Here is a 47,894-nt window from a genome sequence, read left to right on the forward strand (position 1 = left end):
TGAAAACAAGCGCTCGATTGGTGAGGCGGAGCTTGAACAAAGAGCCCGCTTACTGGCAGAAGGTTTTGGCGACCAGATCCGGGTTGTTAACTCGGAACTAACCGTGGGCGGTGGTTCGTTGCCGGATCAAAGCGATCCTTCCTGGTCGATTGAGATCGTCACAGATAACGGACGAAACAAGCGCTCTGCGGAAAAACTGCTGAAAATCATGCGCAGCTGGCCACTGCCGGTGATCGGCGTTATCAAGCATGACAGGGTGCAGTTAAATCTCGCCACTATTGAAGAATCTGAAATTCCGTATCTACGTAGCCAGTTGGCGGAGGTGTTGCTATGAGTTATGTCGTTGGTACCGCCGGTCATGTCGATCATGGTAAATCGGCGTTAATCAAAGCGCTGACAGGCATCGATACTGCGCACCTGCCGCAGGAAAAGAAGCGGGGAATGACGATCGATCTCGGCTTTGCCTACTTCAAGCATCAAGACGGCACGCCTGTAGGGGTAATCGATGTACCGGGCCACGAGCGGTTTATCCGAAACATGGTGGCCGGGGTGTGGAGCCTCGATATGGTGCTGTTTGTAGTTGCAGCCGATGAAGGCTGGATGCAGATGTCGACTGACCACCTTAAGGTGATAGCATCTATGGGGATCGACAATGTTACCCTGGTTATCTCCAAATCTGATTTGGTCGACGATGACATGCTTGCGTTGGTCGAGGAAGAAGCGCTGGAGCAGTTCCTTGAGATTGCTGGCTTTATTCCGGACTCTGTGGTGGTATCGGCCCATCAGCAAAAAGGGATCGACGAGCTTCGCCAGCATATCTGCCGCAAACTGGATAATCATTCGAATGATGCTCGTCAGCAGACAGCCGTTCAGCGTCAGGCTCATTTGTACATCGACCGTGTATTTACGGTCAACGGCGTGGGCACGACAGTAACGGGAAGCCTGTGTGGCGGTGAATTTCATGTCGGACAGAAGCTGATTCTTCAGCCATCTGGCAGGGAAGTGCAGGTGAAGAGCCTGCAGTCTTATCACCAGAATATCGAGACAGCCCAGCCGGTTTCCCGCGTTGCGATTGCGCTGAAAGGTGTGAAGAAAAAAGAAGTCGAACGTGGTTTTTGCCTTATGGCCTCGAAGGAGTCCGGCTTTATTGTTGATGAAGTGATTGTTCGCCTGGATGGCATGTTGTTTGAGAACAAGTGTCGTAACAACAGCGAAGTCGAAGTGGCGTTCGGTACGTTTAATACCCTTGCCAAGATTTTTGTCTTCAAGGGTACGAATCTAGCTCGTTTACGCTTGAAAGAGCCGGCCTGCTGTTTCTGGAATCAGCGCGCGCTGCTTATTCAGCATGGTGGTAGTAGTATCATAAACTGCGGGGCAGTTGTCTGGGGAGGCGAGGTAGCCAAGCAGCACCGCAACAAACTGTATGATTTGTTAATGGCAATGCCAGATCAGCCAGCATGGGAAGATTATGTCACCATTAACATGTCCCTGTATGGTTACGCCAAGCGTGGTGATCACCAGCTTGATGAATCTGGCTATAAAGCCTGTGGTGATTGGCTCTTCACCGAGGAGTGCTATAACAACTCTCATCAGATGCTCGAATCAATCCTCAAGCAAGAACAGATTGATTTGTCCGTCAACGAGCTAAGCGGCAAGATCCAGTTGCCGATGAATGTATTGTCAGCCTTGCTGCAGCAGCTTGTCGAAGAGGGCAAACTAAAGCAGAGCGGCGAGCTTTTCTCGCTTGGCAGTGGTCGTAGTGAAGCCCAGCTTTCTCCAACGGCAAAGCAGATTTTAGAGCGAATGAGCCAGGCTGAAAAGCAGGGCTACGAAGCGGATAAGGAAAAGATCCCGGGGGCGCAGAAAGAGTTGCGAAATCTGGTGCGCCTTGGCTTCGCTGTTCCGCTTGAAGGTAAGATTTACTATGAGAAAGCGCTTTACGACGATCTGGTTAACGACATTATCGAAGGACGGGAAGTCAATGAGCGTTTTAAGATCTCCGATGCCAGGGAGCGAACCGGTTTGTCGCGGAAGTATATGATCCCAGTATTGAACCGGATGGAATCCGACGGCTGGATCAAACGAGTCGAGAATGATCGCCAGGTACTTCGGGCTGCTGAAACGGCATTAGCCTAATTTAGTTCTTTAGATACGCTGTAGCTTTATTATTAGGAAGCCTCACACTGTGAGGCTTCTTTTTTACAAGCAGTAGCTAGCTTGTTGAGAAGCGCATTTTTGCTTATCTTTTGCACTGTTAGGCCGTTTTGTAAAATCTCTGTCAGACTTGCGCCAAATGGGAACTTTTGGTTTTGAATACTGCATGAGTCTGGGTATTCTTCGGGCAGAATTATTAATTGAGAGTTTAATCAATGCGAAAGTTGGTTGTTGCCAGTGTAGTGGCTTTGGCGTTAGCGGGGTGTAATTCAGGTTCATCAGATGGCAGTAGCAATACTGGTCAGTTCAACTTGGCGTTTTCAGATGCGCCAGTCGACGGTCTGAGCAAAGTTTGTGTTGCCTTTGATAAGATCACGGTGCATCACACAAACGGTGGCGAGTCGAGCTGGGGAACAACGTCTTTTGCCTCAGATCAAAGTTCGGCGGAGTGTATTCCTGCTGGTCTTGCAATTCCGCAAGATAGCGATGGAAACCCGGCGTTTATGGTCATCAACCTGATGGCTTATCAAGGCGAACAGTCACTGCAGGTGTTGAGTGATGAGCAGATGGAAGCCGGCCAATATACTCAGATGCGCCTCTCGGTGCTTGAGAAAGGGAGTTACACTGATGGGACTCCGTACTCACATGTCGTAACAGATACAAGTGCTACTGAAGGGATCCGTGTTCCAAGCGGCGAGTTAAAACTTGATGGTTTCGATGTTCAGGCAAACGCAACTCAAGCCTATACACTGGAATTCGATTTGCGAAAGAGCATGGTCGAAAATGCTAATGGCTACCAGCTAAAACCCCGTGGCGTACGTTTGGTGAATAATGAGAATGTCGCCACGATTTCTGGTGACGTTACACTGGGTGGCGGAGCTTGTGGCAACAACATTAATGATGCATTCGTTTATGTTTATACCGCGCCTACCGGTGGTGTTCATGGCGATCTGGGATCGGCCAATGAACCTTACACGTCTGCTGGAGTTGACTCGGTGTCTGGTAAGTTTGAAGTCGGATATGTACCTTTAGGTAGCTATGACGTTGTCTTGGTATGTAACGGCAGTGAAGATGACCCTGAAAATGCAGGGGACCAGTTAACAATCGATTCTAGCTTTGCTGACGAAGTACTGACGGCCAGCGGCCGAACGTTCACTTTCTAGTCATTGAAAACCCGCTATTACAGCGGGTTTTCTTTTAAATTATCACTATAAAATCAACTAATTATTCTCCGAATATCACATTTTTCATCCAGTTAAGGGCGTAGAATCTTTCGTTATCTCCTAAAGGAGTCAATATCAGCCCTCCAATTGTCTGTCATCGCCGCAGGACATTTATGAGGACTGATTGTCGAAAATAAGACTGGAGGGATACCATGACGATAGGCAAATACCTGCGTTGGAAAGATGAAAATGGCAATGAATTCAGACCTGTTTCTCTAACCGGAACAGAGCTGCTTAATGACCGGACACTCAACAAAAGTACTGCATTTACCTACGAGGAAAGAGAAGCTTTTCAGCTGAGTGGCTTGTTACCCCCGCGTGTTCAGACCTTTGATGACCAGCTTAACCGTGTCTATGACGGTTTCAGAAATGCATCGACGGATATCGAGAAGTATCTGTTCCTGCGTGCCCTCCAGGATCGAAACGAGACATTGTTCTATGCCTTGCTGTCTCGCCATATCGAAGAGATGACGCCGATCATCTATACCCCGACAGTGGGCAAGGCGTGTCAGGAGTTTAGTCACCGTTACCAGAAAGCGCGTGGTTTATACATCACAGAAGACAACGTCGATAATATGGGCGAGCAGGCCCGTCACTTTACCGGTAAAGACATCAAAATTATCGTGGTAACAGACAGTCAGGGGATTTTGGGACTGGGTGACCAAGGGGTTGGCGGCATGGGGATCCCAATCGGTAAGTTGTCGCTCTATACCTTGGGGGCGGGGATCCATCCTGCTCACTGTTTGCCGATTGCACTGGATGTGGGTACAGACAATCAGGATCTGCTGGACGATCCTATGTATCTGGGTGTACCTCGCAAGCGTATGCGCGGTGAAGAATACAAAACCTTTATCAAGAAGTTTGTACGTCAGGTGAAGCAGCATTTCCCGAAAGCCGTGTTGCAATGGGAAGATTTCAGCAAGTCGAATGCGTTTGATAATCTGGCCGATTACGAAGACTTCCTGCCTTCGTTCAATGATGATATTCAGGGCACGGGCTCGGTGGTACTTGCCGGTATTCTGGGCGCAGTCAAAATCAAGGATGAGTCACTCGTCGATCAATCGTATGTGGTTTACGGGGCCGGTGCCGGTGGAGTCGGGGTTGCCGATCAGATTTATGCTGGTTTGTTGAAGGAAGGCTGTTCTCATGCGGCAGCGCGAGACAAAATCTTCATTCTCGATTCTCAGGGGTTGGTCTTTGATGACCGTGAAGGGTTGGATGAATATAAGAAGCGTTATGCCAAGCCGCGCTCGATTGCAGAGACCTGGCATACCGAAGTGCTCGGCAAAGTATCACTGACAGAGTTGATCGACAATCACCCGGTTACGGTTTTGTTGGGAACCAGTGGCATTGGCGGTGCATTCAAAGAAGAGCATGTCCAGAAAATGATGGAGTATACCAAGCGTCCAATGGTATTCCCGCTATCCAACCCGACAGCAAATTGCGAGGCACTTCCGGAAGATATCTATAAGTGGAGTGACGGGCAGGCTATCGTGGCGACAGGTAGTCCGTTTGATAATGTCAGCTACAACGGCTTTGAATACCGAATTGGGCAGGGTAACAATGTGTTTATCTTCCCGGGTGTTGGCCTGGCAGCCATTGTTTCTCGTACCAGGAAGATCAATTTGGATATGTTCACCATGGCTTCTTATGCACTGGCCGAATGTGTATCCGAAGAAGATCTGGCAGCGGGTTGCGTTTATCCGCGGATCAGTGAGCTGAAAGATGTCTCGTTGCGTGTTGCGACCAGCATTCTTTCCAATATGCAGGCGACGGATCCAAACAGCATTTTGCGAGGCAAAGATGTCGAGCAGGAGCTGGCCGAACATATGTGGGAACCGGCCTATTTGCCATACCGCAGGGTGTGATCATTGATTGTTAAGATATAACCAAAACCCGGTATCAATGCCGGGTTTTGTTTTATCTGCGGATTAGAAGCTAAGTGTACTAAACCTGCCTGTTACGCTGCGCCCACGAACCGACAAAGACAAAAATCGCGACGACAAGGCAGATTAACCATTGGTTGGGTATGTGACTAAGCTGCTTGGCCAGCCAGGGAGAGACGGAAACAATCAAAAAGCCATACCCGAAGGCGTTGACCAGGATAAAGACTAGTGTACGGATGATAAAGTTGGTGCCGGAAAGTTGCCGTCTCAGTACCCGGTTAATATCGGCACCGAAAACAACGAGCAGACAAGCGACTATGGCCGTGGAAATTTCGCTTAGCCAGGGGCGAATAAACTGACCTGAGTCTGTCAGAAATTCAATCAGTAAGTTCATGGATATAACTGTAATAACATGTGATTTTGCAAAGAATACTGGTTCTCCATGAATGTCTATACTGTCATGGAACGAGCCTGTAAGCATGATCACATTTGGCTTGCTTTCAAAGGATTACTGGATCAGTGATATAATCGAGGTTTGAATACCTTTTCGTTATAGGTTTGTACTTCTTTCCATGTTAACTATCTCCAATTCTGTCCAGCTCGCTGAGTGGGAAATCGAAATGTCAGCTATTCGCGCTCAGGGGGCGGGAGGCCAGAATGTGAATAAGGTCTCCAGCGCGATTCATCTTCGATTTGATATAAAGCGTTCATCCCTTCCTGCTTTTTATAAAGAACGCTTGCTGAAACTCTCTGACCACCGTATTACAAAAGATGGGATTATCATCATCAAGGCCCAGCAATATCGGACTCAGGAACAGAATAGGGAAGATGCATTATTACGGCTCAAGGAGTTGATCCAGGCATCAGTTGTCCAGCAAAAAGCACGACGGGCAACCAAGCCGACTAAAGGCTCCCAGAAACGCAGAATGGATAAAAAAACGCAGCGCGGCCAAACAAAGACCCTCAGAGGTAAGGTTAAGTTTTGAGCAGGTTAACAGTTTGATTCTTTAGTCCGTGAAAGATTACTGAATAGGGTTTAATTTCGTTCCTAACATAATGATATGTAAAGGTGATATGGATGTCAGAGAAGAAAACATGCCAGTTGCTTCAACTGTATTTGCGGGAGTCAGAGCGGGTCAGGCTACTGGATTTGGATGCCTTGCCAGAGCTTGACTCAGGCGAACAGGCCAATATGCATGAATGGCTGTCCAATAAGCGAAATTTCTCACTTGAAGAGATAGCGTCCCAGCAGTGGCTGAAAACCTGTAGCGCCGGGTTTGTTACCGAGCTGACGTTCTTTCCGGACGGTTCGCTTAACGAATACACGCTATTTAACCGCCAGCAACATTCGGGCTGGTGGGAGCTGGTAGACGGTGTGATAGAAATGGTCATCCATAAAGGTGAAGATCTGTTCCGTTGTGCTGTAATAGCCAATCGAACCGTCAATATTCACTCGGCGATCGAGTATAAAAACGACGAGTTGCATTCTTATTTAAAACTGGCACAAACCCGACCTGTCGAAAATTAGTCAGTTTCACTGGCAAAACGTGAGTGAAACTGGTATTCATTTCAGTAGATTATGACGAGTGAGAGCCAGGCCTGTGAATACAAGGACGAATACAATTAATTCGGTTGCTGTTGTCGGCGGCACGCATGGAAATGAATTCAGCGGGATTTACCTGCTTCGCAAATGGCAGCAAGATCCACAACTGATCGCCCGAGACTCCTTTGCGACCCAGACTGTTTTTGCCAATCCGAAAGCGTTTGAAGAAAACAAGCGCTATCTTGATTGCGATCTGAATCGACAATTCAGCTTTGAAGATTTGAACAACCCTGAACTGGCTAATTACGAGCAGAGTCGGGCGAAGGCTATCAACCTTCAGATTGGCCCGAAAGGAAACGCCAAAACAGACTTCATCATCGACCTGCACAATACCACCAGTAATATGGGGCCGACACTGATCCTGCTGCAGTCCGATGCGTTTAACCGCAAGATGGGTGCCTACGTTAAGGCAAAAATGCCTGAAGCCGTCGTGGTGCTGGAAGATCAGACATCGGTTGATGAGCATTACTTCCTAAGTTCAATTACCAAGCAAGGCGTGATTGTTGAAGTCGGCCCGCAGTCTCAGTCAGTGATCCGCCAGGATGTGCTCGACTGGATGGAAGAGATGACCCTGCACATTCTTGATTATGTCGAACTGCACAATTCAGATTCTCTGCCGTCATTGCCTGCAAGCTATGAAGCATTCAAATATGAAGAAACGCTGAAGTTGCCCGAAGATGACAATGGCGAGCGTATCGGTATGGTTCACCGAAATGTCCAGGATGCTGACTTTAAGCCGATTCGTTCGGGAGACCCGATATTTACCCTATTTGATGGTAAAGAGATTTGCTGGATTGGTGACTATGAAGCCTACCCGCACTTTATCAACGAGGCGGCGTATTACGATAATAATTTAGCGATGTCATTGGCCAAGAAGGTCATTGTCGAGCTGTAGCAGTCGAGCTGTAGCAGTCGAACTGTAACGCGTAGCGGGTGAAACACAGCCATACTATAGAGCAGTTCCCAACATTGGTGGGGGCTGCTTTTTTATTCTTCTGCCCCCCTGTGAATCAGATTACGAAGGTGTTGGTTAGATAAATGACACAGGATGAAAAGCCATTCTCAAGAGTGATGGCGGTGACTACGCTCGCAATGCTGGCATTTGCCGGAAACTCATTACTAAACAGGGTGGCGTTGCTGGAAACAGACATCGATGCTGCCACTTTTACCACTATCCGTCTGGTTTCGGGAGCTGCGGTATTGTGGCTGATTTCCATTCACAGAAGCAGTGCTCAGCCAGCCGAAGGGAACTGGCTCTCTGCTCTTGCCTTGTTTGTCTATGCGGCAGGTTTTTCGTTTGCCTACATCAGTTTGTCGGCTGCGACCGGCGCATTATTGCTTTTTGCTGCTGTGCAGACAACCATGTTGGGGTATGGGTTGTGGCAGGGGGAAAGGCTAACGGCGGTTCAATGGTTAGGCTTTGGCTTTGCTATCAGTGGGCTGTTGGGGTTGCTGCTACCCGGTTTATCAGCCCCACCACTGGTGGGCTCGGTATTGATGCTCGCCGCTGGCGTAGCCTGGGGGATATATTCGATCAAGGGGAAAACAGCCGGTGATCCGGTTCTAGCTACCACGGGTAATTTCCTCCGGGCAGTCCCTTTTACTCTCGTGTTGAGTATCATCATGCTCGGCAGTTTTTCTCTGGACTGGTCCGGGGTGGGGTATGCGGTCTTGTCTGGTGCTATTGCGTCGGGTCTTGGTTATGTGATGTGGTATAGCGTTCTCCCTGCATTGCAGGCAACAACCGCTGCTACCGTTCAGTTGAGCGTGCCAGTAATAGCCGCAATTGGTGGTGTGTTATTTCTTGGGGAGTCGATTTCACTACGTTTGTTCCTGGCATCGATTGCTATTTTAGGCGGTATCACACTGGTACTTCGCCACAAAGGGAAATAGTTTTTCCATTAATGTTGCCCGAATATTTCTGTGCGAACACTGAGCCTTTCGCCAAGCCAGATGGCATCGCGGGTATGATCGGCGAGATGATTGCCGGTAACCGGGTGGATCAATACAGAAAGCCCGGCACGATGTTGTTCGAGCCATTCGATGAAACCAAATTGGTTATCGTTGAAGTGTACCTCGAACATGGGCTTTACATGAGGACCAACTTTCTTTTTCACCAACGGAAAGATTGCGGTGGTATCCGCTCTGCTTAGTCGGATTTGCTGATGGATTTGTTCAGCAAGTGACTGTTGGGAAAGGTTAAAATAAATATGAGCATGGTACATTGCTGTTTCTCCTGCAGTTATATAAAACCGGGCATTTATCTGTTTGATATAACCAATTGTAGAGAAACTGATACCGACCACCATCACTACAGGTAGAAGAAGATGTTCAAATATTTTGAATAATATATTTGGACCAGCTCTAGACACTTAGTCAGTGAGAGAAGTTCAGGTGTCGTAGCTTGATAAAGTTAATGATCCATTGGGTGACAGCTAAATGGTCGGTAGGTTGGCTCAGTGAAAGTAAGGCGTGTTCTGAGACTTGCGGTGGATAGTTATCACGTCTTAATTTGATCAGATCGTGGCTGTATTCGGGAGTAAACTCCGGGTGTCCCTGAATACCAAGAAAGTGACTGCCAACCTGAATCATTGCACAGGGGCAAAATTCACTGCCAGCCAGTACCCGTGTATGCTTGGGTGGTTCAATGACTTGGTCCTGATGGCTGACCAGCAGTGAGTAGCTTTTCTCTTCTGTTGTGAGCCAGCTATGTTTGCTGACTTCGTCAAGTTGAAGCTCCACCTCGGCAACGCCAAGCCCCCAGCCTTTGTCCGAGCGACAAACCTCGCCGCCAAGTGCCCTGGCAATCATCTGGTTGCCGAAACAAATGCCGACAAAAGGAATATGTTGTTGGTACAGCTGGTGGATGAAGGCTTCAAACGTGCGGATCCATCTGATGTCATCGTAGACGCTGTACTTGCTGCCTGAACTGATATAGGCATCGCACTCATCGAGTGAGCCCGGATATTGGCCGTCGATAACCCGATAGAAGTGGAGTTCGATGTCAGAGCCGACCTGGCGAAATAGCTCGCTAAACATTGCCGGATAGTTGCCGTGCTTTTTTTGCAACTCGGGCCTAACGTCGTCACAGAGTAAAATGCCCAGTCTCATAGTGCCTCAGTCAGTTAGCTTGCCGCTAACGGCACGACAAAAGATATCCGCATATTGCGCGGCGTCGAACGAAATAGGATTACCCGGTGCGGCCGCATCTGATGCCGCCATTTCACCGATACGCTGTGATTGTTGGTTATCGATGCCAATTTCAGCCAGGGTATGAGGAATGCCCAGCTCGTTTCGGAGTGAGATCACCCAATCCATGACACCGTCAAAGTCAGGTTCGGACAGTGCAAGGTATCGGCCTAGCCTGGCCATTTTCTCATTAATTCTGGGTCGGTTGGCTGTGAGAACATATGGCATCAGTATGGCATTGAGCAGACCGTGGTGTTGGTTATATACCGCGCCTAATGAATGAGCGAGGGCATGCATTGCGCCGAGTCCTTTCTGGAAGGCGGTAGCTCCCATTGTGGATGCCACGAGCATTTGGGTGCGGGCCTGAATATTGTTTCCATCGAGATAGGCGACGGGAAGATAGTGCATGATCATCCGCATGGCCTCGAGGGAAATGGCCTCGGCCATCGGGTGATAGGACGGAGAGCAGAAGGCCTCCAGATTATGTGACAGGGCATCCATTCCTGTCGCAGCTGTCAAAGGTTGGGGCAGGGCGATGGACAGAGAAGGATCAAGCAAGACGTGAACAGGCATCATCTTAGGGTGAAAAATGATTTTTTTTACCTGTTGGCTTTCATCGGTGATGACGGCGGCACGGCCGACTTCCGATCCGGTACCTGCAGTGGTCGGTATGGCGATCACTGGCGCAATAACATTGGCATCGGCTTTCTGCCAGTTGTCTCCCTTATCTTCAAACTCCCAGAGCGGGAGAGACTGATTCGCTGCCAGTGCAATCGCCTTGGCGGCGTCTATACTGGAACCTCCGCCAAAAGCAATAATGCCGTCATGTTTTCCTTTCAGATAATGGTGGATCCCGGCTTCGACATTCTGTCCGGTTGGATTTCCCTGAACGCCGTGAAATATCTGAATCTCCAGATCAGCATGGCGACATTGAGCAAGGGCATTTCGAACCATTTTACTGTCAGCCAGGACAGGGTCCGTTACCATTAAAGGCTTATGGATGCCGGCATCTTTGCAGTATTGGGCAAGTTGGTCAGAACAATGCTCACCAACGGTAATTGCGGTGGGATAGTGCCAATGTGCCTCGAGCATGACGGTTACTCCTGAGGGTGCTTGATGTGAAATGATTTAGGCCGGGTCAGGGTTTCAAACCCCAGTTTTGACAGGGCGCACCCGCGCCCGGAGTGCTTAACGCCCGCCCAGGCAAGCGCCGGATCAAGGTAGTCGCATCGGTTGACAAAAAACGTACCAACGTCCAGTTGTTCCCCTAGCTTTATGGCCTGCTTGGTATCGCGGGTAAAAATGCTGGCGGTAAGCCCGAATTCGCTGTCATTCATCAGGGCGACGGCTTCATGATCGGAATGCACTTTCTGTACGGCAACGACAGGGCCGAATGTCTCTTCGGTCATGACTCGCATCTGATGAGTCACATCAGTCAGCAACTGAGGGGCTAAATAGGGTGTACCCGGTTTGCTGGCCGGAAAGTCGGATTCATTGAGGTGGGCGGTTGCGCCCATCTCGATGGCCTGCTGGATATGAGCCCTGACAAAGTCGGCTGCGGCGGTTCGCACCAGGGGACCGAGGGTCGTTTCGTATTCGAGCGGCGAGCCAAGTTGATACGTATGAATTTCCTCTTTGGCACGACTGACAAACTCATCATGAACTGTGGCGTCGACGTAAACACGCTCGATACCGCAGCATGATTGTCCACTATTGAACAGAGCGCCATCGATAACAGTGGCTACCGCATGGTCCAGATCGGCATCGGCACGGATATAGGCAGGATCTTTGCCGCCCAATTCCAGCCCGATGTTGTGGAAGTGGCCGGCAGCTGCTTTCTCGACCATCCGCCCTCCAGAGACCGAACCAGTAAAGACCACATGTTGTATTTGTTCGCTGGCAATAAGCTGTTCGGTATCAGTATGGTTAAGAAAGAGGTGCTGGAACACGCCTTTGGGCAGCCCGGCCTCATCAAAGGCCTGCTGCAGTCGCTCAGAGCATAGTGGCGTTTGTGACGAGTGCTTGAGAATCACACTGTTTCCTGCCAGCAGAGCCGGTATGATCGAGTTGATAGCGGTGAGGTAAGGGTAGTTCCAGGGGGCGATGACAAAAACCGTGCCGAGGGGCTCATGCTTGATATAACGGGTAAACCCCGGTTTTTCGTTCAGGGTGATAGGCTCAAGCGCCTCGTCGCAGATGGAGATCATATAGCGAGCACGCTCTTCAACGCCTCTTAGCTCGCTGTTGCTGTAGCGAATCGGGCGTCCCATCATCCAGCTGATCTCGCAGGCAATCATCTCTTTGTGGGTCAGCAGGGCGTCAATGGCTTTGGTGCAATAGGCTTTCCGTTGTGAGAGCGGTGTTTGTCGCCAGTGACTTTGCGAGATGTTTGCCCGCTCCAGCGTAGCTATGATGTCTTCCTGGCTGGCTAACGGCTGGGTGACAACAATGCTATTATCCGCCGGGGAGACAGTTTGTAAGATTGCGTTTTCATCAGGTTGATGTGTCATGCCTGCTTGCCTCAGATGATTTCGAAGTAGCGGTTGAGTTCCCAATCAGTAACATGCTTTCTGAATTCTCTGTCTTCCCATTCTCGGGATGCTGCAAAATGGTCCACAAAGGCATCACCAAACAGCTCGCGAGCTGCCTGCGACGCTTTGAAGCGCTGGGTGGCATCCCATAGGGTACGAGGTAATTCCAGCTCTTCAGGGTGAGGCTGCTCATAGGCATTGCCGGTAACAGCGTCATAGGGCTCCCATTCCCTTGCAATACCATACAGGCCTGAGCCCAGGGCAGCGGCTAGGGCAAGGTAGGGATTGGCGTCTGCGGCGCCAATTCGGTATTCAATTCGCTGGCTTTTGGCAGAGCCTGAAATTACTCGAAGGGCAGTGGTTCGGTTCTCGATCCCCCAGGTGGCATCAGTAGGCGCCCAGAATCCCGGGATCATCCGGCTGTAGCTGTTGACGGAGGGTGCAATCATACACAACAGTTCGGGCATCAGCCGTTGCTGGCCGGCGAGAAAATGCCGTTGGGTTTTACTCATGGTATGGGGTTGGCTTGAGTCAAAAAAAGCTGACGAACCGTCTTTGTTCATTAATGAAAGGTGAATATGGCCGCTCTGACCGGGATAATCATTGCTCCACTTCGCCATGAAGGTCGCCAGTAAATTCTGCTTTTGCGCCAGCACTTTCATGTAAGTCTTAAATAGTGCAGCCTTGTCTCCTGCGGCTTCGGCGTGGTCAACGGCAATCGCAGCTTCGATCACACCGGGCCCCGTTTCCGAGTGGATCCCCTCTATCGGAAAATCCATGGTTTCGGCCATGGCAAGAATGCTTTTGTATAAATCCGAGTAGGTTGAGTTACGGATCATGGAATAGCCAAACCAGTCGGGGGTGACGGTTTCTAAGTTTCTGAAGCCTTTCTCTCTGGCGGAGTGCGGGGTTTCATTGAAGAGAAAAAACTCATACTCAAGGGCGGCTATGGCATCAAAACCCATCTCTCCGGCTTTGTCGATTACTCTTCTTAGCATGGCTCTGGGGCAAATCGATTCAGCCGGACCGGCAAATTCTGCAATAAATAACAACATTCCGTCTTCATCGAGGACGTCTCGGCAACTACCTGGAATAATACGAACGGGGGCATCGGGGTAGCCGGTATGCCAGCCGGTGTATTGGGTATTGTCATAAAGCTGATCTTTGACATCCCATCCAAGGACGACGTCACAAAAGGCGAACCCGTGCTCGAGAGAAGAGAAAAATTTGTTTTTGGACATGTATTTGCCGCGCATGACACCGTCATTGTCAAATAACCCGACTTTGACGTGTGTGAGGCCGCGGTCGTTAATAATGGCTTTGGCGTCGTCGATCGTCTTGACGTCTCTTGGTTCCATATTGCAGGCATCCCTGTTAACTGTAAGAGCAGCCGGATAATCTTGTTGGTGCCTTATGAGTTTCCTAAGTCGTCTTAAGCTCAGCTTGGCTCAATAAGGTTTTATAGGTGGCTGATATATTTAACGTAGGAAGGCGAAGGGTATTCGTCAACTTAAGGAAGGCAGGGATTTGCCTTACGCTATAGTTAGCGGTGAGGAGAGGAGGCGCCGATGAAACGTATTCCTGAGCCCTTTCGGATAAAAATGGTAGAGCCTATTCGGATGACAACGTTGGCGGATAGGCAAGAAGCTCTCATGCTGGCGGGATATAACCCCTTTGCGCTGAGAAGCGAAGATGTTTACATCGATCTGCTGACCGACTCCGGTACCGGTGCTATGAGTGATTCACAATGGGCCGGATTAATGCTGGGTGATGAGGCTTATGCGGGTTGCCGTAATTACTTCCACCTTCAGGCTGCTGTTGAAGATATTTTTGGCTACCATGACTTTGTTCCGACACATCAGGGACGTGGTGCCGAGCAGATACTGTTTCCGTGCCTGGTTGAGAAAATGCGGCAAGAACGCGGTGGCACGCAACCGGTATTTCTTTCGAATTTCCATTTCGATACCACGGCTGCCCATGTGGAGTTGTCTGGGGCCGTGGCCATTAATTTAGTGGATGATAGGGCATTTGATACTGAGCTTGCCTATGACTGGAAGGGCAATATTGATCTAGAGAAACTGAAAGCATGTATTGCTCATTATCACGCGGAGAATATTGCGGGGATCATTGTCACTATAACCTGTAATAGTACAGGGGGACAGCCGGTGTCAATGGACAACCTGAAAGCGGTTTATCAGGTAGCCAGGCAGTATCAAATTCCGCTGATCATGGATTCGGCCAGATTCTGTGAGAATGCCTGGTTTATCAAACACAGGGAAGCTTGTTATCAGGACCATTCGATTAAACAGATTGTTGCTGAGATGTACCAGTATGCCGACATGCTAACGCTGTCAGCTAAGAAAGATCCTATGGTTAATATCGGTGGGTTATGTGCTATTCGCAATGATCGAGCCTTGTTTCAGGATGTGCAAACCCGCTGTGTACCGATGGAAGGTTTCATTACTTACGGCGGTATGGCTGGCAGGGATATGGAGGCGCTTGCACGCGGTCTCTATGAAGGGTTAGATGAAGATTATCTGACCTACAGAATTAAGCAGGTTGAGTACCTCGCTTATCGGTTACAGCAGGCCGATGTACCGATCCAGTTACCTGCCGGTGGTCATGCTGTTTTTGTCGATGCAAAAAAGATAGTGCCGCATATCCCGGCAGAACAATTTCCTGCTCAGGTATTATGTAATGCGTTGTATCTGGAGGCCGGGATCCGTGCGGTTGAAATAGGATCACTGCTAGCTGGTCGTGACCCTGTCACAAAAAGGCAAAAACCATCACCTGTGGAGTTTTTGCGTCTTACCATTCCCCGCCGCGTATATACCAATGATCATATGGATTATGTCGCTGACGCGTTGATCAATGTAGTCCGTCAGGCGAATAACTTATCCGGACTGGAGTTTGAGTACGAAGCGCCGGTACTTAGGCATTTTACCTCGACATTTAAACTAGTGAGCGGATAGCTCAAAATTCGCGAACAAATCAGTACAATCCGTGATGTTACTTCCAATAAGTGCAAGGTTTAGCTTCCCTTAGCTGTTACTGACTATATTCAAAGTAAATCAAGTAATTAGTAAGCATCCTAACCAATAATCGCGATGGAGAAGGGGGCACGACAATGATGCGTTCAACTTTATGGATGAAGTGCTTTTCAGTGTTATGTTTGTTGTGTGTATGGTCGGCAAGTGCCTATTCAGCGAAGCTTGTTTTTTCGGAAGAAGGGGAAACTGTTAATGCGTTGACGCTGAGGGCAATGAAAAAACAATTACTGACACATCAGATAGATATTTATGATCCCCAATACAAGAAAAACAAGCGATATCTGGCCTTTGCCCTGCATGATGTTATGGCATTGGCTTACGGAAAATCGTGGGAAAGTAAGCTGAGTACCGATGTTAAGTTTGTGGCGCTTGATGGCTACCAGGCAGTTTCGCCTTTCGATAAACTGTTAGAACAAGGTGGCTATATCGTATACCGAGATGCGGAGCAGCCTGACTGGGAACTCATTGGTCACAACCAGTCAAACCCCGGGCCTTTCTACATGGTCTGGACTGGCGACAAGCAGACACCTAAGCAAGCCTACCCATGGCCTTATCAGTTGGCGGTAATTGATACGGTTGAGTTTAAGAATCAATACCCGGCATTGTACCCTCAGCAAGTTAAAGAAACGACGAATGTATTTGCCGGATTCAAATTATTCAAAGACAGGTGCATGAAGTGCCACGCATTAGATCAGCAAGGGGGAAAGGTTGGTCCTGATTTGAATGCCCCAATGAATATCCTCGTCTATCGAAGTCCCGAGATATTGCGGGAGTACATTCGTCAACCATCGAAATTCCGCTATACCCAAATGCCTGATCATACCGATCTTAGCTTCCAGCAAATTGATAGTATCCTGGAATATTTGGCCTACCAGGGCAAAGCCGCTAAACGTTGAATACCATTTTTAAATGGGGAGACTCAACGTCCAGTAAGCTCAGCAGGATTGCTGAGCTTATCGATTGAAACTGCGTGATAAAAAGTAGTTTTCCGCTATTCCTAACTGTGTTCCAATACAAAAATAATAATAGTTAGTTGTAAAGGAAGTCCTTATGTCTCTGATCATTCCCATGGTGATCTTTATGCAGCAGCGCATGGCTGAAGCAGGCAATGCCGAGGATGCAAAGGCGATGCAGGCATATATGAAGACGGACCAGCCGTTTTATGGTGTAAAGGCACCGGAACGTCAGGCCATTTTTAAACAGGCTCGCGAGCACACTAAAGTCGGCACATTTACAGATTATAGCCGCCTGGTTCTCTGGCTTTGGTCAGGAGAGAATCGGGAGGAACAGTATTTGGCTATGGATGTTGCCGAATACTATAAAGCCTTTCGCACTAAGGAAGCATTTGAAATCTACGAGGAGATGCTTCTAGAGGCTGACCATTGGGATACCGTAGATAAAATTGCATCTAACCTTATCGGAGGCCTGGTTAAAGAACACAGAGAGCTGGAGGAAAAGCTCAGAGAGTGGCGTGTATCCGATAACATGTGGTTGCGCCGAGCTTCGTTGCTGGCCCATCTCAAGCATAAGTCTGAGACGAATGTCCCTTTACTGGAAGAGACTATCTTGATGCTGGCAGATGAAGAAGAGTTCTTTATTCGAAAAGCGATTGGCTGGGTGCTGAGAGAATATTCCAAAACCGATCCTGATTATGTCTCAGGGTTTGTAGCGCGCAATGAAGGTAAGCTATCTGCACTAAGCAAGAAAGAAGCATTAAAAGTGATTGAAAAAGTGTAGCGCCCAGGTACTGATATTGAAAAAGGCCATCTTGAGATGGCCTTTTAACGTCTGGGTGGTACCGTCCGGCTTCGTTTAGAAGTGCAGGCGGATCACAGATTCAGCGACACAGCCCGGACGGCGCACGCCCTCAATCTCAACGGTTAGTTCCTGAACGATTTCAAGTCCACGCTTGATAGGTGTAACAGACTGAATTTTAGTGCTGGCACGTACACGGTTACCTGCTTTTACCGGATAAGGGAAGCGTACCTGATTCAACCCGACATTAACGGTCATCTTCGCCGTCGGGAACTTCTGGTTGTCTGGATCAACACTATCAGTCAGCACAGAAAGTAGCGACAGAGTTAAAAAGCCATGGGCAATCGTGGTTTTAAAAGGTGACTCTTCGGCCGCACGCTCTGGATCGGTGTGGATCCACTGATGGTCCTCAGTAACATCTGCGAAGCTGTTAATACGGTTTTGATCGACTGTCAGCCATTGACCGACATGAATGACTTCACCAAGGGTGTCATTCAACTCATTGAACAGTTTTTCCGCTTCAGGCTTCATTACGATTGGCGCAGGCTGGGCAACAGGCTCAGCAGGTGCTGCTATATCGTCATTGGATGCCAGTTTATGATCTTTTATTAAAAGACCGATTTGGCTATTGTTTGCCTTATTTCTAAGCTCAAGCCAGTAGTCACGCAGGGAAGGTGATAGGAAATCTTTAAGTTCGAACGGATGTACTGAAAGAACATCACGCTTCTGTTTAAAAAAATCGACTACATTCATGACTATGTGACCTTATTAATATGTGTCTTGAAGTGGCTGAGGCTGTGTATTGTAGCGGTTATGGCCAACAATAAAAGTCATTTTGTGCCCTGGATCTCACTTTCAAGCTCATCCGATGAGTGTTTCTTTTTATTTATCAAGTATATATGAACAACGCAAAGATAGTGCAAATGATCTAAAAATTGACATAACTATCACGTAAACGGTATGAGTTCTCAATAAAACACTATTTTCAGCGAACACTTGTACACAATAAATATTATTTTCAGCGAACACCTGTACACAGTTTGGCTATTTTGAGCGCACACTTGTAAGCAGTAATTATTAATTTAGTTGAATTAGTAGCAAATAAATGCGTCATGTTAAAAAAGAACAATAAAATAATCATAGAGGAAAAATAAGTATATTTCTTGAACTATTTTCTAATAAATGATTTTTTTTGTTCTATTTGCTGACACTTTATTGTTATCGAGTTTAATTCTCAATTCAGAGAAGATAATGTGCTGCTTTTAGGCGCTAACCTTAGTGAAAATTCGATAAGGTTGGTGTATCTGTGATGTGCAGATTGTGGTCTGTCTTCCTTCTCTTGCTGCCTTTGGGGGCTGGTAACGCAGCCCCCAAAGACGAGATTGTTTTCGCACTCGATAGCTATGTGAAAAAGTCAGTGAAAAAAGGGATTCCCGGTGCATCACTGGCTGTCATTATCAATGGCAATATTCGCCTGCTGCGTGGCTACGGGGTGACTAAAGCCGGTGGCAATAAGCGGATAAACTCAGCCACGGTATTTCCGTTGGCATCGATATCGAAAACATTTGCATCGGCAGCAACGTCGATATTGGTTTCCAAGGGGCTAATTGAGTGGGATACCCATGTCATACCTTATCTCGACAATATTGAGTTCAGTGATCCTGCTCTGGGTAAGAGCGTCACATTAAGGCACTTGCTGTCACATACTACCGGGCTGGTTCCTCAGGCCTACTCCGATCTGCTGGAAGACAACGTGCGCTATACCCGCATACTCCGGGCGTTAAAGCGAGTTAAGTTCGTGTGCGATCCCGGAAAGTGCTATGGCTACCAAAACGTGGTGTATAACCTCAGTGCCGACATGCTGGCTCAGGCCGCGGGGATGGATTTTCCCACCTTGGTCAAAGAGCAGGTTTTTATTCCGCTGAAAATGAACCATGCGTCGTACGGGCTGGATGAGTTCGAGCAGAGTTCAAATCGCGTTGTTCCGCATGTCAAAGTCAAGTCTGGCTGTGCCGCGGTGAAACCCGCGCCTTATTACTACAAGGTGCCGGCTGCGGCAGGGGTTAATGCCAGCGCACAAGATCTGGCAAAATGGATGCTGGCCCAGTTTGGCCATAATCCGTCGGTACTGCGCTCTTCGGCCCTGGAGGTGATGCATAAGCCCCACATACGGGCAAATCAGTACCGTTATCGTGCCAAGCTGAGCAATGTTTATTACGGGTTGGGCTGGCGGACTTTTGATTACAAGGGGGTCACAGGCTTTGTTCACCATGGCGGGTGGGTGAAGGGGATACGAACTGAAATGGTATTTAACCGCCACACCCAAACCGGCATGGTCTTTCTGACCAACTGCGAAACCAAAGTTGCCAGAGAGATTGTGCTGGAGTTTCTCGACCTTTATAAAGAGTATCTGGAGTGAATACAGGATCAGGCGTTATGCGTTTTTTTGCTTCCAGCCATTGATGGCGGTAATATTTACCCCTGAGGTAGATTGTGTGTTTCTATCTCGTCAACGATTCTTATTAGAGGAAAGATATCATGGGCAAGAAAAAGAAGTTACAGCTGGTGGAGAATATCCAGCTAGCTGAGCAGAATGAGCAACAGACCGAGCTAGGTCGCGGTACGATTCAGGACAACGCCCTGAAGGCGGCTGTGACAAGCAAATTGTTTCGTACCCGTGTCGTGAAGGCGAAAAAAGGGAAGGGTAGCTTTCAGCGCAAGGGTAAGCACGGAGGGCGAGAGTCCTATTCAATAGCAGCATAGTTGCTGTTATCGCATAGGGTTTTTCCCTGTACTATAATTATTCATTTTAGCCATCTCAGATGCGCTAACCGTATGGATTGCAGGTAGTTAATCACAATGATAGACTCCTCAGCCAACTTGCTTCGTATAATCCCAATGATATGGTTTGGGAGTTTCTACCAAGAGCCTTAAACTCTTGATTATGAAGTCTGTAACTTTATGTACCATTTGAATAAAGGTAGAGACTCATGAACTACTTCGACCTGCCCAAAATAGATCTTCACTGCCACCTAGACGGTAGTGTTCGCCCGCAAACGATTATTGAACTGGCTCACCAGCAAAACCTGCCTCTGCCAAGTGAGGATATCAGTGAGATTAAAACACTGATGGTTGCCCCTGAAACATGCCAGAACCTTGATGAGTATCTGATGCGTTTTGAACTGCCGCTTTCTGTGATGCAAACAGAAGAAGGGCTTGAGCGTATCTCGTTTGAAGTGTTTGAAGATGCTGCCAAAGAGAACGTCAAGTATTTGGAAGTTCGCTTTGGTCCTATGCTTCATCTGCAAAACGGCCTGACCTTTGACCAGATCATTGGCAGCGTTGTTAAAGGCATGAAGAGAGCAGAAGAGCAGTACGATATTCATGGCAATTATATTTTGTCGATTCTGCGTACCATGCCGAAGGATCGTATTAACGAAGTCATTGATGCCGGTGCCAAGTACCTAAATAACGGTGTTGTCGCTTTCGATTTGGCGGGAAGTGAAGTGTCTGGCTTCTGTCATGAATTCATTCCATATGCTCAGTATGCCATCGAGAAGGGATATCGAGTGACTATCCACGCGGGTGAGCAGGGCGACGGCCAGAATGTTCATGATGCTGTATCGCTATTGGGCGCAGAGCGTGTTGGCCACGGTATTCATATCAAAGGCCACCCGGAAGCTTATGAGCTGGTCAAGAGTGAGTCTGTGGCGCTGGAAACATGTCCTAGCAGTAACATCCAGACTAAGGCCGTTGATAACCTCAGCAGCCACCCGATCAAGTCTTTCCACAAAGACGGTGTACTAATCACCATCAACACCGATAACCGTACTGTGTCTAACACGACGATGACAGATGAAGTGCGCAAGGTCGTGGATGAGTTCGATCTAACCCGTGAAGATTACTTTGCTATCTATAAGGTCAGTGTTGAGCACTCCTTTGCGGCAGATGCAGTGAAGCAGCATCTGATGCAGTACGCAGAATAACGATCTGTTTATTCGAAAAGGGCCAGACATCATGTCTGGCCCTTTTTGTATCTAAAGCTGCTTTGGAATTAGAGAGCAAGCATCCGTGCAGTACGAGCAGGTACTGATAGTGTGTGATAGCGTGAGCTGATGGTTTCGCTATGGTTGCTCAGCTTATCTTTGTATGGCAAATACCAGTTGAACTCGAACTGGTTGGTATCAATGGTGTAGGAGCGCTCTTCGCCACACTTGTTGATAGCGACAAGCCCTTGTTTCTCACGTTTGAATACCAGCAGGCACTGATCGCTGTACAGCGTTTGCATTGTCTTGCCCTGCATTTGGTTATGGAAGCTGATCATGGCAGTCATATCACTGCGGTTCCATACACCTTTCCAGCGTCCATTGTCCTTGTCTTCGTTGGCAGGCAGCGCATCGCTATAAATTAGCGGTGTACCACCGTCTTTACCCAGAATATACGCATAGGCAAGATTCTCGTCAGTCGGATCCATGATCTGATAGCGGAAGCCGTCATTAGTCGGAATATCGTGGGTAATGGTAAAGGTAACGGCTCGATCATTGGATAAAGCCTGACCATAAGCCTGTGGATCATGAAGCACAGTCATGCTTCCGTTTAACGAAAAAGCTGAACGGATTGAGGCAAAGAGAGGGAAGTCGTAGGCACTGTGGTTGGTGTCGTTCAAATAGGGTTCCAGGAACGCATGGTAATCGTTACTGCCCTTGCCACCGCTGGTGATCACTTCGCCAAAGACATGCATGCCTGAGGTGATCTCAGGGGTGAAGACTTGAGTGATCTGGTAGTTGCTCATGTGCTTGACGGCATCCACCCGAAAACCGGATATCCCCATATCTTTAAGCGCCTGAAGATAAAGCCGTTGCTGCCCGACAACCCAGTTGTTTGGATCAAGATCCGGCAAACCGACATCGCCGTTGCCACCACACAGGCGCCAGTATTGTACATGCCCCGGATTGCTCCAGTCGGTGATGCATCCTGCAGGGTGGAAGTCGTTGGCAGAGAACTGACCAAGGCTGAGATCACCAAACAATTTCTGCCGATTCACATAGTCTGTGTTTTGGCTATATTGGGCAAGCAGTTCGCTGCCAGGGTAATTCAGATCGCTGCGTTTCCAGCTCTCGTTAGCCATGTGGTTGAGAACAACATCGGCATAGACACCGACACCTTCTGCTTTTAGTGCGGCAATCAGTGCCTGCAAGTCCTCTTTGTTGCCAACAGGTGAATCAATTAGGCGAATGTCTTGAGGCTGGTAACGTGCCCACCATTGATCACCGGTCGATTTTAACGGCGGGGAGATGAGTACTGTCTTGTAGCCGGCTTGTGCGATTTCTTTTGCCTGACTGGTGATGTCACTGTATTTCCAGTTAAAGGCATGAAGGATGGTATCGGCATGTGCCTGGGAAGCAAACATGCCAGCGCCTAGTAGTGCGCTAGCGCTTAACAGGCTCACTTTAGTTAGCTTGTTAATCCCCGAAGTTTTTATTGAGTTAGTGGTTGCTAATGTAGAGTTGAATATCGTCATTGTTGTGCTCTGCTTTGTTATTGGAATAGATTGGAGATTATTTATTAATCTGGTGAATGATTAGCGCTTTTTTATAAAGGTGAGAGCAATATCTCGAACGGTAGTGATGAGGTTATCAATAGTGTGAGTAGATGAACGTTATGTAGGGATGAATATTTAGGTCAGTTGTGCTGAAGGAGTGTCAGTATAGCATTGCTATTGGATGAATATATTGAGCTAGCTCTATAATGTTGAAATGGCACAAATAATTTGGATGAAGAAATATCCGAGATGATTCGTACCATCTGCTGTGCAAAGTTGCCCGTATCATTACCTTCTGGCAATGATTACAGTGAGGTATAGAGTTATCTTTACTTGCTCCTGATGGAGGGTTATCAGTCAGATTAGTCTGTGTATTTTTTCTTGGCGTTAGTCTATACCTTTACTGAGCATTAATTCCTTATACGACACGCTACAGGGATTATAAGACGATCCCCAGTAAGGAGATGACTATGAACCTAACCGTTACCAAGTACGAGCGAGTATGGATTGAAGGGCTCAATAGAGGAGATGTTTCGGTTGCAGATGAGGCTTTTGCACCGGATTGCGTGATTCACATAGCAGGGGCTCCGGAGCCTAATCTCTCGGTTTCAGCATTCAAAGAGTTGGTAGCGGGCCTTTTGACTGCTTTTCCCGACCTACAGATCACAGTGGAAGATCAAATTATCGCGGGTGATAAGGTTGCGACAAGGTGGTTGGCTGAAGGGACGAATACTGGGCCTCTGGGCGATACTCCGCCAACAGGCAAACGAGCAAAGTTTGAAGGCTTGATATTAGATCGAGTTGTAGGGGAGCAAGTTGTTGAACGTTGGGAGCAGTGGGACCAAATGGGTATGTTGCAACAAATTAGTGTTATCCAATAAGAATAATAACCGATAAATCACATGTGTATGCTTATCGCTTCACAGCAAAGCGGTTGCGTATTGCCGCTAAGCTGTTAACTTATATTCTTCTTTATTAATCAGCCTCGAATAAGGTTCACAGTTAGTGTAAACCGCTCGCAGCTAGATATTTTCCACTGCACAGGAGGTAACAGTGCAAGAAGAATACATGGGGTACTATGCGAATTTTGACGAAGAGCAACGTCTCGTCTGTCAAAATATCACCCGGATTGAATTTGATACCACCATCAACCAGCTAGAAACATTTACGCAGCCAGCAAAGAAGCTCACAGAGCTCGGAGCAGCAACAGGGCGTTATTCCATTTATTATGCACAGAAAGGACTGGAGGTTACCGCTGTAGAGCTAGTACCAGAGCTGGTTTCGCAATTAGAGGACAACGCGGCTGAGCAAGGTGTCGAGCTAAGTATACATGAGGCTAATGTAACAGATGTACACTTTGTACCGGATAGCTCTCAAGATATCGTGCTTATTCTTGGCCCTTTGTACCATATTCAGAATGAAAGCGATCGACAAGCTGTCATCAAAGAAGCTCACCGAATTCTAAAGCCAAATGGAGTCGCGGCATTTGCCTATATCAGTCGCTTCTTTGTTGCCGGGTTGTTGGCAAAAATGTCATCGGCATTAGTTACCCCCCTAGTACTTGGCGAACTACATGAAACGGGGTTGGTCACGTCGAAAGATGTCGACGCATTTTTTAGAACGGGTTATTTTGCTACACCTGCTGAGGTTGAAGACTTAGCTCAATCTGCTGGATTCAATATTGAAAAGCATGTGGCGACAGATGGCTTTGGGCGATACATTGGGGCGGAAATTAATTCGCTATCAGAATCAGAGTATCAAGCTTGGTTGCAGCATCACCTGCTGGTGTGCTCCGAACCATCGCTTCTTGGCTCGAGTAATCATGGTCTGGTGATTGCGCGTAAGCACGGATAGCAGCGGCAGCTTGTGTTATTTACAATGGAAGCTTGTTGAATGAATAATCTTTTCTCTTATGTTGCTGCGATAAAAGGTGAAGCGGTAGGACTTGAGTTGGTCAGTCAAGAATCGGCCGATAAGTCTTATATTGGCCAGGATATAAACGTTGACTGTAAAGAGTCGCTATTTCACTTTTCAAATGGCGTTATAATTAAATACTGCTCCGAGTCAGAGGAGTTTGAGGCAAATGCACTGGTATGTCCGGAGTGCTGGATATCATATGAGGTGATTTCAGAGCCAGTTAATACTCTGGTACGCCCCAAACGAAAGACCTTTACGAACATTTGCCAAGAGAGTTTTTGGCTTAAGCTTAACAAGCAGCAGTCAGGCTTATTCAATTAGAATTTTCGCTAGTTAAGTGGTGCCGAGGCACCACCTATATCTCCAATCTAAGCTAAGTCGCTACCACTTCATTTCTCCCATATGTACTTTAGCGCCGATGCTTAATGCGATTGGTAGCTTGGGTATAGCTATCATGAAGTTGCAAATACCAGTTAGTTTGTATGCTCACGGCATATTAGGTCACTTTCCATAGAGGTAAGGGGGACTTGGAGTAATGCGCATCTGTGAGGAGTACCATCTACGACGTTTCTCATGAAATATTTACAGCTTTTGCATACGCCAAATGGTGCTCCAGCGCGTTGCTGTAATGCTGTGGTGAGAACTAATTCCAAAGTACTAGCTAGGGTGTTCAATTGAGAATTACTCAGCTGTTCAATAGCGCCAAGCAATGCTTTGAGAGGATCATTATTGAGTATGCCTTTGCCTTTCTCGGTCAACTGTATAGAAACCGAACGCCGATCACCTGCATCTTTTTTCTTACAAATTAAACCCTTACGCTCAAGCGCATTTAGGGTTTGAGAAACGGTCCCTTTTGTAACACCTAAATATGAGGTTAAGGCTGAAGGAGTACGCGAAAACTTGTTTGCTTGGGATAGAAAACGTAAAGCTTCCCACTGGGCCGGCTTGAGTTCGCTCAGTCCGGCATCATTATTAATGACCCGGCTTAAACGCTCAAGTAAGGCTAGGACATGTTCAGAATGGCTGTTCATGACTTAATAGTATCGACTGAAAACTTTTCTTGCAAGAAAAAGAAATCGGATATAGCTTTAAATGTAGTATTTAGTCGATACTAGGTGTTAATGGACGTTCTGTGAGGAGCATATGATGAAATATGTAGTGATTTGGTTATATACAACAGCACTTTTATTCTCAGTAGAGGTATTGGCAGCCAAAGAGATACCGGGTTATGCCTATGGAGACAAGCAATTAGCAACAGCGCCTTATACATTGAAAGATTTGGAGGCTCTAAAAGCCACTGTGCTTTTTACTGACAAAGATGCTAAGTGGTTACGAATAAGCCGGAAAGTGCTGGAGCCTCATGCAGAAGAGATTTTGGATACGTGGTACGGTTTTGTCGGCTCAACGCCTCATCTGCTGCATTACTTTTCAAATGACAAAGGGAAAGTCGATTCAAACTACCTTGCTCGGGTTCGTGCCCGCTTTATTCAGTGGATATATGATACGGCCGATGCTAAATATGACCAGAGTTGGCTAGATTATCAGTATGAAATAGGCATCCGCCATCATCGCTTGGGTAAAAATAAAACGGACAATGCGAAGGCTGTAGAACATATACCATTTCGATATGTAGTCGCATTAACATACCCGGTAACAGCGACATTAAAGCCCTTCTTGGAACGTTCGACCTATTCACCAGAAGAGGTGAATGCAATGCACCAAGCGTGGATAAAGTCAGTGCTTATGCAGACGATTTTATGGAGCTACCCATATACAAAGCAAGGGGATTTCTAATCAGCTACGGATTTTAAGATCGTAGACTATACCCAAACTACCTCAAGATGCTCGTTTCAGCGAGAATTACTTGGCTTGTAGGCTAGGCACCGATTAGAAAATCTAGTGGCTCTAAATTAATAATCGGTAACAACGCATAGAAGCCCCTATCTATTTAATAGAACTGGAACTCGCCCTTTGGGAGTGAGCCAGCGAGCCCATTTCTGTGTCAAATAACGTTGAAAGGGAATAGCCATTCCTACCGTCATTTTCCTTGAACTGAGCTCGCTGGACTCACTCTGAATCCTGCATCTTGAGGTAGTTTGGGTATATTGCTTTTCTAGGGCTTTTTAAGCCCTAGAAAGTGAAAAAGAACACATGTGACATTAATGGATAGACTAATTGCATAGCTTTTTCACAAACCTTAACATCACGGGTTTGATTTAAGTTATTAATTGTAGGTTTGTAGCTTTGAACATTTAACGTAAAAATTGGGGAAAGTGTCATTCCATTTGAGGCGACAGAGTTTTGCGTCGATACCACCACAAGCCGTGCTGCGGGGGTAGGTTATTCCATTGATCTTGTGTCTGATGCGCATACTACCCACGACAAAAAGCATGCGACGGGGCAACAAATTCGGGATCACCACAACTGTACATTGCCTAATATTTCAAGTTTCGGGGTTAAGATCTTAGCTATACCTACGGCTCAATTCAATGAGAAGTTAGGTGGTCAGGACCTTCCCCCGATGCTGGTTGATTATGAGGAAGAGATCCGATCATACCCAGTGTGGGTAGCATATGCTGGTGAGCACTTGGTTGGCGGCCTTATTCTGGAATTCAGTAAGACTTACACGACAATAGCCAACGTTGCTGTTCATCCTGAGTTTCAAGGACATGGATTAGGCAGGGGCTTGATTGAGTTTGCCCAGAAACAGGCAGAGCTGCGTGGACATAACGAAATACGCTTGGTAACTCATTCCGGGATGAGTGAAAATATTACCCTATATTCGCATCTTGGCTGGAAGGAATATGAACGCAGTGAGAATAAGGTGTTCATGACAAAACTATTGTGAGCAAACCACCAATGAATAAACCGATTTTGTATATTTTTTCAGGGCTGCCGGCTTCTGGCAAAACAACCTTGGCGCGACTGCTATCGCAGCATTTGAGAGCTTTTTACCTTCGAATCGATACGGTTGAGCAAGGCTTAAGAGATCTATGTGATTATAAGGTGGAAGGAGAGGGATACAGGCTGAGCTACCGGGTAGCCAAGGATAACTTGGAGCTGGGGCATTGCGTCATTGCTGATTCATGTAATCCCATTTCGCTAACACGAGCAGAGTGGCAAGACATCGCTACATCAGCCAATGCTGATTATGTCAACATAGAAGTGTATTGCTCGGACGAAAATGAACATAAGCACCGGGTAGAGAACCGAGAGTGCAGCATCAAAACCCTGCAGCTTCCAAGTTGGCAGCAGGTACAGAGTAGGTATTATGAGCCGTGGCAGGATAAGGTAATTCGCATCGATACTTTTGGTAAAACACCGTCTGAGTCATTGCAGGAGTTAATTGAAAAGTTTTAGGTACTATTGGAGCCTTGATAAGTACGCTTACCGTTGAACCGCCGTGGAATCTCGGAACAGGTGCCTCGCAGGCCATTTTCGGTGTGGCAGCATTGGGTGTATTGCTAACTTTCTGAATAATAGTTAGTTTGCTTGTGAATGAACTAGGGGCGGATATGAATATTAAGGACTTTTCCGAGGTGACTTCGTTGTCGCCTCATACACTCAGATATTATGAAAAAATAGGTTTGCTACTGAATATTCAAAGAAACCCTAGTGGCCACCGGGTCTACACGTCAAGGGATCTGGAATGGGCTCAGTTTATCGTCAGGCTCAAAGATACAGGAATGCCACTGGACAACATCTTGGAATATGCGCAGTTAAGGAACTTAGGTGATAGTACTTTAGCCGAACGACAGACGTTACTGGAAGCGCATAGAAGCAACTTAAGACGTCGAATTGATGATGAACTTCTACACTTGAAAGCCTTAGATAAAAAGATTGATTACTATAAGAACCAAGAATTACCTTGACTTAGAGTTCACTCTAACTTGTAACCTCGCTTCATTCATCAGCAATAGGAGTGAGAAAATGAACAAGACAAGATACGAAATTGGTTTTGAAAAGCTCAGCGAAATTGATGGTAAGGCAGGGCATAGCGTTATCGAAAGCTTAAAGGACGTTTGTCCTGATTTAGCCCGATTTACAATTGAGTATCCATTCGGTGATATATATTCGCGAACAGGATTGGATTTAAAGTCTAGAGAGATTGCAACCGTTGCGGCGCTTACTGCTCTGGGTAACTGTCAGCCTCAACTGAAGGTACACATTAACGCAGCTTTAAATGTTGGTTGTACTGAGGATGAAATTAAGGAGGTTGTATTGCAGATGTCAGTCTATGCTGGTTTTCCGGCAGCCCTTAACGGTATGTTTGCGGTTAAAGAAGTGCTGATGGAGCGTAATATGGATTTGGCTTGATCTCATAATCTTCTTCGCAGCATTGAAAAGGCGCTAATCGAGATTAAGCGCCTTTTTCATTCGCCGATACATCGTTAGGCAATACTTGATTGATACCAACGTTTTACTGGTTGTGGAATGCCAAATACACGTAGGTTACCGGTTAATACTAACAGGACGCCCAGTGCCGATAGCCATGTCCACTCGTAGTCTTCAAACAGGGTAGATAACGAGAGTGCCACCAGCGGAAAGAGGACGGTACAATACGCAGCCTTTGCTGCCCCAATTCTTCCGACGAGGGCAAGGTAAGTATTGAACCCAATCACGGATCCTACAATCGCAAGGTAAACCAAAGCTGAAAGATACATTGGCGTCATAGTCACGCTCAGCGGTAGACCCATAACCATTGCGATAATAACCAGGTAGATAGCACCATAGCCCATCGACCATGCCGTGGTTGGCAAGAGTGGCATTCCTTTTTTCTGAGCATGGGCAGATACCATATTACCCATAGAGAAGAAATAGGTACCCAACAGGCTGAGCATTAATCCCAGTAGTATGGTCCAGTCCATCTCTGCACTCATAAACTGGGAGGCGAAAAGCAGCACGACGCCAGTAAACCCTATCAGTGCCCCTTGTATAAAAGTGACTGACGGACGGCGTTTTTCAATAATCCAAAGATTAAGTGCATTCAAGATTGGCGCTAGTGAGAAGACGACAGCATTGAGTCCGCTAGGGAGATATTGTGTTGCGGCATAAAAACAAAGGAAGTTGTTGGAGAAAAGGCACAAAGCCAGTAAAGCGGCCAATTTATGGTTTTCAGCAGAAAGACGAGGTAGTTTTTTTTGAAAAGCTAATATGGCAAATAGTGCGATAGCGGCAAGGCCAAACCGCCAGGCGACAGACACGACAACGGGTGTATCGCCCAGTTGATAGGCAATAGCGAGCCATGTCGAACCCCAAATAAATACGGTGGCTGAGTATAAGATACCATTCATTACGTTGTTACTCCTTCGCCCAGGATGCTGAGGGCATTAAATTCTTATCATTAACGTTATTGCGTTTGCGTGAAGGAGGCGTTCATATCTTTGCTGTTTTTACAGATTCTTGCGCATTTTATTTCATCAGGTGTTCATGATTTTCAAAAATCAGTATATTGATGGAAGCAGGAACAGGAGAGCTGGATGGAAAAAGGGATGATTTCGGGGGCAAAGAGACAGCGCGTCTATAACGTGCTGGCCAACAATACCGCGTTACTTCATAAGGATTTATGGCTAGATAGTGGCATGGGGACGGCTGTCTGGAGTAATAGTCATGGTAGGGCAAGTTATGACAAACCCGGTCACCATACATTAAGCTTTTATCTCGAAGGCGGCCAAAATACCCAGCGCGTCATGCGTTCAGGCAATCTATCTGGCGGGGCGGGCAAGCTTTGTCTGATGCCGCAGGACCATCGATCAGACTGGACTTTCTCTGCGCCGTTTAACTTTTTCCATTTCTATTTCGAGCAAGCTCACCTGCAAAATTTTGCCGAGCAAGTCTTTGATAAAGAAGGCCGTCATATCGAACTATCAGAACGTACCTTTGTGGACGATCCCTTCGTCAATCAGTTGATCCGAGAAACCATAGTAAAACTAAACTGGGAGAGCTCGACCGATAAGCTGATGGTTTCTCACACTCAGCAAATTCTATTGCTTCATCTTCTTCGTCAGTACTGTCATAACTCACCGAGACAGGCATTAAGTACGGGTGGGTTGTCATCTGTGAATCAGCGGCGGGTAATTGACTTTATTGAAGCCAACTTATCGACTCAGTTCACATTGAGTGATTTGGCAGCACTTGCGCATTTAAGTGACTTTCACTTCGCCCGGATGTTCAAAACGAGCTTTGGTTGCACACCACACCAATATGTTCTTTCCCGACGTATTGAACTTGCCAAGCAACTTCTTTCTAGCCCTGCAAAATCGTTGGTCGAGGTGGCGCTTTTATGTGGCTTTTCCTCTCAACAACATCTTTCCCAGCAGTTCAAGAAACGAGTCGGGATCACGCCTGCAGCATTTCGTCGCGAACATCAAAAGTAAGATTGGTTGTGATGTACTCTTCCTAATAGGGTCTGTACTAGGACTCTGGGTGGCTCAATTTGGCTCCTGCCTGCTTGATCCCGCGTGAGTCGTCGGGGTTATACAAGGCACAGCTATCTAATGACAAACAGCCGCATTGTATACAGCTTCCCAACTGAGTTTGCAGAGCTCTCAGGCTTTGGATCTTCTCTTCAAGCTTCTGGTGCCAGTCCTGGGCAAGTTTTTCCCATTCCTTCTTTTTGGGAGCCTTGTGCTTCGGGAGGTGTTCGAGCTCGGCAGAGATCTCTTGCAGTGTTAGCCCAACATTCTGTGCTGCTTTAATTACGGCAATTCTTCGCAATATCTGCCGGTCATACCTGCGTTGGTTCGCTTGGTTTCTGGAGCTGTAAATCAGTCCTTTCTCTTCGTAAAAATGAAGGGTTGCCACGGTTACCCCGGCTCGTTTTGCAACTTCGCCCACACTCATGTCCATACGTACTCTCCTGAAATAGAGCTTGACCTCAAGTTAACCTGAGGTTCTAGAGTAGCAGTGAATTAACCAAATCACACGGAAAGAACGATGAAGAATAAAACGATTCCATATTTGTCCGGGCGCTTTTTTGATGGTATCAGCTCTGGTTTGTTTATGATGGCGTTGCCCTGGATCATGTTGCAAGAGCCTGATATGGGAACGTTCGTGGCGATTACGGCACTTGTTTGTACGGGGCTATCATTTCTCAGTACGCCTTTCTTTTCGACGTTAACAGACCGGCACTCCCGGAAAATGATTTTGATATTGGTACAAGTGGCGCAGTCAACAACGGCACTGCTGGTTTGTATTGCGTACTGGATGGGGGCTGGTTCACATTGGATATTGGCAGCTTCACAGCTCGTATTTTGGGTCTCAAGTAATATCGCCTGGAATGCCAACAATGCGTTCACCCAGGAAAATTATGATCAGCAGGAATATGCAAAAATTTCCGGTTATCAGGAAATTGTCATGCAAGGGACTACGTTGGGGGCCGGTGCGCTGGGCATTTTTCTGCTTGAGATGTGGGGGATTGAAGAGTTTGCGGCCTTTGCGGCTATTGCATCTGGTATTGCTGTGTACAGTTATGTTGTGACGCCTTATCAGCGCAAGGTCAGACATTCGCACAACATACCGTTTCTAAGTCAGATTAAAGAGACCAAAATCATCTTTGCCCAGCAACCAAGGTTCTTTGGCTTCCTGCTTATTTCTTGCCTGTCTTACCCGGTGCTAACTTTTCTGGGGAAACTTGTTCCTATCTGGTTTGCCGATCTCAATATCTCCGGTAACTGGGTTGCGTTCTATAACATTGCTTTTGGTCTTGGCTCCTTGATGACGGGTGTGCTGGTCTCTCGAGTATTAGCCATGCTGTCGCACCGAGCCATTATGCAGTACTCGATGCTGATTCTGGCATTTACGTTGCTGCTAATGAGCGGCGTCATGCAGCCTCTGTATATTGTCTTGCTGACGCTTGGGTTTGGTTTCTTTAATGCGCTCAACCGTATTGCCAGAACGAACTGGATGCACCATACCATTCCGATGTCACAACGTGGTCGCGTGGATGGGGGAATGGCAATGTTTGCGACTCTAGTCCAGAGCCTGAGCTATGTGCTGATTGCATTTCTTGCCCATGTCGATGCCATCGAATATGGCTTTGTCATTGTGGGCTTTGTTGTCTTTTTCGCGAGTATCTGGATGTTGTTACTGGGACAGAAAATAGAGGCTGATCATGAGCTTGCACCGCAATACTGACAGGGAAAAGGGATTATGCTGTAATACTTCCTCGCCAGTTACCGGGAAGCAATTGTGTCATCTATTCAGCTTTACATAGAGTACTTTCGTCGCTGCTATCGTGCCGACAGCAGCGATTTGTCCATAGCCAATATCACCCGTGTACGAAAAGATAGAAAGCTCTATATCAAAGATGAAGATCTGTTGTTAACCGGTACGTTGCCCCGGCTGCCAATAGCCGGGAGCGAAGCTGAAGTATTGCGCCAGCAAGCTGATAATTTTCGCCGGGAAAGACGGCTGATCTATGGCTGCTTTATGATAAAAGGGCAGCTTGCGGCCAAAACCGGTTTTTCAAACCACCGCAGCATTGCAGCCCCTTTATTGTATCTGCCCGCGACGTTATCCCATGATGAGAACGAGCATCTCTGTGCCAGTATCGATACTTCCGACATGCGGGTTAATCTCGATGTACTTCGGCTATTGATCAAACCACAACTTGAAACGACTGTCGTAGATTCATTCCCCGTACCTGTATTTCCGATGACGGTTGAACAGATTGGACTTATTACCTGTTGGCTACGCGAAAATACAGATGTTCAGGATCTGGATGAACTGGCAAGATGGCCACAGCTGGTGGATGGGCAGGATTTTTTGCGTCGAAAGTCAGCCAAATCAGTATCCATCGCATGTGCCAGTATGCTTATTTTGGCAGATCGGTCCCGTGGGGTACGAGGTGTGTTGCACGAGCTCAATCAGCTTACGGCACAGCCCCATTACGCTCGGCCTTTGACGGGGATATTCGAAGGTGGTGCAGCCTCAGCTGGGCAACCGAGCACTGCTGTCGACCTGCTTAGCTATAAGTTAAGCAATGCCCAAATACAGACTCTGGAGAATGCTGCATCACTGCCTTTGAGCGTGATTGCGGGACCGCCGGGTACCGGAAAAAGTTTTACCATTTCTGCTATTGCCATAGACCGGATGTTAAACGGGGAATCTGTTCTGGTTGTGACGAAGACAGAGCAGGCGATTGATGTGATCGGCAAAAAGCTAAGGCATGATTTCGGCCTGGAAAGTGGTTTTGTTCATGCTAACGCATTGAGCTTTGTTAAAACGATGCGCCAGTATCTTGATACCATATTGTTCCAGGGTGTTGAGTGCCAAGACTCAGCGAAAGCGATGAAGAAACAGGTTAAGCGGGCGAGAAAAGATGTTGAGAAACATCAGGCTGCGTTTGAGCGGGCATTGTGGGCAGCTCGCTATGCGGGAGGTGAGAATAGTGGCTCCTGGCTGCAAAAAGGCATGGCAAATATCTACCACTCGTTAAAAGACGAGCAGGTGTTATGGCAAAGCCATCAGGCATTGGCGAAGCACCGTCAGGCTTTTCATCAAATAGCGATGGATTACGTTAATGTCTACCGAAATGAAAAGCTCAGTGGCTTGTTAGACTCCCGCCGGCAGGTATTGCAGGATTTTAATCGTGCATTAAAGTCAATGAACTCGAAAACTCAGGCAGAACGCTTTGCCAAGCTGGATGTGAAGACGGTACTTGAGGCGTTTCCGATATGGCTGGTTACCGCCGATGAGTTGAGCCAGTCATTGCCACTGATAGAGTCCATGTTTGATCTGGTGATTTTTGACGAATCGACCCAATGTGACATCGCCAGTGCGCTTCCTGCGCTGCATCGGGCGAAACGGGCTGTTGTGGTTGGTGATGACAAACAGCTACGCCACGTGTCGTTTCTGTCAAAATCAAAACAGGCTGAACTATGGAAGCAGAGCGGTTTTGCAGACAGCAAGCCGGTGAAATACAGCTACCGTGATCAATCGCTGCTCGATGTTGTCTCTGATTCACTAGACTCGCAGGCCTGTGTCGCCTTTTTGAATGAACAGTATCGCAGTAAATCTTCCTTGATAGCGTTCAGTAATGCCCAGTTTTATAACGGGCGCTTGAAGGTGATGCAATCACGGCCGAGTGTGTCTGCTCAGCCTGCATTGCACTTTATGCGCGTGGATGGCAAGCGAACTGCCACCGGTCGGAATACCGCGGAGAAGAATGCTGTCACTGAGCTTCTTTCTCTGCATATCGAGAGGTACAGGCACGCGCCGATAAAGCCGACTATCGGGGTGATTTCACCATACCGTGATCAGGCTGAATATATTGAAAATGCAGTCTGCAAACAATTTACACAGGGTGAACTTGCTGCCTTCGACGTGCGTGTTGCGACACCGTATGGTTTTCAGGGCGAAGAAAGAGACATCATGGTTCTTTCTATGGCGGTTGATGCGAATTCGGCCCGGGCTGCTGCTTATCTGAACCAGGAAGCTGCCTTCAATGTTGCAGTCACTCGGGCGAAGGAAAAGCAGATTGTGGTTTATTCGCTGGACCCTGAAGATCTTAGTCATAATAATTTATTCCGCCGTTATCTGGATTTCGCTCATCAGGAGGAGGTCGCGGGATCTGTGATCGAGAAAGCATGTACATTTACCGAGTTACTCAAAGAGCGACTTGAGGCTCTTGGTATGTCGGTCTGGATTGGGTTTGAAATCGCAGGGCAGGATGTAGATATTGTTTGCGAGTACGGCGGCAAGATCCTTGGCATTGATCTTATCGGTTATCGTGGTGAGTTTGAATCCTCATTTGATCTAGATACTTACCAAATGCTTTCCCGAGCAGGATTGGAAGTGCTGCCGGTATCTTATGCCATGTGGCTGAAAGACAGCGAGCAGGTAGTCGAGGCTATTCGTCAGCGGGTAGTGCTGTGAATCGGTAACCGTTGTGAAATAAAAAAGCGACCAGGTATCAATATCTGGCCGCTTGGATAGGAAAGGACAACGAGAAAGCTTTATCGTTTAGGTTTTAAACTTGCCCAGTTCTTTGTGAAGATCCGTAGCACTTTCGGCGAGCCCTTCACTGGTGATCAAAGAGGAGGTCATGCTATCCATGACGTCTGTTGCCGTATCATTGATAACAACCACATTGCGGTTGATCTCTTCTGCTACTGCACTTTGTTCTTCAGCGGCTGAGGCAATCTGATTGTTCATATCATTGATCACTTCGATGGCTTCATTGATTTCAGCAAGGGCATGCTGAGCTGCCTGAGTTTCCTCTTTGGTATCTATTGCCTGTTGCTGGCTTTGTTGCATAGATACCATGATGGACTGAGTGTCTTGTTCCAGTCGGCCTAGCATAGCCCGGATTTCTTCTGTCGACGTCTGGGTGCGGGTGGCCAGATTTCGTACTTCATCAGCAACAACCGCAAAGCCTCTACCGGCCTCTCCTGCTCGGGCTGCTTCGATGGCGGCATTGAGTGCCAGTAGGTTCGTTTGATCAGCAATACCGCCGATCTCTGTTAGCAAGCCCTGGATCGCGGCACTTGACTGGGCAAGGTTCTGAATTTGCTCTTGGGCATCATTGATGCGACCGGCTAATTCACTGACGGCAGTTGCTGTGTTGTCCATTTGGCCCATGCCGCTGAGGCTGTTGGACTGCACCTGACTTGCAGCAGCGGCTGCCTGTACCGCAGAACCGGCGACTTCCTGCGCCGATGCCGTCATCTGATTGATTGCCGCTGCCAGAGAGTTAACTTCGTTGACTTGCGCATTCAGCTTTTCTTTGGAGTCTTCGGCTTTTGCTTTGCCTTCCTGTGCGTTGAAGCCAACCTGATCCGCTGTTTGTTTTACCGAGCGGAGTGTCTCTTGCAGACGAATGAGAAAGGTGTTGAACCAGTGGGCCAACTGAGCCGTTTCATCTTGTCCCTTCACCTCTAGCCGATAGGTCAGGTCACCGTCGCCGTGAGCGACATCTTTGAATCGTTCAACAAGGTTAAACAGAACCTTGCCAAGAGAATGGGCAATGAAGGCAATAGCCGCGATACCTAGAGCGGCAGCAACCAAGCCAGCCAAAACACCTTTTTTAATAGCATGATCATTTTGGTTGCCTATCCAGCTTTCAAATGCTGAAACGCTCTGGATAAGTTTGCTACCCGGTACGGACACCATCACGATCCACGGTGCGCCTGAAGTATCAACAGAGGTGATGGCATACTCTTCGGCACCGATTGTGATGCGGTCTATTCCTTTCTGGCGCGCCAGTGACTGGATATCAGGCCATTGTGTGGCAAGTTCACTGGCGACCTTCTTGCCTACCTGGGACGGTGTACCACTGTTTGCCAGTACCGCCCCTTTCCAGGAGGTGATGATGATATTGCCTTCTCCCTGGAATAAATCACGAGCGAGACTCTCGCTTTGACCTTGAAGCTCGGCCAGAGAGAGATCGAAGCCCAATGACCCAATGATTTGGCCGTTGACTTTGATTGGCTGGCTAATCGTCGTGATAAGCTCCTCTTTGCCGCGAACCGGGTACATGTAGGGTTCCATCACAAAGGTTTGGCCCGTTTCGTACGGCATTAGGTGCCAGTCGTCTGTTCGTTCGCCATTACTGTTAAGCTTTGTATTTCGAAAGCTCTCCATGGCGACAGGATCAAAGCTGTTATTGGTGTTAGGAGAAAAGAATGGGGCAAGGTAGCCTTTGCTGTTGATTGCAGCTCGTGCTTCGTGTTCGGAGCTTGCGGGCCAGGTTTTCTGTTCCCATACCATGTAGCCGGCAAATACCGCGCGGTCCTGGGCTTCCAGGGCTGCAATAAACTGCTTCACTATGGTTTGGGCACCAGCTCCGTTTTCGCCACTTAATTCAATGATGGAACGTATCTGGTTGAGGTTGGCAAGAACAGGAAACAGTTTATTGGCGATGGTTTTTCCCTGTTCAGAAGCGGTTGCCTTCAAATTAAGGTTGGTGGCATCACTCAGTTGGACAGTAACCTTTTCGCTCACTTGCTGGTTAACGTTGGTAAATGCCGTCGTTGTCATTCCCATTGCAATAAGTAGTGTAAATGCCATCGCAATACCAGCGCTGATGGCAATACGTGTTCGAATTGTTTTAAACACGAAATATCCTTTAATATTATATGGTTATTGTGATTCAGCTGTTCTTGTTGAGGCTGCGGCTTCATCGTGTTTTAGGAAATGAATAGTTATCGATGAAAAGGTATTAAAAGAGCTGAAACAGCATTATATACAAAACAAATTAACAGGTTGTGTGGGTGTGTTAATGCTTTATTGGTATAAATTAAAGGCTGTTAATGGCGTTGGCTGGCTGAACAAAGTTGTTGTGTGACTGTTGAGGTATTCTTGATGATATTTTCTATCACTTGACAGTGACTTGGGTACAATGGCCGCCCTTTAATATGTGATTCGACGAATAATTATGACAATACCAACAACAATGACGTTCTTTGAACGTTTCGAAACCGACATTTTGGCTGGCAAGAAGACAATTACAATCCGAGATGAGTCAGAAAACAACTATGTCCCGGGAACGGTTGTCCGTGTGTCTACATTGGAAGGCGGGCGAGAGTTTTGCAGCCTGGAAATCTTGTCTGTTGAGCCAATTCTGTTTGATGATCTGTCTGATTTTCATGCGCAACAAGAGAACATGTCTCTGCCGGTTCTGAAGGACGTTATCCAGGAGATCTACCCGGGTATTGAGCAGCTGTATGTCATCACCTATAAGCTGTCACAGTAATAATGCTAGCCTGAGGTTATTCAGAGGACTAAAACTATCCTCTTTTTAGTGGCTTTGAGCTACCAGAGTTATTAAGCGCTTTATTCATCTGTTTAATACGGGTGATGATTGCGGCGTTGATACTATTGGCGGGGTACTGATTCTTGGTATTTATTTTCCCCATCGCAACCTCGGTGAGGAGATTCATCACTTGATCAACATGATCTGCAACCCAGATATGGAAGTTGCCGTTTTGCACGGAGTGGCGAACGTTTTCGTTAACCATTAAGTGAGCAAGGTTTGTTCTGGGTATGATAACGCCTTGCTCGCCGGTTAGTCCTTTAAGGTTGCAAATATCATAGAAGCCTTCGATCTTCTCGTTGACCCCGCCAATGGCTTCGATATTTCCATGCTGATCAATAGCGCCAGTGACGGCTATGTTTTGTTTTATCGGGATCTGTGCAATCGCTGACAGCAAGGCACAGAGCTCCGCGGCAGAAGCACTATCGCCATCTATCATTCCGTAGGATTGCTCGAAAGTGAGGGTGGCCGAGAAGGACAGGGGTTGCTTTTGCTCGTATTGTTCGCGCAGATAGGCTGTTAGGATCATGACACCTTTCGAGTGGCTTGGACCGCTCATATCCACTTCGCGCTCAATGTTGACGACATTGCTTTGCCCGAGATGAACCACAGCAGTAATACGGCAGGGGCGGCCGAACATATTTTCATCAACACTGATAATTGAAAGCCCGTTGACCTGGCCAATTTTGCTACCCTGAGTATCGATTTGGTTAATACCGCGCTGGATATTATCGGTGATGCACTCTTTCAGGTAACCGCTTCTAAACTGCTTTGCCTCAATGGCTTGCTGAATCAAATTGTCTGTGATGACGGCCTGCTCATGTTGTCTGGCCAGGAAATCTGCTTCGAGTATGATGGCACTGATATTGCCCCGGTGGAGAGTGAGCTTTTCGCCGTCTTCTGCTTGCCGAGCCGCAAATTCAATGAGCCTTGCCACGGCAGTTCGATCAAGCGGGCGTGCCTTTGCGTCTGACTGCAACTGCCCGATAAGCTGCGAATAGTGCAAGCATGATTCCTCCGTGCGGTTGATTTCTTCTGAGCAGTCAGCCTGAACCTTAAAAAGCTGGCTGAATTCGGGGTCGTATTGTTTGAGCATGTAGTACATCATGCGATCGCCGATGAGGATAATTTTGACATCAAGAGGAATGCTATCGGGTTCAAGGCTAGCAATACTATTGACGCTAAGAAGCTGTTCAAGAGGCTGGAGTCTGATCTGGTTCGATAGCAAGGTACGTTTAAATACATCCCAGACGAAAGGTTTGTTGAGTAATTGAATAACATCAATAACTAAAAATCCGCCGTTGGCGCGATGAAAGGCACCCGGTTTAATTAAGGTGAAGTTAGTGACAAAAGTGCCCAGTTCGCCTTTGTGCTCAATTCGGCCAATTAAGTTAGCGTAAGTTGGATTGTCCTCATAAATCACGGGTGATGCGTCAGTATCACTGTTATCAACGATGATGTTGACGTCATAAACGGTGTAAGGGCTAAAGCTGAGTTTTTGGCCTGTGTACTCGTTGATTTCGGTTTCAAGGCTGCCGTTAAAGAGGGGAATATTGTCGAGAACGTGCCTTTTTAGGTTTTCTATATAGTGGCTAACAGAGTCGATGGCTAGCAACTCTTCTGGTAGCTGGCCGATAAGATAGTCGACTGTGATCAACATATAATCACGTTCTAGTTTGTTTTTCTTCTCCTTCATTTCCTGATCCCAGTGAGGAACCTGTTTTAGGAGGTTAACCAGCAAGAGGCGAAGCTCTTCAATAGACTTGTCTATAACTGCTTTCTCATCATCAGGCAGCTTGTCGAACTCTTCTTTACTGAGTACTTTGTCCTTTTTGATTGGGTGAATAAGGTAGCCGTTTTGCGAGCGCTTCAAGATGCAGTGTTGTGCCTTGGCTTTTTCTTCTATCGACTGAAAGGCTGCTATTTCTCTCTCGTTAAGCTCGTTTTGCAATCGGTCTGCATGTTGGACGTAGTCTTCATTTTGCAATAATGTCGGAACCGTTTTTTTTAATGCTTCGATGAGCGCATGTATTTCAGATTTCAGCCTTTTTCCCATCCCCGCGGGTAACTGAAGTGCGACAGGCTTGTTTCCGTCTCTGAAATTATTGACATAACACCAGTCAAACAGCGGTTTGTCTGGATCGCGATGCTGAAGCAGAAGTTGCTGTGCAATGACATGTTTACCAAGTCCGGTAGAGCCCATTAGGAAGATATTAAAACCAGCCGATTGGACTCCTACGCCTAGCTTGATTGCATCTATCGCGCGCTCCAATCCGAGAGGGGGGCTACTCTGGTTGATGTCATCAGTTGTATCAAAATCAAACTGATCTGGATCGCAAGGGTGAAAAAGCTCGGCTGCGGTAAGCTTTGTGGCTTGGGTTGGGATTGCCTCCTTGCTGCGTGGGTTAGCCTTTGATGAAATACCTTTCATAGCATTGGATCACCTGTCATTGTTGTTGTATCGCTAAGTATAATAACCAATGGCGCTTGTTTCTGAGTTTACTGGTGAAATCGAGCTGTTAAGGCCGGATAATGGAGGGAATGACTACAAGGTTGCTTAGTAAACTTACGCAATTTCTCCTATCTTTATGAGGGAGGTTGTTATGATCGAGTTTGATAAAATGTCTGACTTTTTCTCGGGCTTTTATGGCTTCAAGCCAAGGGATGAATTCATCTATCTCGATTTCCATTTACGCACAACAGTGTTGGAACGCTTTACAACGCTGCCGTTTGTGCTTGATTTGCTAAAGGGAAAGAAACACCTCATTGCGATAACCGATCATAATGACATCAGAGGCGCCATCGCAGCTTGTGATCTCGGTATTAATAATGTCCCGGCCATTGAAGTCGGATGTAGTGACGGGTTCGATCTTCTTGTTTTCTTCAAAGAGCTAGCCGATTTAGAAACCTTTTATCGTCAAGAGGTTGAAAGCAATAAGCACCTATATAGAATGACGAGAACAACCAAAGACATATTCTATTATCTTGATGTACTTGCCGACAGGCCGTGCTATCTCTCAATCCCTCATATCAATGGCTTTGCCCAGAATAATTACCTGAAAAATAAACCTGATATTAAAATGGTCCTCAATAGAGTTGATGCCATAGAGACGTATAACCACGCGCTGCCAAAAAACAGGAATATCAACGCCCAGATAATAAGGCGAGTGTATCAGCGGGATGCGACGTTTGGCAGTGATGTTCACATTAACCATGAGCTGCAGTCGTTTTACCGGTTATTGGAAAGCGAAGAAAAGCGATACCGTAAGCTGATGGGTAACTTGTACGAACAGCAAATACCTAAAAGTATAAGTGCTTGATACATTAGTTGAAGCCCATAAAAGGGAACCTTACTGCGTCATACCTTGCCGCGTATTCTCTACTAAAATTGTACTGATTGCTTTCACTCTAGGCGGTAGCTTCGAATCGCACGCTGGTGCCTTGTTGCAGACAGGTAGGATTCATGATGAATGACAGTGAAAAACAACAAGTAATAGATTTGTTGAATAATATCATGGAAGTAGAATTGGCCGGTGTGGTTCGCTACACCCACTATTCCCTGATGGTGTTTGGCTATAACCGGATTCCGATTGTCTCCTGGTTGAAAGGCAATGCCAATGAGGGCCTTGTCCATGCTCATAAAGCGGGTGAAATGGTGACTCTGCTCGGTGGGCACCCCTCTCTGAAGGTCGGCCCTTTGCTGGAAACCCGAAAACACGATATCGGTGATATTCTCCGGGAGAGCTTGGACCATGAGAAGGCGGCTTTGGCCCTTTATTATAAGTTGTTGCACCTGGCAGAGGGAAAGTCGGTATTATTGGAAGAGTACGCAAGGGAGATGATTGCCCAGGAAGAGCTTCACCTTGATGAGGTGGATAAAATGCTCAGAAAACCGGGTGATGTAAAGCCATTTGATAGTTAACCCCTCTATATTAACGCCAGCAGCACGGAAGCTGCTTTGCTTCACGCCTATTCTATTGATGAAACAGTTCTTTTCTTATCTATCTGTACCGACGTATTATCTTATACCCAGACATCCATTATCTCGGTAGGTTATGTCCCACGACAAGAGCGATAGCACTCAACAAATAAAAGCACTGAATCCACTACTGCCAATACTCAGGTTCGTGAAGCCTTATAAAACCATGGTAGCCGCTGCGCTGCTGGCCTTGTTGGTTACCGCCGTAGTTAGCCTGTCGATAGGGCAGGGGGTGAAGATGATCATCGATAATGGCTTTATGGCGGGCTCCAAAGAGCAACTCAGTCACGCCATTGGTGTGATGGTGGTAATGATCAGCATTTTGGCTGTCGGTACTTTTACTCGCTTCTATCTGATGTCCTGGCTGGGAGAGCGAGTTTGCGCCGATATTCGCAAGGCAGTTTTTGACCGTTTGCTCGCTTTGCATCCGAGTTATTTTGAAGAGAACCGCAGCGGCGAGATCATGTCTCGGCTAACGACTGATACCACATTATTGCAGTCAATTATCGGTTCGTCTTTCTCAATGGCGCTGCGCAGTCTCCTGATGCTGGTAGGCGGCTTGCTGATGTTGGTACTTACCAACTTGAAACTGACACTAATGGTGGTGGGCTGCGTGCCTGTGGTGCTCCTGCCGATGCTCTATTACGGACGCAAGGTTCGTCGTCTGGCAAGAGAAAGTCAGGATAGTATCGCCGATGTTGGTACCTACGCCGGGGAGATCATCCAGAATATCAAAGTAGTTCAGAGTTACACCCGGGAGAGCCAGGAAAAGAAAGCGTTTGGTGCCGAGGTTGAAAATGCCTTTTCAGTCGCACGACAGCGTGTACAGCAGCGTGCTGTACTTATTGCGGCGGTGATATTTTTGGCATTTGGTGCTATCAGCATCATGCTGTGGGTCGGCGGTATGGACGTGCTGGCAGGAAGGATCAGTGAAGGTGAACTGGCTGCTTTCGTATTTTATGCGGTGATGGTTGCGATGTCAGTGGCAACGATATCTGAAGTTTATGGTGAGTTACAGCGCGCTTCAGGATCGGCCGAGCGATTATTTGAGTTGCTGGCAGTTGAAAGTGCCATACAGGCACCACAACAAGTGGTGAAAGTCGACTCGTCAGCAGAGACTGTGATTGCCTTTGATGCGGTAAACTTCAGTTATCCATCGCGCCTGAACAGTGCTGCTTTATCCGAAATAACCCTATCGATAAGAAAAGGGCAGGTGGTTGCATTGGTTGGTCCTTCGGGAGCCGGAAAAACGACGTTGTTTGAGTTATTGCAACGTTTTTATGATCCGTCTTCAGGTGAGATACGACTCAAAGGCGCGCCGATCCACAGGCTTGAACCCCAGGCACTTCGTCAGCAAATGGGGATGGTGCCACAGCAGCCAATCATGTTCAGCGCGGATGTATGGCACAACATCCGCTATGGCCGTCCGGATGCGTCGGATGAAGAGGTTATCTTGGCTGCCAAGCGCGCGCATGCCCATGACTTCATTCTTGAGTTGCCTGAGGGATACAAAAGTTATCTCGGTGAGCAGGGAGTACGTTTATCTGGTGGGCAGAAACAACGGGTTGCTCTTGCCCGTGCAATTTTGAAAGATCCGGATATCTTGTTACTGGATGAAGCAACGAGTGCCCTGGATGCCGAGAGTGAGTTTCATGTTCAGGCTGCGCTTAATGAGTTGATGGAAAACAGGACAACGCTGATCATCGCCCATCGTCTTTCGACTGTTATTCATGCCGATGTTATTGTGCTGCTGGATCAAGGCCGTATTGTGGCCCGAGGGACTCATTCGCAATTGCTTGAAGAGTCTACGCTGTATCAGCGTTTATGTGAGCTTCAGTTTGATACTTCTGATACAGAGCGAAACCGGCAGATGTAGGTATGTATGCGATCTACCGGTCAGCTCAGGTATTAATCGTTATTGTCTGGCCTTACCTTTTGGGCTGTAAACAAACCTGAAGGTTTGCCGGTCGCATCGTAATGGCGAACTCCTCTTCTACTTCGGGAGAGGTTTCTGGTTTGGTAATAAAGAAGTGCTGGCAAAGCATGGCTATCACCATTTGGGCTTCCATGAAGGCCAATGATTCACCGGGGCAGTGACGTGCTCCGCCGCCAAAGGGAAAATGGCTGGTGGCTCTGTGCGGGCAGGCTTCATGGCTGAGTGAGTCTTCAAGCCAGCGTTCTGGTTGGAACTGTTTGGCATCAGGAAATAGGGATTCATTTAGCCCTCCGAGCCGCGTCAGCAAGAACATGCTGGTTCCCGCGGGTAACTGTGTTCCGTCTAGCAATGTTTGTTCGCTTGCCGTTTCGGCGGAAATCATGGGAGCGGTGGATTTTAACCGTAATGTCTCACGTGCGACTGCCTCTAAATATTTCAGCTCTTCCAACCCTTCCACACACAGTTTACCGCCATTAGTCGCAATCACCTTTTCTGCTTCTTCAGCAATTTTCTGCTGAACCTCCGGCATCTGGCGGATAAAATACAACATCCAGGCTATAAGGTTGGAGGTTGTGTCCTCACCCGCCAGAAGCAGGGTCAGAATGTTGGCAAACAATTCTTCATTGTTCAGGCGATTGTCGTCATCGTTAGAGGCGGAGACCATTGCTTGCAATATGGTCTCTGGTGATTCTGCTAATTCGGGCCTTTGGTGCAGCTCTTCACGTGTTTGTTCTACTATTTCCAGCGCGTATTTTTCGACTTCGACCAATGCCTGATCTAACTGCCGGTCTTTTTTGAGCTTGATGTACTGCCAGTAAGGAAAGGGCATTTTGGTGCGGCTGTTTAGTTGCGGAAAGATCACTTCAAGGTGTGTTTGTAATCCGTCTTCGTCTTTCTCCAGTAGGCGAGTGTCATGCCCAAAAACCAACGTTGTGGTGATATCAACGGTAAATCGACGGAGATCATCGTGGATATCGAGAGCCGTCGACTGATTACAGCTGTGTAGTAGTCTGCGTCTGAGTCGCTCGGTAGTCTGTTCCAGTAACGGGAAGAACGAAGCCAGGCTTTTCTTGCTAAAAGCCGGCATGATAAGCCTGCGTTGTCGTTTCCAGTCCTCACCATTGGCAGAGAGTACACCGTGGATACCTAACTCTTTGAATACGCGTTCCAGGTTGGCTGTACGGTTAAATGCCTTTGGCCGTCGGCGTAAGATGTCTTTCACAATCACAGGATCAGAGATGACGACGAAAATCATGCCGGCAAGATCGACTTTGTAGGTATCGTCATAGTCTGCCGCCCATTTTTCCAGTTGCTGGTGGAGAGTCGTATTTTTTACTTGCAGGAAGTTACCGAGTACCGGCCAGCCTTTGGGCTGAGGAAGATCACCCAGTGATCTTATTTCTTGCTGGTTGTTGCGTACTACTGATTCCGTCATGCCAGTTATCTCCGTTGTCGTTATCTACTTTGAAGGGGCAAAGTAGATAAGTTGAGTTGCATACAGATCGTACCAGTTGATAAGTATAGCCATGTTGTTGATATTTTCTTCAAAGAGGCGGGAAAACTGGCTTCTTTTATTTATGCATTCAAATGAGAATGCTTATTTTTCAGTTTTGTTGCCACTGCTGAGGGATCTGGCTGCATTATTGGAGTAACATGCTCTCATCGTCGCCCAAGTTATCAGTGTTATGGAAAATCTATCAGCGCAGAGTCTTCATCAAGAAGATGCATTGTCACGACTCAAAAAAGCATTTATTACCGGTATCTGGGCAACACTAGCCAGTATTTCAGTCGGTTTTTTGTTCAAAATCTGGTTGGCACAATGGGTGCCCAAAGGGGACTTGGCTCTCTTTAACAGTGTGGTCGACATTATTTCACTGTCATTGATTCTGATGACAGGGTTCCGTTCATCAATGGTAGTAAGCTACAGTCAGACTCAGAATGACCGCGATATTATTAATATTTTCCGGTTTAGCCTGATTGTCATGGTACTGATCACCTGGGGGCTGGTGATTCCATATATCAAGCATGAGCTGCATATTGATGTTGGGTATCTGGAGTTAGTCGGGGTCATTTTCAGCATGGGGCTTAAGGTTTACTTTACCAACCTGGTCGCCATGTATCGTCTCTACAGTATTTCTAACAAGGTGACCTGGCTTGAGCCTGTTGGCAACGTTGTTTTGTTCTTGCTTTGCTATTACGTACTCCGACTGGAAGCGCTGTCGTCTTTGTTTTATAGCATGAGTCTCTCTTCGTTGGGGATGGCGGCATTTATGTATATCCGCCGTCGAAAAGAGATAGCGACCCGGCCATTGGCAACGGTACAACTTGATCCGGCGCTCATTAGTTACGTGAAAAAAAGTTTTACGGCATCCCTGGAAGCCGGGGCAAGTATCTTGATGATATATATCACCGTATTGCTGACTATAAGCTATTTCAGCATTGACGAGCTAGGTGATTTTCAGGTGATTGTCCGGCCGGTCTTTACCTATATGACTATGCTGTTTGTATTCCCGATTTACCGTTTTGTATTGCCGGAGCTGGCTGTTTGTGTTCGCAAGGGGCAACATGAACAAATCAAAGCCATTCGACACTGGGTCTTCAAGGTTGCCGGTCTTGTCTCTGCCGTGTTTTTTGTCACTATGCTTCTGTGGGGAGAGCGTATTGTATTGTGGGTATTCCCGGCAGAATACAAAAGCGCTGTGCCGGTGTTGTTCCATTTCTCACTCTTTTTTATTTTCATGATGCTCAATGCCTATCAGCTTGCCTATATCAAGGCACACGGTAACTTCACTCAAAGTCTATTTATCCGACTGAGCGGGATCATTACCCTGGTTGGTGCGTTTTATTTGCTGTCGCTATTTACCACCAATGTGGTGGCGATTATTGTCGCTCTCGGCTTGGGCTACTTAATGATGTTTCTTCTTTCTTCGGTTGCCGAGTATCGGTTAGTGAGAAGGTATCGTGACATGGTGCCAGCATAATCAAAGTTACTATTTCACAATCAAGAGAAGCCTCATAGATAATCAGGAGGCTTCATTGTCTTGGCCTGTATCTGCATGTGTTTCTTCATACAGGTCTTGAATATCAGTCAGGTAAACGAGGAGGGGGATACCAGGTTCATTAGTTGCTTAATCAAGGACTTAATGAMCCTGGCGGGAGAGGTTTTAGGCAAGTTTAAATCGAGCGACATTATCTTGCAGGCTGACAGCCAGTTGACTCAATTCTACGCAGGCCTGGGCTGTTTGCCCGGCACCAGAAGCCACCTCTGTTGACGATAAGCTGATGTTTTCCACATTGCGTCCGAGCTCTTCAGTGACAGAGTTCTGCTCGCTACAGGCGCTGGCAATTTGCATACTCATTGTAGCTATCTGGC

The 47,894-nt window shown here is 47.3% G+C and carries 43 protein-coding genes, 3 pseudogenes and 1 riboswitch (1 of these 47 only partly in view); of the genes and pseudogenes, 31 read left to right on the forward strand and 15 right to left on the reverse strand.

Annotated features, from left to right (window positions below):
- The 4 genes from selA to EIZ48_RS21295 all read left to right on the forward strand — a co-directional run.
- Positions 1-334: the 3' portion of an L-seryl-tRNA(Sec) selenium transferase gene (selA, locus tag EIZ48_RS21280; RefSeq protein WP_160656007.1), read on the forward strand. 1,034 nt of this gene lie to the left of the window's left edge; only the last 334 of its 1,368 coding nucleotides appear in the window; the start codon falls outside the window, past its left edge; the stop codon is at positions 332-334.
- The gene (selB, locus tag EIZ48_RS21285; protein ID WP_160656012.1) at positions 331-2,136 is read left to right on the forward strand and encodes a selenocysteine-specific translation elongation factor; all 1,806 of its coding nucleotides are present in this window, start codon (positions 331-333) and stop codon (positions 2,134-2,136) included. The genes selA and selB overlap by 4 nt, the downstream gene beginning before the upstream one ends.
- A 233-nt stretch (positions 2,137-2,369) precedes the next feature.
- Positions 2,370-3,317: a DUF4382 domain-containing protein gene (locus tag EIZ48_RS21290; RefSeq protein WP_160656015.1), complete on the forward strand. Its 948-nt coding sequence runs from the start codon at positions 2,370-2,372 to the stop codon at positions 3,315-3,317.
- A gap of 212 nt (positions 3,318-3,529) precedes the next feature.
- Entirely contained in the window at positions 3,530-5,245 is a 1,716-nt protein-coding gene (locus EIZ48_RS21295; protein WP_160656018.1) for an NAD-dependent malic enzyme, read from the forward strand.
- Positions 5,246-5,324: 79 nt separating this feature from the next.
- On the opposite strand, the gene EIZ48_RS21300 is transcribed toward EIZ48_RS21295, so the two are convergent.
- The gene (locus tag EIZ48_RS21300) at positions 5,325-5,657 is read right to left on the reverse strand and encodes a DUF3392 domain-containing protein (protein WP_160656021.1); all 333 of its coding nucleotides are present in this window, start codon (positions 5,655-5,657) and stop codon (positions 5,325-5,327) included.
- A 178-nt stretch (positions 5,658-5,835) separates the two neighbouring features.
- Here EIZ48_RS21300 and arfB point away from each other — a divergent pair, with 178 nt between their 5' ends.
- From arfB to EIZ48_RS21320, 4 genes are all read left to right on the forward strand, one after another.
- Positions 5,836-6,249 carry an alternative ribosome rescue aminoacyl-tRNA hydrolase ArfB gene (gene arfB / locus EIZ48_RS21305; protein WP_075766080.1) on the forward strand — a complete coding sequence of 138 codons (414 nt, stop codon included), beginning with the start codon at positions 5,836-5,838 and terminating at the stop codon, positions 6,247-6,249.
- A gap of 92 nt (positions 6,250-6,341) precedes the next feature.
- Positions 6,342-6,791, forward strand: coding sequence for a hypothetical protein (locus tag EIZ48_RS21310; RefSeq protein ID WP_075766078.1), 450 nt, complete (start codon positions 6,342-6,344; stop codon positions 6,789-6,791).
- A 73-nt stretch (positions 6,792-6,864) separates the two neighbouring features.
- On the forward strand, positions 6,865-7,761 hold the full coding sequence (locus EIZ48_RS21315; RefSeq protein ID WP_160656023.1) for an aspartoacylase: 897 nt from the start codon (positions 6,865-6,867) through the stop codon (positions 7,759-7,761).
- 143 nt (positions 7,762-7,904) lie between these two features.
- Positions 7,905-8,759, forward strand: a complete 855-nt coding sequence (locus tag EIZ48_RS21320; protein WP_160656026.1) for a DMT family transporter — start codon at positions 7,905-7,907, stop codon at positions 8,757-8,759.
- An 8-nt stretch (positions 8,760-8,767) separates the two neighbouring features.
- On the opposite strand, the gene EIZ48_RS21325 is transcribed toward EIZ48_RS21320, so the two are convergent.
- From EIZ48_RS21325 to EIZ48_RS21345, 5 genes are all read right to left on the reverse strand, one after another.
- Positions 8,768-9,091, reverse strand: coding sequence for a DOPA 4,5-dioxygenase family protein (locus EIZ48_RS21325; RefSeq protein ID WP_160656029.1), 324 nt, complete (start codon positions 9,089-9,091; stop codon positions 8,768-8,770).
- A 151-nt stretch (positions 9,092-9,242) separates the two neighbouring features.
- The gene (locus tag EIZ48_RS21330; RefSeq protein WP_160656033.1) at positions 9,243-9,977 is read right to left on the reverse strand and encodes a glutamine amidotransferase-related protein; all 735 of its coding nucleotides are present in this window, start codon (positions 9,975-9,977) and stop codon (positions 9,243-9,245) included.
- Positions 9,978-9,983: 6 nt separating this feature from the next.
- A complete protein-coding gene (locus EIZ48_RS21335) occupies positions 9,984-11,147 on the reverse strand; it encodes an iron-containing alcohol dehydrogenase (RefSeq protein WP_160656036.1) in 1,164 nt (387 codons plus the stop codon).
- A 5-nt stretch (positions 11,148-11,152) separates the two neighbouring features.
- Positions 11,153-12,565, reverse strand: coding sequence for an aldehyde dehydrogenase family protein (locus tag EIZ48_RS21340; RefSeq protein WP_160656039.1), 1,413 nt, complete (start codon positions 12,563-12,565; stop codon positions 11,153-11,155).
- Positions 12,566-12,576: 11 nt separating this feature from the next.
- Positions 12,577-13,944 carry a glutamine synthetase family protein gene (locus EIZ48_RS21345; protein ID WP_160656042.1) on the reverse strand — a complete coding sequence of 456 codons (1,368 nt, stop codon included), beginning with the start codon at positions 13,942-13,944 and terminating at the stop codon, positions 12,577-12,579.
- Positions 13,945-14,154: 210 nt separating this feature from the next.
- Between EIZ48_RS21345 and EIZ48_RS21350 the strand changes: the two genes are divergently transcribed.
- The 3 genes from EIZ48_RS21350 (at position 14,155) to EIZ48_RS21360 (ending at position 17,373) form a co-directional block, all read left to right on the forward strand.
- Complete coding sequence (locus EIZ48_RS21350; protein WP_160656045.1) at positions 14,155-15,558, forward strand: tryptophanase; 1,404 nt, start codon at positions 14,155-14,157, stop codon at positions 15,556-15,558.
- A gap of 155 nt (positions 15,559-15,713) precedes the next feature.
- Positions 15,714-16,532 (forward strand): c-type cytochrome, encoded by an 819-nt coding sequence (locus EIZ48_RS21355; protein ID WP_160656047.1) that lies wholly within the window; start codon positions 15,714-15,716, stop codon positions 16,530-16,532.
- 154 nt (positions 16,533-16,686) lie between these two features.
- Positions 16,687-17,373, forward strand: a complete 687-nt coding sequence (locus EIZ48_RS21360) for a DNA alkylation repair protein (protein ID WP_160656050.1) — start codon at positions 16,687-16,689, stop codon at positions 17,371-17,373.
- A gap of 75 nt (positions 17,374-17,448) precedes the next feature.
- Here EIZ48_RS21360 and EIZ48_RS21365 read toward each other — a convergent pair whose 3' ends face one another.
- Positions 17,449-18,144, reverse strand: coding sequence for a MaoC family dehydratase (locus EIZ48_RS21365; RefSeq protein WP_160656053.1), 696 nt, complete (start codon positions 18,142-18,144; stop codon positions 17,449-17,451).
- Positions 18,145-18,700: 556 nt separating this feature from the next.
- Here EIZ48_RS21365 and EIZ48_RS21370 point away from each other — a divergent pair.
- The 3 genes and pseudogenes from EIZ48_RS21370 to add all read left to right on the forward strand — a co-directional run bounded on the left by EIZ48_RS21370 (position 18,701) and on the right by add (position 21,377).
- On the forward strand, positions 18,701-19,810 hold the full coding sequence (locus EIZ48_RS21370) for a serine hydrolase domain-containing protein (protein WP_160656133.1): 1,110 nt from the start codon (positions 18,701-18,703) through the stop codon (positions 19,808-19,810).
- Between the two features lie 119 nt (positions 19,811-19,929).
- A pseudogene (locus tag EIZ48_RS21375) lies at positions 19,930-20,142 on the forward strand (alternative ribosome-rescue factor A); the annotation flags it as partial.
- A 114-nt stretch (positions 20,143-20,256) separates the two neighbouring features.
- A riboswitch (purine riboswitch) is annotated at positions 20,257-20,356 on the forward strand.
- A gap of 25 nt (positions 20,357-20,381) precedes the next feature.
- Positions 20,382-21,377 (forward strand): adenosine deaminase, encoded by a 996-nt coding sequence (gene add, locus EIZ48_RS21380; RefSeq protein ID WP_160656060.1) that lies wholly within the window; start codon positions 20,382-20,384, stop codon positions 21,375-21,377.
- 68 nt (positions 21,378-21,445) lie between these two features.
- Here the strand turns inward: add and EIZ48_RS21385 are convergent, their stop codons facing one another.
- Positions 21,446-22,801 (reverse strand): alpha-amylase family protein, encoded by a 1,356-nt coding sequence (locus EIZ48_RS21385; protein WP_160656063.1) that lies wholly within the window; start codon positions 22,799-22,801, stop codon positions 21,446-21,448.
- A gap of 602 nt (positions 22,802-23,403) precedes the next feature.
- Between EIZ48_RS21385 and EIZ48_RS21390 the strand changes: the two genes are divergently transcribed.
- From EIZ48_RS21390 to EIZ48_RS21400, 3 genes are all read left to right on the forward strand, one after another.
- Positions 23,404-23,814, forward strand: a complete 411-nt coding sequence (locus EIZ48_RS21390; RefSeq protein ID WP_160656066.1) for an ester cyclase — start codon at positions 23,404-23,406, stop codon at positions 23,812-23,814.
- Between the two features lie 172 nt (positions 23,815-23,986).
- Positions 23,987-24,787, forward strand: a complete 801-nt coding sequence (locus EIZ48_RS21395) for a methyltransferase domain-containing protein (protein ID WP_160656069.1) — start codon at positions 23,987-23,989, stop codon at positions 24,785-24,787.
- Between the two features lie 39 nt (positions 24,788-24,826).
- The gene (locus tag EIZ48_RS21400; RefSeq protein ID WP_160656072.1) at positions 24,827-25,171 is read left to right on the forward strand and encodes a hypothetical protein; all 345 of its coding nucleotides are present in this window, start codon (positions 24,827-24,829) and stop codon (positions 25,169-25,171) included.
- A gap of 152 nt (positions 25,172-25,323) precedes the next feature.
- Here EIZ48_RS21400 and EIZ48_RS21405 read toward each other — a convergent pair whose 3' ends face one another.
- Positions 25,324-25,881, reverse strand: coding sequence for a MarR family winged helix-turn-helix transcriptional regulator (locus tag EIZ48_RS21405; protein ID WP_160656075.1), 558 nt, complete (start codon positions 25,879-25,881; stop codon positions 25,324-25,326).
- Positions 25,882-25,996: 115 nt separating this feature from the next.
- On the opposite strand from EIZ48_RS21405, the gene EIZ48_RS21410 reads away from it, so the two are divergent.
- From EIZ48_RS21410 to EIZ48_RS21430, 6 genes and pseudogenes are all read left to right on the forward strand, one after another.
- A complete protein-coding gene (locus EIZ48_RS21410) occupies positions 25,997-26,644 on the forward strand; it encodes a protoglobin domain-containing protein (protein WP_205298608.1) in 648 nt (215 codons plus the stop codon).
- Positions 26,645-27,140: 496 nt separating this feature from the next.
- Positions 27,141-27,323 (forward strand): annotated as a pseudogene (locus EIZ48_RS21415) (cysteine hydrolase); the annotation flags it as partial.
- 48 nt (positions 27,324-27,371) lie between these two features.
- Positions 27,372-27,698 carry a GNAT family N-acetyltransferase gene (locus EIZ48_RS29505; RefSeq protein ID WP_240153053.1) on the forward strand — a complete coding sequence of 109 codons (327 nt, stop codon included), beginning with the start codon at positions 27,372-27,374 and terminating at the stop codon, positions 27,696-27,698.
- 11 nt (positions 27,699-27,709) lie between these two features.
- The gene (locus EIZ48_RS21420; RefSeq protein ID WP_160656078.1) at positions 27,710-28,210 is read left to right on the forward strand and encodes a P-loop nucleotide/nucleoside kinase family protein; all 501 of its coding nucleotides are present in this window, start codon (positions 27,710-27,712) and stop codon (positions 28,208-28,210) included.
- 155 nt (positions 28,211-28,365) lie between these two features.
- Positions 28,366-28,722, forward strand: a complete 357-nt coding sequence (locus EIZ48_RS21425) for a MerR family transcriptional regulator (protein WP_160656081.1) — start codon at positions 28,366-28,368, stop codon at positions 28,720-28,722.
- A 58-nt stretch (positions 28,723-28,780) separates the two neighbouring features.
- On the forward strand, positions 28,781-29,167 hold the full coding sequence (locus EIZ48_RS21430; protein ID WP_160656084.1) for a carboxymuconolactone decarboxylase family protein: 387 nt from the start codon (positions 28,781-28,783) through the stop codon (positions 29,165-29,167).
- Between the two features lie 74 nt (positions 29,168-29,241).
- Here EIZ48_RS21430 and EIZ48_RS21435 read toward each other — a convergent pair whose 3' ends face one another.
- On the reverse strand, positions 29,242-30,144 hold the full coding sequence (locus tag EIZ48_RS21435) for a DMT family transporter (protein WP_160656087.1): 903 nt from the start codon (positions 30,142-30,144) through the stop codon (positions 29,242-29,244).
- A gap of 186 nt (positions 30,145-30,330) precedes the next feature.
- Between EIZ48_RS21435 and EIZ48_RS21440 the strand changes: the two genes are divergently transcribed.
- On the forward strand, positions 30,331-31,227 hold the full coding sequence (locus EIZ48_RS21440; protein WP_160656090.1) for an AraC family transcriptional regulator: 897 nt from the start codon (positions 30,331-30,333) through the stop codon (positions 31,225-31,227).
- Positions 31,228-31,264: 37 nt separating this feature from the next.
- Here the strand turns inward: EIZ48_RS21440 and soxR are convergent, their stop codons facing one another.
- The gene (gene soxR / locus EIZ48_RS21445; RefSeq protein ID WP_160656093.1) at positions 31,265-31,699 is read right to left on the reverse strand and encodes a redox-sensitive transcriptional activator SoxR; all 435 of its coding nucleotides are present in this window, start codon (positions 31,697-31,699) and stop codon (positions 31,265-31,267) included.
- A gap of 87 nt (positions 31,700-31,786) precedes the next feature.
- Here soxR and EIZ48_RS21450 point away from each other — a divergent pair, with 87 nt between their 5' ends.
- Complete coding sequence (locus tag EIZ48_RS21450) at positions 31,787-32,986, forward strand: MFS transporter (RefSeq protein WP_160656096.1); 1,200 nt, start codon at positions 31,787-31,789, stop codon at positions 32,984-32,986.
- A 54-nt stretch (positions 32,987-33,040) separates the two neighbouring features.
- Positions 33,041-35,728 carry an AAA domain-containing protein gene (locus EIZ48_RS21455; protein ID WP_160656099.1) on the forward strand — a complete coding sequence of 896 codons (2,688 nt, stop codon included), beginning with the start codon at positions 33,041-33,043 and terminating at the stop codon, positions 35,726-35,728.
- Positions 35,729-35,815: 87 nt separating this feature from the next.
- Here the strand turns inward: EIZ48_RS21455 and EIZ48_RS21460 are convergent, their stop codons facing one another.
- Complete coding sequence (locus tag EIZ48_RS21460) at positions 35,816-37,909, reverse strand: methyl-accepting chemotaxis protein (RefSeq protein ID WP_160656102.1); 2,094 nt, start codon at positions 37,907-37,909, stop codon at positions 35,816-35,818.
- Positions 37,910-38,228: 319 nt separating this feature from the next.
- Between EIZ48_RS21460 and yqfB the strand changes: the two genes are divergently transcribed.
- Positions 38,229-38,546 (forward strand): N(4)-acetylcytidine aminohydrolase, encoded by a 318-nt coding sequence (yqfB, locus tag EIZ48_RS21465; protein WP_160656106.1) that lies wholly within the window; start codon positions 38,229-38,231, stop codon positions 38,544-38,546.
- A gap of 34 nt (positions 38,547-38,580) precedes the next feature.
- On the opposite strand, the gene EIZ48_RS21470 is transcribed toward yqfB, so the two are convergent.
- Positions 38,581-41,037: a Lon protease family protein gene (locus EIZ48_RS21470; RefSeq protein WP_160656109.1), complete on the reverse strand. Its 2,457-nt coding sequence runs from the start codon at positions 41,035-41,037 to the stop codon at positions 38,581-38,583.
- Positions 41,038-41,209: 172 nt separating this feature from the next.
- Here EIZ48_RS21470 and EIZ48_RS21475 point away from each other — a divergent pair, with 172 nt between their 5' ends.
- From EIZ48_RS21475 to EIZ48_RS21485, 3 genes are all read left to right on the forward strand, one after another.
- The gene (locus tag EIZ48_RS21475) at positions 41,210-41,926 is read left to right on the forward strand and encodes a PHP domain-containing protein (RefSeq protein ID WP_160656112.1); all 717 of its coding nucleotides are present in this window, start codon (positions 41,210-41,212) and stop codon (positions 41,924-41,926) included.
- Between the two features lie 143 nt (positions 41,927-42,069).
- A complete protein-coding gene (locus tag EIZ48_RS21480) occupies positions 42,070-42,528 on the forward strand; it encodes a ferritin-like domain-containing protein (RefSeq protein WP_240153048.1) in 459 nt (152 codons plus the stop codon).
- A 133-nt stretch (positions 42,529-42,661) separates the two neighbouring features.
- A complete protein-coding gene (locus tag EIZ48_RS21485) occupies positions 42,662-44,461 on the forward strand; it encodes an ABC transporter transmembrane domain-containing protein (protein ID WP_160656115.1) in 1,800 nt (599 codons plus the stop codon).
- Positions 44,462-44,513: 52 nt separating this feature from the next.
- Here the strand turns inward: EIZ48_RS21485 and EIZ48_RS21490 are convergent, their stop codons facing one another.
- Entirely contained in the window at positions 44,514-45,956 is a 1,443-nt protein-coding gene (locus tag EIZ48_RS21490) for a cytochrome P450 (protein WP_160656118.1), read from the reverse strand.
- Positions 45,957-46,206: 250 nt separating this feature from the next.
- On the opposite strand from EIZ48_RS21490, the gene EIZ48_RS21495 reads away from it, so the two are divergent.
- Positions 46,207-47,502, forward strand: coding sequence for a lipopolysaccharide biosynthesis protein (locus EIZ48_RS21495; RefSeq protein WP_160656121.1), 1,296 nt, complete (start codon positions 46,207-46,209; stop codon positions 47,500-47,502).
- A gap of 183 nt (positions 47,503-47,685) precedes the next feature.
- Here the strand turns inward: EIZ48_RS21495 and EIZ48_RS21500 are convergent.
- Positions 47,686-47,894, reverse strand: a pseudogene (locus tag EIZ48_RS21500) (methyl-accepting chemotaxis protein); the annotation flags it as partial.

The sequence above is a fragment of the Photobacterium alginatilyticum genome (assembly GCF_009910675.1).
Classification (GTDB): domain Bacteria; phylum Pseudomonadota; class Gammaproteobacteria; order Enterobacterales; family Vibrionaceae; genus Photobacterium; species Photobacterium alginatilyticum.

What these genes read in the sequence shown, in the direction of transcription:
- EIZ48_RS21325 (WP_160656029.1), bottom strand. Translation starts at nt 9,091, where the DNA reads ATGTACCATGCTCATATTTATTTTAACCTTTCCCAACAGTCACTTGCT.
- EIZ48_RS21335 (WP_160656036.1), bottom strand. Translation starts at nt 11,147, where the DNA reads ATGCTCGAGGCACATTGGCACTATCCCACCGCAATTACCGTTGGTGAG.
- EIZ48_RS21440 (WP_160656090.1), top strand. Translation starts at nt 30,331, where the DNA reads ATGGAAAAAGGGATGATTTCGGGGGCAAAGAGACAGCGCGTCTATAAC.
- EIZ48_RS21430 (WP_160656084.1), top strand. Translation starts at nt 28,781, where the DNA reads ATGAACAAGACAAGATACGAAATTGGTTTTGAAAAGCTCAGCGAAATT.
- EIZ48_RS21485 (WP_160656115.1), top strand. Translation starts at nt 42,662, where the DNA reads ATGTCCCACGACAAGAGCGATAGCACTCAACAAATAAAAGCACTGAAT.
- EIZ48_RS29505 (WP_240153053.1), top strand. Translation starts at nt 27,372, where the DNA reads ATGCTGGTTGATTATGAGGAAGAGATCCGATCATACCCAGTGTGGGTA.
- EIZ48_RS21320 (WP_160656026.1), top strand. Translation starts at nt 7,905, where the DNA reads ATGACACAGGATGAAAAGCCATTCTCAAGAGTGATGGCGGTGACTACG.
- EIZ48_RS21300 (WP_160656021.1), bottom strand. Translation starts at nt 5,657, where the DNA reads ATGAACTTACTGATTGAATTTCTGACAGACTCAGGTCAGTTTATTCGC.
- arfB (WP_075766080.1), top strand. Translation starts at nt 5,836, where the DNA reads ATGTTAACTATCTCCAATTCTGTCCAGCTCGCTGAGTGGGAAATCGAA.
- EIZ48_RS21360 (WP_160656050.1), top strand. Translation starts at nt 16,687, where the DNA reads ATGTCTCTGATCATTCCCATGGTGATCTTTATGCAGCAGCGCATGGCT.
- EIZ48_RS21330 (WP_160656033.1), bottom strand. Translation starts at nt 9,977, where the DNA reads ATGAGACTGGGCATTTTACTCTGTGACGACGTTAGGCCCGAGTTGCAA.
- EIZ48_RS21310 (WP_075766078.1), top strand. Translation starts at nt 6,342, where the DNA reads ATGTCAGAGAAGAAAACATGCCAGTTGCTTCAACTGTATTTGCGGGAG.
- yqfB (WP_160656106.1), top strand. Translation starts at nt 38,229, where the DNA reads ATGACAATACCAACAACAATGACGTTCTTTGAACGTTTCGAAACCGAC.
- EIZ48_RS21350 (WP_160656045.1), top strand. Translation starts at nt 14,155, where the DNA reads ATGAAACGTATTCCTGAGCCCTTTCGGATAAAAATGGTAGAGCCTATT.
- EIZ48_RS21340 (WP_160656039.1), bottom strand. Translation starts at nt 12,565, where the DNA reads ATGACACATCAACCTGATGAAAACGCAATCTTACAAACTGTCTCCCCG.
- EIZ48_RS21405 (WP_160656075.1), bottom strand. Translation starts at nt 25,881, where the DNA reads ATGAACAGCCATTCTGAACATGTCCTAGCCTTACTTGAGCGTTTAAGC.
- EIZ48_RS21435 (WP_160656087.1), bottom strand. Translation starts at nt 30,144, where the DNA reads ATGAATGGTATCTTATACTCAGCCACCGTATTTATTTGGGGTTCGACA.
- EIZ48_RS21480 (WP_240153048.1), top strand. Translation starts at nt 42,070, where the DNA reads ATGATGAATGACAGTGAAAAACAACAAGTAATAGATTTGTTGAATAAT.
- EIZ48_RS21490 (WP_160656118.1), bottom strand. Translation starts at nt 45,956, where the DNA reads ATGACGGAATCAGTAGTACGCAACAACCAGCAAGAAATAAGATCACTG.
- EIZ48_RS21290 (WP_160656015.1), top strand. Translation starts at nt 2,370, where the DNA reads ATGCGAAAGTTGGTTGTTGCCAGTGTAGTGGCTTTGGCGTTAGCGGGG.
- EIZ48_RS21495 (WP_160656121.1), top strand. Translation starts at nt 46,207, where the DNA reads ATGGAAAATCTATCAGCGCAGAGTCTTCATCAAGAAGATGCATTGTCA.
- EIZ48_RS21345 (WP_160656042.1), bottom strand. Translation starts at nt 13,944, where the DNA reads ATGGAACCAAGAGACGTCAAGACGATCGACGACGCCAAAGCCATTATT.
- EIZ48_RS21425 (WP_160656081.1), top strand. Translation starts at nt 28,366, where the DNA reads ATGAATATTAAGGACTTTTCCGAGGTGACTTCGTTGTCGCCTCATACA.
- add (WP_160656060.1), top strand. Translation starts at nt 20,382, where the DNA reads ATGAACTACTTCGACCTGCCCAAAATAGATCTTCACTGCCACCTAGAC.
- EIZ48_RS21400 (WP_160656072.1), top strand. Translation starts at nt 24,827, where the DNA reads ATGAATAATCTTTTCTCTTATGTTGCTGCGATAAAAGGTGAAGCGGTA.
- EIZ48_RS21385 (WP_160656063.1), bottom strand. Translation starts at nt 22,801, where the DNA reads ATGTTTGCTTCCCAGGCACATGCCGATACCATCCTTCATGCCTTTAAC.
- soxR (WP_160656093.1), bottom strand. Translation starts at nt 31,699, where the DNA reads ATGGACATGAGTGTGGGCGAAGTTGCAAAACGAGCCGGGGTAACCGTG.
- selB (WP_160656012.1), top strand. Translation starts at nt 331, where the DNA reads ATGAGTTATGTCGTTGGTACCGCCGGTCATGTCGATCATGGTAAATCG.
- EIZ48_RS21365 (WP_160656053.1), bottom strand. Translation starts at nt 18,144, where the DNA reads ATGAATGTAGTCGATTTTTTTAAACAGAAGCGTGATGTTCTTTCAGTA.
- EIZ48_RS21470 (WP_160656109.1), bottom strand. Translation starts at nt 41,037, where the DNA reads ATGAAAGGTATTTCATCAAAGGCTAACCCACGCAGCAAGGAGGCAATC.
- EIZ48_RS21420 (WP_160656078.1), top strand. Translation starts at nt 27,710, where the DNA reads ATGAATAAACCGATTTTGTATATTTTTTCAGGGCTGCCGGCTTCTGGC.
- EIZ48_RS21410 (WP_205298608.1), top strand. Translation starts at nt 25,997, where the DNA reads ATGAAATATGTAGTGATTTGGTTATATACAACAGCACTTTTATTCTCA.
- EIZ48_RS21450 (WP_160656096.1), top strand. Translation starts at nt 31,787, where the DNA reads ATGAAGAATAAAACGATTCCATATTTGTCCGGGCGCTTTTTTGATGGT.
- EIZ48_RS21390 (WP_160656066.1), top strand. Translation starts at nt 23,404, where the DNA reads ATGAACCTAACCGTTACCAAGTACGAGCGAGTATGGATTGAAGGGCTC.
- EIZ48_RS21355 (WP_160656047.1), top strand. Translation starts at nt 15,714, where the DNA reads ATGATGCGTTCAACTTTATGGATGAAGTGCTTTTCAGTGTTATGTTTG.
- EIZ48_RS21370 (WP_160656133.1), top strand. Translation starts at nt 18,701, where the DNA reads ATGTGCAGATTGTGGTCTGTCTTCCTTCTCTTGCTGCCTTTGGGGGCT.
- EIZ48_RS21475 (WP_160656112.1), top strand. Translation starts at nt 41,210, where the DNA reads ATGATCGAGTTTGATAAAATGTCTGACTTTTTCTCGGGCTTTTATGGC.
- EIZ48_RS21295 (WP_160656018.1), top strand. Translation starts at nt 3,530, where the DNA reads ATGACGATAGGCAAATACCTGCGTTGGAAAGATGAAAATGGCAATGAA.